Source organism: Xenorhabdus sp. PB61.4 (assembly GCF_963894935.1).
Taxonomy (GTDB): Bacteria; Pseudomonadota; Gammaproteobacteria; order Enterobacterales; family Enterobacteriaceae; genus Xenorhabdus; species Xenorhabdus stockiae.
Genome location: NZ_CAWQJR010000090.1, coordinates 1 through 53,122, shown reverse-complemented (window position 1 = coordinate 53,122; position 53,122 = coordinate 1). Strand labels below are relative to the sequence as shown.

General features: G+C 42.4%; 50 protein-coding genes and 1 pseudogene. 33 read left to right on the top strand and 18 right to left on the bottom strand.

Going from position 1 to position 53,122, the window contains the following annotated elements:
- Nucleotides 1–105: pseudogene (locus AACX68_RS20125) on the top strand (IS982 family transposase); the annotation flags it as partial.
- Between the two features lie 730 nt (nt 106–835).
- Complete coding sequence (gene cutC / locus AACX68_RS05920; RefSeq protein ID WP_099110175.1) at nt 836–1,582, top strand: copper homeostasis protein CutC; 747 nt, start codon at nt 836–838, stop codon at nt 1,580–1,582.
- 85 nt (nt 1,583–1,667) lie between these two features.
- Here the strand turns inward: cutC and cmoB are convergent, their stop codons facing one another.
- The 3 genes from cmoB to AACX68_RS05905 all read right to left on the bottom strand — a co-directional run bounded on the left by cmoB (nt 1,668) and on the right by AACX68_RS05905 (nt 3,963).
- On the bottom strand, nt 1,668–2,639 hold the full coding sequence (gene cmoB / locus AACX68_RS05915; RefSeq protein ID WP_228858566.1) for a tRNA 5-methoxyuridine(34)/uridine 5-oxyacetic acid(34) synthase CmoB: 972 nt from the start codon (nt 2,637–2,639) through the stop codon (nt 1,668–1,670).
- Nucleotides 2,639–3,394: a carboxy-S-adenosyl-L-methionine synthase CmoA gene (cmoA, locus tag AACX68_RS05910; protein ID WP_228858565.1), complete on the bottom strand. Its 756-nt coding sequence runs from the start codon at nt 3,392–3,394 to the stop codon at nt 2,639–2,641. The genes cmoB and cmoA overlap by 1 nt, the downstream gene beginning before the upstream one ends.
- Nucleotides 3,395–3,564: 170 nt before the next feature.
- Nucleotides 3,565–3,963 (bottom strand): MAPEG family protein, encoded by a 399-nt coding sequence (locus AACX68_RS05905; RefSeq protein ID WP_099110172.1) that lies wholly within the window; start codon nt 3,961–3,963, stop codon nt 3,565–3,567.
- 265 nt (nt 3,964–4,228) lie between these two features.
- Between AACX68_RS05905 and aspS the strand changes: the two genes are divergently transcribed.
- From aspS to AACX68_RS05870, 7 genes are all read left to right on the top strand, one after another.
- Entirely contained in the window at nt 4,229–5,998 is a 1,770-nt protein-coding gene (gene aspS, locus AACX68_RS05900; protein ID WP_228858564.1) for an aspartate--tRNA ligase, read from the top strand.
- Entirely contained in the window at nt 5,998–6,432 is a 435-nt protein-coding gene (gene nudB, locus AACX68_RS05895) for a dihydroneopterin triphosphate diphosphatase (RefSeq protein ID WP_228858563.1), read from the top strand. The genes aspS and nudB overlap by 1 nt, the downstream gene beginning before the upstream one ends.
- 90 nt (nt 6,433–6,522) lie before the next feature.
- On the top strand, nt 6,523–7,266 hold the full coding sequence (locus AACX68_RS05890) for a YebC/PmpR family DNA-binding transcriptional regulator (protein WP_099110169.1): 744 nt from the start codon (nt 6,523–6,525) through the stop codon (nt 7,264–7,266).
- Between the two features lie 151 nt (nt 7,267–7,417).
- On the top strand, nt 7,418–7,939 hold the full coding sequence (ruvC, locus tag AACX68_RS05885; RefSeq protein WP_228858562.1) for a crossover junction endodeoxyribonuclease RuvC: 522 nt from the start codon (nt 7,418–7,420) through the stop codon (nt 7,937–7,939).
- A 91-nt stretch (nt 7,940–8,030) separates the two neighbouring features.
- Nucleotides 8,031–8,648, top strand: a complete 618-nt coding sequence (gene ruvA, locus AACX68_RS05880; RefSeq protein WP_099110167.1) for a Holliday junction branch migration protein RuvA — start codon at nt 8,031–8,033, stop codon at nt 8,646–8,648.
- 16 nt (nt 8,649–8,664) lie between these two features.
- Nucleotides 8,665–9,672 carry a Holliday junction branch migration DNA helicase RuvB gene (gene ruvB, locus AACX68_RS05875; RefSeq protein WP_228858561.1) on the top strand — a complete coding sequence of 336 codons (1,008 nt, stop codon included), beginning with the start codon at nt 8,665–8,667 and terminating at the stop codon, nt 9,670–9,672.
- A gap of 11 nt (nt 9,673–9,683) precedes the next feature.
- On the top strand, nt 9,684–10,445 hold the full coding sequence (locus AACX68_RS05870; RefSeq protein WP_228858560.1) for an aminoglycoside adenylyltransferase family protein: 762 nt from the start codon (nt 9,684–9,686) through the stop codon (nt 10,443–10,445).
- A gap of 254 nt (nt 10,446–10,699) precedes the next feature.
- Here the strand turns inward: AACX68_RS05870 and znuB are convergent, their stop codons facing one another.
- Together znuB and znuC are read right to left on the bottom strand one after the other, a co-directional pair.
- Entirely contained in the window at nt 10,700–11,485 is a 786-nt protein-coding gene (gene znuB / locus AACX68_RS05865) for a zinc ABC transporter permease subunit ZnuB (RefSeq protein WP_099110164.1), read from the bottom strand.
- Complete coding sequence (gene znuC / locus AACX68_RS05860) at nt 11,485–12,240, bottom strand: zinc ABC transporter ATP-binding protein ZnuC (protein WP_228858559.1); 756 nt, start codon at nt 12,238–12,240, stop codon at nt 11,485–11,487. The genes znuB and znuC overlap by 1 nt, the downstream gene beginning before the upstream one ends.
- Before the next feature lie 92 nt (nt 12,241–12,332).
- On the opposite strand from znuC, the gene znuA reads away from it, so the two are divergent.
- The 3 genes from znuA to lpxM all read left to right on the top strand — a co-directional run bounded on the left by znuA (nt 12,333) and on the right by lpxM (nt 15,733).
- Nucleotides 12,333–13,289 (top strand): zinc ABC transporter substrate-binding protein ZnuA, encoded by a 957-nt coding sequence (znuA, locus tag AACX68_RS05855; protein ID WP_228858558.1) that lies wholly within the window; start codon nt 12,333–12,335, stop codon nt 13,287–13,289.
- A 21-nt stretch (nt 13,290–13,310) separates the two neighbouring features.
- Complete coding sequence (gene mepM / locus AACX68_RS05850) at nt 13,311–14,633, top strand: murein DD-endopeptidase MepM (RefSeq protein WP_228858557.1); 1,323 nt, start codon at nt 13,311–13,313, stop codon at nt 14,631–14,633.
- Between the two features lie 131 nt (nt 14,634–14,764).
- Entirely contained in the window at nt 14,765–15,733 is a 969-nt protein-coding gene (gene lpxM, locus AACX68_RS05845; RefSeq protein ID WP_228858556.1) for a lauroyl-Kdo(2)-lipid IV(A) myristoyltransferase, read from the top strand.
- A gap of 75 nt (nt 15,734–15,808) precedes the next feature.
- On the opposite strand, the gene AACX68_RS05840 is transcribed toward lpxM, so the two are convergent.
- Nucleotides 15,809–16,132, bottom strand: coding sequence for an AzlD domain-containing protein (locus AACX68_RS05840; RefSeq protein ID WP_228858555.1), 324 nt, complete (start codon nt 16,130–16,132; stop codon nt 15,809–15,811).
- Nucleotides 16,132–16,794, bottom strand: coding sequence for an AzlC family ABC transporter permease (locus AACX68_RS05835; RefSeq protein WP_228858554.1), 663 nt, complete (start codon nt 16,792–16,794; stop codon nt 16,132–16,134). The genes AACX68_RS05840 and AACX68_RS05835 overlap by 1 nt, the downstream gene beginning before the upstream one ends.
- A 104-nt stretch (nt 16,795–16,898) precedes the next feature.
- Here AACX68_RS05835 and AACX68_RS05830 point away from each other — a divergent pair, with 104 nt between their 5' ends.
- A complete protein-coding gene (locus AACX68_RS05830) occupies nt 16,899–17,447 on the top strand; it encodes a helix-turn-helix domain-containing protein (RefSeq protein ID WP_099121782.1) in 549 nt (182 codons plus the stop codon).
- A 53-nt stretch (nt 17,448–17,500) separates the two neighbouring features.
- Here AACX68_RS05830 and pyk read toward each other — a convergent pair whose 3' ends face one another.
- Complete coding sequence (gene pyk, locus AACX68_RS05825) at nt 17,501–18,943, bottom strand: pyruvate kinase (protein ID WP_099121781.1); 1,443 nt, start codon at nt 18,941–18,943, stop codon at nt 17,501–17,503.
- Nucleotides 18,944–19,128: 185 nt separating this feature from the next.
- The gene (locus tag AACX68_RS05820; protein WP_228858553.1) at nt 19,129–19,977 is read right to left on the bottom strand and encodes a MurR/RpiR family transcriptional regulator; all 849 of its coding nucleotides are present in this window, start codon (nt 19,975–19,977) and stop codon (nt 19,129–19,131) included.
- A gap of 393 nt (nt 19,978–20,370) precedes the next feature.
- Here AACX68_RS05820 and zwf point away from each other — a divergent pair, with 393 nt between their 5' ends.
- The 3 genes from zwf to mdtI all read left to right on the top strand — a co-directional run bounded on the left by zwf (nt 20,371) and on the right by mdtI (nt 23,174).
- Nucleotides 20,371–21,846, top strand: coding sequence for a glucose-6-phosphate dehydrogenase (gene zwf / locus AACX68_RS05815; RefSeq protein WP_099110154.1), 1,476 nt, complete (start codon nt 20,371–20,373; stop codon nt 21,844–21,846).
- Nucleotides 21,847–22,483: 637 nt separating this feature from the next.
- Nucleotides 22,484–22,840, top strand: a complete 357-nt coding sequence (mdtJ, locus tag AACX68_RS05810; RefSeq protein ID WP_099121778.1) for a multidrug/spermidine efflux SMR transporter subunit MdtJ — start codon at nt 22,484–22,486, stop codon at nt 22,838–22,840.
- A 1-nt stretch (nt 22,841) separates the two neighbouring features.
- Nucleotides 22,842–23,174, top strand: a complete 333-nt coding sequence (gene mdtI, locus AACX68_RS05805) for a multidrug/spermidine efflux SMR transporter subunit MdtI (protein WP_099121777.1) — start codon at nt 22,842–22,844, stop codon at nt 23,172–23,174.
- A 94-nt stretch (nt 23,175–23,268) separates the two neighbouring features.
- Here mdtI and AACX68_RS05800 read toward each other — a convergent pair whose 3' ends face one another.
- Nucleotides 23,269–23,613, bottom strand: a complete 345-nt coding sequence (locus AACX68_RS05800; protein WP_228858552.1) for a RidA family protein — start codon at nt 23,611–23,613, stop codon at nt 23,269–23,271.
- A gap of 391 nt (nt 23,614–24,004) precedes the next feature.
- On the opposite strand from AACX68_RS05800, the gene AACX68_RS05795 reads away from it, so the two are divergent.
- The 3 genes from AACX68_RS05795 (at nt 24,005) to AACX68_RS05785 (ending at nt 27,484) form a co-directional block, all read left to right on the top strand.
- The gene (locus AACX68_RS05795) at nt 24,005–25,921 is read left to right on the top strand and encodes an ATP-dependent DNA helicase (protein ID WP_228858551.1); all 1,917 of its coding nucleotides are present in this window, start codon (nt 24,005–24,007) and stop codon (nt 25,919–25,921) included.
- Nucleotides 25,922–25,985: 64 nt separating this feature from the next.
- On the top strand, nt 25,986–26,681 hold the full coding sequence (gene tsaB / locus AACX68_RS05790; RefSeq protein ID WP_228858550.1) for a tRNA (adenosine(37)-N6)-threonylcarbamoyltransferase complex dimerization subunit type 1 TsaB: 696 nt from the start codon (nt 25,986–25,988) through the stop codon (nt 26,679–26,681).
- A gap of 206 nt (nt 26,682–26,887) precedes the next feature.
- Nucleotides 26,888–27,484, top strand: coding sequence for a Slp family lipoprotein (locus AACX68_RS05785; protein WP_228858549.1), 597 nt, complete (start codon nt 26,888–26,890; stop codon nt 27,482–27,484).
- 50 nt (nt 27,485–27,534) lie between these two features.
- On the opposite strand, the gene AACX68_RS05780 is transcribed toward AACX68_RS05785, so the two are convergent.
- Nucleotides 27,535–28,701: an MFS transporter gene (locus AACX68_RS05780; protein ID WP_228858548.1), complete on the bottom strand. Its 1,167-nt coding sequence runs from the start codon at nt 28,699–28,701 to the stop codon at nt 27,535–27,537.
- A 624-nt stretch (nt 28,702–29,325) separates the two neighbouring features.
- Here AACX68_RS05780 and fadD point away from each other — a divergent pair.
- Together fadD and rnd are read left to right on the top strand one after the other, a co-directional pair.
- Nucleotides 29,326–31,005 (top strand): long-chain-fatty-acid--CoA ligase FadD, encoded by a 1,680-nt coding sequence (fadD, locus tag AACX68_RS05775; protein ID WP_228858547.1) that lies wholly within the window; start codon nt 29,326–29,328, stop codon nt 31,003–31,005.
- Between the two features lie 824 nt (nt 31,006–31,829).
- On the top strand, nt 31,830–32,966 hold the full coding sequence (gene rnd / locus AACX68_RS05770) for a ribonuclease D (protein ID WP_228858546.1): 1,137 nt from the start codon (nt 31,830–31,832) through the stop codon (nt 32,964–32,966).
- Between the two features lie 95 nt (nt 32,967–33,061).
- On the opposite strand, the gene minE is transcribed toward rnd, so the two are convergent.
- The 3 genes from minE to minC are packed head-to-tail and all read right to left on the bottom strand — an operon-like array spanning nt 33,062 to nt 34,854.
- Entirely contained in the window at nt 33,062–33,331 is a 270-nt protein-coding gene (minE, locus tag AACX68_RS05765; RefSeq protein ID WP_099124788.1) for a cell division topological specificity factor MinE, read from the bottom strand.
- Between the two features lie 3 nt (nt 33,332–33,334).
- On the bottom strand, nt 33,335–34,147 hold the full coding sequence (gene minD, locus AACX68_RS05760; RefSeq protein ID WP_099110143.1) for a septum site-determining protein MinD: 813 nt from the start codon (nt 34,145–34,147) through the stop codon (nt 33,335–33,337).
- 23 nt (nt 34,148–34,170) lie between these two features.
- Nucleotides 34,171–34,854 carry a septum site-determining protein MinC gene (gene minC / locus AACX68_RS05755; protein ID WP_228858545.1) on the bottom strand — a complete coding sequence of 228 codons (684 nt, stop codon included), beginning with the start codon at nt 34,852–34,854 and terminating at the stop codon, nt 34,171–34,173.
- Nucleotides 34,855–34,988: 134 nt separating this feature from the next.
- Between minC and AACX68_RS05750 the strand changes: the two genes are divergently transcribed.
- From AACX68_RS05750 to AACX68_RS05715, 8 genes are all read left to right on the top strand, one after another.
- A complete protein-coding gene (locus tag AACX68_RS05750; protein WP_228858544.1) occupies nt 34,989–35,261 on the top strand; it encodes a YcgL domain-containing protein in 273 nt (90 codons plus the stop codon).
- A 61-nt stretch (nt 35,262–35,322) separates the two neighbouring features.
- Nucleotides 35,323–36,408: a lytic murein transglycosylase gene (locus AACX68_RS05745; protein ID WP_228858543.1), complete on the top strand. Its 1,086-nt coding sequence runs from the start codon at nt 35,323–35,325 to the stop codon at nt 36,406–36,408.
- Between the two features lie 49 nt (nt 36,409–36,457).
- A complete protein-coding gene (locus AACX68_RS05740; protein WP_228858542.1) occupies nt 36,458–37,114 on the top strand; it encodes a fumarylacetoacetate hydrolase family protein in 657 nt (218 codons plus the stop codon).
- Between the two features lie 18 nt (nt 37,115–37,132).
- Nucleotides 37,133–37,570 carry a YcgN family cysteine cluster protein gene (locus AACX68_RS05735; protein ID WP_228858567.1) on the top strand — a complete coding sequence of 146 codons (438 nt, stop codon included), beginning with the start codon at nt 37,133–37,135 and terminating at the stop codon, nt 37,568–37,570.
- A gap of 644 nt (nt 37,571–38,214) precedes the next feature.
- Entirely contained in the window at nt 38,215–38,484 is a 270-nt protein-coding gene (locus AACX68_RS05730; protein WP_099121762.1) for a hypothetical protein, read from the top strand.
- Nucleotides 38,485–39,073: 589 nt separating this feature from the next.
- On the top strand, nt 39,074–40,105 hold the full coding sequence (locus AACX68_RS05725) for an oxidoreductase (protein WP_228858541.1): 1,032 nt from the start codon (nt 39,074–39,076) through the stop codon (nt 40,103–40,105).
- Nucleotides 40,106–40,230: 125 nt separating this feature from the next.
- On the top strand, nt 40,231–40,530 hold the full coding sequence (gene ghoS, locus AACX68_RS05720; protein WP_228858540.1) for a type V toxin-antitoxin system endoribonuclease antitoxin GhoS: 300 nt from the start codon (nt 40,231–40,233) through the stop codon (nt 40,528–40,530).
- Between the two features lie 388 nt (nt 40,531–40,918).
- Entirely contained in the window at nt 40,919–41,209 is a 291-nt protein-coding gene (locus AACX68_RS05715; protein WP_228858539.1) for a hypothetical protein, read from the top strand.
- 273 nt (nt 41,210–41,482) lie between these two features.
- On the opposite strand, the gene AACX68_RS05710 is transcribed toward AACX68_RS05715, so the two are convergent.
- Entirely contained in the window at nt 41,483–41,917 is a 435-nt protein-coding gene (locus tag AACX68_RS05710; RefSeq protein ID WP_228858538.1) for an META domain-containing protein, read from the bottom strand.
- 23 nt (nt 41,918–41,940) lie between these two features.
- Nucleotides 41,941–42,936, bottom strand: a complete 996-nt coding sequence (locus AACX68_RS05705) for a 2-hydroxyacid dehydrogenase (protein ID WP_099110133.1) — start codon at nt 42,934–42,936, stop codon at nt 41,941–41,943.
- A gap of 312 nt (nt 42,937–43,248) precedes the next feature.
- On the opposite strand from AACX68_RS05705, the gene AACX68_RS05700 reads away from it, so the two are divergent.
- Entirely contained in the window at nt 43,249–45,888 is a 2,640-nt protein-coding gene (locus tag AACX68_RS05700; RefSeq protein WP_228858537.1) for a YdbH family protein, read from the top strand.
- A gap of 60 nt (nt 45,889–45,948) precedes the next feature.
- Here AACX68_RS05700 and thrS read toward each other — a convergent pair whose 3' ends face one another.
- Entirely contained in the window at nt 45,949–47,133 is a 1,185-nt protein-coding gene (thrS, locus tag AACX68_RS05695; RefSeq protein WP_228858536.1) for a threonine--tRNA ligase, read from the bottom strand.
- Between the two features lie 364 nt (nt 47,134–47,497).
- Between thrS and AACX68_RS05690 the strand changes: the two genes are divergently transcribed.
- Both AACX68_RS05690 and AACX68_RS05685 read left to right on the top strand, forming a co-directional pair.
- Nucleotides 47,498–47,707, top strand: a complete 210-nt coding sequence (locus tag AACX68_RS05690; protein WP_228858535.1) for a YnbE family lipoprotein — start codon at nt 47,498–47,500, stop codon at nt 47,705–47,707.
- A gap of 11 nt (nt 47,708–47,718) precedes the next feature.
- Entirely contained in the window at nt 47,719–48,039 is a 321-nt protein-coding gene (locus AACX68_RS05685) for a YdbL family protein (protein ID WP_099110124.1), read from the top strand.
- Nucleotides 48,040–48,084: 45 nt separating this feature from the next.
- Here AACX68_RS05685 and AACX68_RS05680 read toward each other — a convergent pair whose 3' ends face one another.
- Nucleotides 48,085–48,723 carry an FMN-dependent NADH-azoreductase gene (locus tag AACX68_RS05680; protein WP_228858534.1) on the bottom strand — a complete coding sequence of 213 codons (639 nt, stop codon included), beginning with the start codon at nt 48,721–48,723 and terminating at the stop codon, nt 48,085–48,087.
- A 358-nt stretch (nt 48,724–49,081) separates the two neighbouring features.
- Here AACX68_RS05680 and hrpA point away from each other — a divergent pair, with 358 nt between their 5' ends.
- On the top strand, nt 49,082–52,987 hold the full coding sequence (hrpA, locus tag AACX68_RS05675; protein WP_228858533.1) for an ATP-dependent RNA helicase HrpA: 3,906 nt from the start codon (nt 49,082–49,084) through the stop codon (nt 52,985–52,987).
- The last annotated feature ends 135 nt before the right edge of the window (nt 52,988–53,122 follow it).

The window sequence follows — 53,122 nt, the reverse complement described above, 5'->3', positions numbered from 1 at the left end:
ATAGCCAGAAAACTGCTTTCTCATACGTTGGGCATTTTTGCTAATTTTAAACAAGGTAAAAGACAACGCGACTGGCTTCAACAAGCTAACGTTATAAAGTGTTAAAGTCGAACATCGCGTTATTTTGTCTATTTTAATCGGTTAAATAATGTGTTTGTTATTACGCCAAAATAATAGAGATATTAATAATTACTATCTAATACAAAGAATTAATGAGTAATTATCATAATATACTTGTTTAATTTAAGAATTAGTGGTTGAACAAAATATGAGCCTCTGTGCAGGCAATTATCGCGCTGATAAAGAGTCATATAAATGTGATTAATACTCTGATATTTAGAAAATATTTAGCTAATGGATTTGTCTTGGTGGATGTTCAGATTGTTATAATTGTGCAGCTAATAGCTGATAATGCCACTGTGATCAAGCATTATTCTTTTTCTATCTATTAATCTTGATAAAAATGCGGACATATCAGCAAAATTGACTTTTTCATAACGATTTATCAGCAAAAAATTCTGTTCTTGTGATTTGCAATATGTCATTTTGAAAAATAGTTGTCATAGTTAATAAGTTCGACAATAAAATATTTCGAATCTATCTATACACAATGGATTTCAAGATGCGTCACGGCGGCAAGGGAGAGACAAATTTGTCGGGAACGAATTTGCCCAGCCAAAGGCTGGCCTCCGGTGAGAGGTAGGAGCCTCTCAGTAATCCCCGGGAGCATAGATAACTATGTGACTGGGGTGAGCGAGTGCAGCCAACAAAGAGGCGACTTGAAAGACGAAGTGTATATGACGCATTGACAGATTTGAATTCAGGGGAGAGGTTAATGCTAAAACTGGAAATTTGCTGTTATAGCGTAAATTGTGCACTTATTGCACAAGAGGCAGGAGCTGATCGAATCGAATTGTGTGCAGGGCCATTGGAAGGGGGGCTGACCCCCAGTATGGGAATATTAAAACAAGCATTGCAATGCTTATCTATTCCTGTACACCCGATTGTTCGGCCCAGAGGCGGGGATTTTTGCTACAGTAAATTCGATTTTGAAGCGATGAAAAATGATGTTTCCTTTATCCGCGATATGGGGTTTCCCGGTGTTTCTTTCGGTATTTTGAACGAAGAAGGGAAAGTTGATATGTTGCGCATGAGGCAACTGATGTCTTTGGCTGGAGATATGGCTGTTACGTTCCATCGCGCTTTTGATATGTGTTGTGATCCGCTGTATACGCTGGAGCAGCTGACCGAACTGGGTGTAAAGCGGATATTAACTTCTGGTCAGCAAAGTAGTGCAGAGTTAGGCTTACATTTATTAAAAGAATTGGCGCAGGCCAGTCGTGGCCCGAGTATTATGCCGGGAGCGGGTGTCCGGGCCAGTAATATTAGTAAGTTTTTAGAAATTGGAGTGAAGGAAGTGCACAGCTCAGCAGGTAAGATAGTATCTTCTAAAATGGTCTACCGTAAGGCTGGTGTAAGAATGAATTCCGAAGACCGTGAAATAGAGGAATACACGAATTATAGTGTCGATCCTGAGTTAGTAGAATCCATGAAAGGAGTGATGATCCTGATTGATCACTAAATCCCGGCTAAAATCACCTCTGAACATTGAAGGTGTGAACTGCCATAACGAGCAATTCACACATCAATATTTAAATTTTCAGGTTTTAAGGTTTGCGTGCAATAAGAACGGCGCGCAATGGTGCCGGATAGCCTTCGATTGTTTTGCGCTGATCTGACGAGTCAAGGAAATCAGCCAAAGATTCAGTTTTCATCCACTCTGTCTGACGTTGCTCATCTGTCGTTGTCACGGCCTGATCAACGATCCTGACATCGACAAAACCACATTTTTCCAGCCAAGTTTTCAACATTTCAGCTGAAGGAATAAAGTAAACATTGCGCATTTGCGCGTAACGTTCACCTGGTATTAGGCATTGATATTCATCTCCTTCAATGACTAAACTTTCCAGAATCAGCTCGCCGCCTGAAACTAACTGATTTTTCAACTGCCACAAATGGTCAAGAGGTGAACGACGATGATAAAGCACTCCCATGGAAAAGACAGTATCAAACGCTTTTAATTCAGGTAACTGTTCAATACCCAGTGGGAGCAGGTGAGCTCGCTGGTCATTACCCAAGAGTTTTCTGACGGCTTCAAACTGGCAAAGGAAAAGTTGAGTAGGATCGATACCGACAACTAACTCCGCACCTTCACCCACCATACGCCACATGTGATAACCACTGCCACAACCGACATCAAGTATGGTTTTTCCTTCGAGAGGGGAGATATGTGGTAAAACACGATCCCATTTCCAGTCAGAGCGCCATTCAGTATCAATTTCAACACCGTATAACGAAAAAGGTCCTTTGCGCCAGGGCATCAGGATTTTCAGGATATTGCGGATACGTGCCTTTTCACCATCAGGTAATTCGGGAATGTGTGTGGCGATGACACCATGCTTCAGATCAAGGTGAGAAGGTTGAATTTCAGGCAAGTTATCCAGATTCTTTAACCATGAGCTGAATTGGCCGTGTAATGAGGCTTTCTGCCAATGGTTTAATTGTGCCGGTAAGCATTCCAACCAATGATTCAGGTGGTTTTTGGCAATTAATTGATAAAAATTCCCGAAATCGATCATTATTCGGCTCCTTTAACAGCTAATAATGAACCGAAATTGAAACACTGGAACCAGACTTCGCTATGCTGAAAACCGGCTTGTGTCAGGCGTGATTTATGGGTCTCAACAGAGTCTGTCCGCATGACATTTTCCAGCATGCTGCGTTTTTGACTTATTTCCAGCTCACTGTAACCATTAGCCCGTTTGAAGTCATGATGCATGCTGAACAGTAACTCGCCAATGTTCTGATCTTCAAAATTGAACTTCTCAGACAAAACCAGAACGCCCCCGGGTTTTAGTCCGGCATAAATTTTATTTAATATTTTCTGGCGGTCATCCGGTTGAAGAAACTGCAATGTGAAATTCAGTACCACCATTGAAGCATTTTGAATGTCGGTATCAAGAATATCCTGTTCGATGATTTCAACGGGAGTTTTTGCCTTGAAAGCATCAATATGACGGCGGCAGCGTTCGACCATAGCCGGTGAGTTATCAACAGCAATAATACGGCAGCCGTCAACATCAATATTGCGGCGAATAGATAAAGTGGCTGCACCGAGGGAACAACCAAGATCATAAATCTGGCTGTCCGGCGTGACAAAGCGGCTTGCCAACATGCCTATCATGGAGATGATATTTGAGTAACCAGGAATGGAGCGTTTCACCATATCTGGAAAGACTTCGGCAACACGTTCATCAAAACTCCAGTCACCTAAGTTAGCGATTGGAGCAGAAAACAGACTGTCCCGTTGATTGTGCGGATCTTGATTTGACATAACAACATTGATTTTGGAAACAATTAAGAATTGGCTATTCTAGCAGAATGCAGGAAAAGGCAGGAAGTGCTAATCTAACAGAACTGTTTTGAGCAGTAAGATCAGGTAGTAAAGATGCCAATTGAAATGAATAATTGGCCTCTTTAATAATCAGTCAATCCGGGGGCAGGTTACGAATAAGGAGAAAATATTGGCTCCCAGGGCAAATAATATATGTTGGCAACAACCATTATGATCATTGACATAAAGGTCGCCCCCATACCCATTCGCCGCCATCGGAGTTCACGCTGCTTTAGGCCATAGAAATGCAATAACCTGCCAGCAAGTAGTAATATTCCGCAAATATGCAGCATCCAGACTGTTGCTCCATTCATTTCCATGACTAATAACAGAAGTAAGGAAATAGGAATATATTCAACAGCATTACCATGAACGCGAATCGCTGTTTGTAATTCGTAAAAACCGCCATCACCATATGCAACCTGATACTGTGTTCTTAATTTAATCACATCAAGAGACAGTTTAATTAACAATAGTGCGCCCAATACAATATAAAGTGAGCTAACCATTTCTAACTCCATTGCCTAACCCAAAAACGGCTTACTGATGATAAACCTCAAAAGTAAAACTGTCGCTATAAATCATCATATTTAATGATAAATTGGATTTGGTTTATCTGATTGTGAAAATTGTCTTGTCATGAAGCGTGTTATAGCCTTATCTCCAGATAGAATTTCCAGTATAATGGCTTCCTTTTTTGACAATTCTTCCTAAAAGAACAATGCCAAAATTTCCGCAGCAGAATGCATAACGAGCTGAGTAAAAGGATATTGTATGCGTACTAATTATTGTGGGCAGTTGAGCCGGGCCCATGAAGGCCAAAAAGTGACTTTATCAGGTTGGGTAAACCGCCGTCGTGATTTGGGTGGTCTTATTTTTATTGATATGCGAGATCGTGAAGGTATCGTTCAGGTATTTTTTGATCCGGATAGAAAAGACGCATTTGCTCAGGCTTCTGAACTGCGTAATGAGTTTTGTATTCAAATTACCGGTATTGTGCGCGCCCGTCCTGACAGCCAGATCAATAAAGATATGGCGACAGGGGAAATTGAAGTTTTTGCTGAAAGTCTTGAAATCTTCAACCGTTCAGAGCCATTACCACTGGATAGCAACCAAAACAACAGTGAAGAACAGCGTCTGAAATATCGCTATCTTGATCTGCGTCGTACGGAAATGTCTCAGCGTTTCAAAACCCGGGCAAAAATCACGAGTTTTGTCCGTCACTTTATGGATGATGCCGGTTTTCTGGATGTGGAAACTCCGATGCTGACTAAAGCAACACCGGAAGGTGCGCGGGATTATCTGGTACCAAGCCGTGTACATAAAGGCAAGTTTTATGCACTGCCTCAGTCTCCACAGTTGTTCAAGCAATTGCTGATGATGTCCGGTTTTGACCGTTATTATCAAATCGTCAAATGTTTCCGTGATGAAGACCTGCGTGCTGATCGTCAGCCAGAATTCACTCAGATTGATGTTGAAACTTCATTTATGACCGCTGAGCAGGTTCGCGAAATCATGGAAAAAATGATCCGTGAACTGTGGCTGGAAATTCGTGGTGTCGATTTGGGGACTTTCCCTATCATGACGTTCGCTGAAGCTATGCGCCGCTTTGGTTCGGACAAACCAGATCTGCGTAACCCGCTGGAATTGGTTGATGTTGCTGATTTGGTTAAAGACGTTGAATTTGCTGTTTTTGCTGAACCCGCAAATAACCCTAAAGGACGTGTAGCAACCATTCGTGTACCGGGTGGCGCTGAGCTGAGCCGCAAACAGATTGATGAATACGGCAAGTTTGTCGGGATTTATGGTGCGAAAGGATTGGCATGGATGAAGGTTAATAACCGTGCCGCTGGTCTGGAAGGTGTTCAAAGCCCGATTGCCAAGTTCCTGTCCGCAGAAGTGGTTGAGGGCTTGTTATCCCGTACTCATGCACAAGACGGTGATATTCTGTTCTTCGGTGCTGACCAGAAAAATATCGTTACCGATGCCATGGGCGCACTGCGTCTGAAAGTGGGTCGTGACCTGAACCTGACTGACCTGACCAGCTGGAAACCGCTTTGGGTTGTTGATTTCCCAATGTTTGAAGGCGATGGAGAAGGTGGTCTGGCTGCAATGCACCATCCATTTACTTCCCCATGCGATATGTCTGCCAAAGAGCTGGAAAGTAACCCTGAATCTGCTATTGCTAATGCATATGATATGGTGATCAATGGCTACGAAGTGGGTGGTGGTTCAGTACGTATCCATCGTAATGAAATGCAGCAGGCGGTATTCCGTATTCTGGGTATCACCGAAGAAGAGCAACAGGAAAAATTCGGTTTCCTTCTGAATGCCCTGAAATATGGCACGCCTCCTCATGCAGGGCTGGCTTTTGGTCTGGATCGCCTCGTTATGTTGCTGACGGATACTGATAATATTCGTGATGTGATTGCATTCCCGAAAACAACCGCAGCAGCATGTCTGATGACTGAAGCACCGGGTTACGCAAGTTCGGCAGCACTGGAAGAGTTAGCTATTTCGGTTACTAAAAAAGAGAGCGAATAATGGATTACAAGCGCCCTGAATCTGTACTGGTTGTTATTTATGCTGCCGACAGCAAAAGGGTGCTGATGTTACAACGGCGCGATGATCCTGATTTCTGGCAATCCGTTACGGGGAGCCTCGAAGAGAACGAAAAGCCGTATGAAGCAGCGTTGCGTGAAGTACAGGAAGAGATCGGGATTGATATTGTCAGTGCCAATCTTGAACTGATGGATTGTCAGCGCAGCCTCTATTATGAGATCTTCTCACATTTACGTTATCGATATGCTCCCGGGGTAACACGGAACAAAGAACACTGGTTTTTGTTGCCGTTGCCCGGGGAGTGCGAGATCCTGTTGACAGAGCATCTGGCTTATCAGTGGCTGGCAGTGGAAAAAGCGGCCAGCCTGACTAAGTCATGGAGCAATCAGCAGGCAATTGAAGAGTTTGTTATTTAGTCTGCTAAACCTGACAGATTTCAGTCTACCGGAGATAAAACAGGTAAACTGAATGATGAAGGGCACAGACGTTTTATCGGAGATATTTTCATGGCAGGTCATAGTAAGTGGGCCAATACGAAGCACCGTAAAGCGGCGCAGGATGCAAAACGCGGTAAAATTTTCACTAAAATTATCCGTGAGTTAGTCACTGCGGCACGTTTGGGTGGCGGTGATCCTGATTCTAACCCACGTCTTCGCGCGGCGATTGACAAGGCACTGTCCAATAACATGACTCGTGATACCTTAAACCGTGCTATTGCCCGTGGTGTGGGTAATGACGAGTCAGATAACATGGAAACCATCATTTATGAAGGTTATGGCCCGGGTGGTACAGCTGTAATGGTTGAGTGCCTGAGTGATAACCGTAACCGTACAGTTTCCGATGTTCGTCACGCATTCACCAAAACAGGCGGTAATTTGGGTACGGATGGTTCTGTTGCTTATCTGTTCACCAAAAAGGGTGTTATTTCCTATGCGCCGGGTCTGGATGAAGATGCTGTGATGGAAGCGGCTTTGGAAGCAGGCGCTGATGATGTTGAAACTTATGATGATGGTGCGATTGATGTCTATACTACACCAGAGAGTTTTGGTGAAGTTAAAGATGCGCTGGATGCAGCGGGTTTCAAGGCTGATTCTGCCGAAGTTTCCATGATCCCATCGACGAAAGCAGAACTGGATGCAGAAACTGCACCTAAATTACTGCGTCTGATTGATATGCTTGAAGATTCTGACGATGTTCAGGAAGTTTATCACAATGGTGAAATTTCTGATGAAGTTGCAGCCTTGCTGTAATTAACATTAGGGTTCACAGCGTAGAGAAAGTGCACCTCATGTCAGGGCACTTTCTCTAACGTTTTTATTTCATGCATTCTTATTCCGGATTTCTTTATTCCATAGTTTTTATTCCATAGTTTTTATTCCATACAACAGGTGAATAAACAGCATGGCGGTTATTCTTGGTATAGACCCTGGTTCCAGAGTGACAGGGTATGGTGTTATCCGCCAGCAGGGACGACAGCTTATTTATCTTGGCAGCGGTTGTATCCGGACAAAAGTTGATGATCTTCCCGGTCGTTTACAGCGAATATATGCAGGTGTTGCTGAAATAATCACTCAATTCCAACCTGATGCTTTCGCAATAGAGCAAGTTTTTATGGCGAAAAATGCAGATTCAGCCTTAAAACTTGGGCAGGCGCGTGGTGTCGCTATTGTTGCGGCAGTTAATGAATCCATTCCTGTATTTGAGTATGCAGCACGTCAGGTGAAACAAACGGTTGTGGGCACCGGCGCAGCAGATAAAAGTCAGGTTCAGCATATGGTTCGTTCAATGCTGAAATTATCAGCCAATCCGCAGGCCGATGCGGCAGATGCTTTAGCGATTGCGATTACCCATTGTCATATGAGCCAGAATTTACTCCGTATGGGCAATGCGAGGTTAAATTTAGCGCGAGGGCGTCTGAAATAACCTTTCAATTGTTTTGGCTGGATATGCATCCAGCTTTTTTTATGCTATAAGCTTTATCGAATCATTTATTTTTATTTTCAGGGGGTAAGTAGTGATAGGGCGTTTGAGAGGAACTGTATTGGAAAAACAGCCACCACTGGTTTTGTTAGAAACGAATGGTGTAGGTTATGAAGTTCATATGCCAATGACCTGCTTCTATGAACTACCTGAAATTGGTCAGGAAGCCATATTATTCACTCAGTTCATTGTGCGGGAAGATGCTCAACTACTATATGGGTTTAATGATAAGCAAGAGCGTGCCCTTTTCCGTGAACTGATTAAAGTTAATGGCGTCGGGCCAAAACTGGCACTGGCGATCCTTTCTGGTATGTCTGCTCAGCAATTTGTTACTGCTATTGAGCAGGAGGCTATTTCTTCTCTGGTTAAGTTACCGGGAGTTGGTAAAAAAACAGCGGAAAGATTAGTCGTAGAAATGAAAGATCGTTTTAAAGGGCTTAATGGCGATCTGTTCAATCAAAATAGCGATATTAATTTGCCAGCAGCAACACAACCGGCTAATTCCGATGCTGATATTGAAGCAGAAGCTGCGGCAGCTCTGGTTTCACTGGGATATAAACCACAAGAAGCAAGCCGGATGGTCAGCAAAGTGGCTAAACCGGGCGCAGATTGTGAAACCCTTATCCGAGAAGCGCTTCGTGCGGCTCTGTAATTGCAGGAGTTAAGTGATGATTGAAGCTGATCGTCTGGTTTCAGCAGAAGTTCTGCAAGATGATGAGGCGGTTGATCGCGCTATCAGGCCAAAATTCTTATCTGAGTATGTTGGTCAGCCCCATGTCTGTGAGCAAATGGAGATTTTTATTCAGGCTGCACGGCAGAGGGGGGATGCGTTAGATCACCTGCTGATTTTTGGCCCTCCAGGATTGGGTAAAACTACGCTGGCGAATATTGTTGCTAACGAAATGGGTGTGAATCTGCGTACAACTTCAGGGCCAGTATTGGAAAAAGCGGGTGATCTCGCTGCGATGCTGACGAATCTTGAACCCCATGACGTTCTGTTTATTGACGAAATCCATCGTTTATCTCCAGTTGTAGAAGAAATTCTTTATCCGGCGATGGAAGACTATCAGTTGGATATCATGATTGGAGAAGGGCCGGCTGCCCGTTCAATCAAGATTGATTTGCCTCCGTTTACATTAGTCGGCGCTACAACCCGCGCAGGCTCTTTAACTTCTCCTTTGCGTGATCGATTCGGTATCGTCCAGCGCCTTGAGTTTTATAACGTCGATGATCTGCAAAGTATCGTTTCCCGTAGTGCCCGTTATATGGGATTGGATATTTCAGATGATGGGGCAAGGCAAATTGCCATGCGTTCCCGTGGAACTCCGCGTATTACAAACCGTTTGTTGCGGCGGGTACGTGACTTTGCTCAGGTAAAAGGCGATGGTTCAGTTGACAATGATATCGCCGCTAAAGCCCTTGATATGCTGAATGTGGATTCAGCGGGTTTTGATTATCTTGACCGCAAATTACTGGTTGCCATTATTGATAAATTTATGGGCGGCCCGGTTGGTTTGGATAATATCGCCGCAGCTATTGGTGAAGAGCGGGAAACCATAGAAGATGTTCTGGAACCTTTTCTTATTCAGCAGGGTTTTATCCAGCGTACACCCCGGGGCCGAATAGCAACCAACCATGCTTATCGGCATTTTGGCTTGAGCAAAGAAAACGAGTAAAAATTACGTTAATGATTATTCCTCCTGAAGCAGATAATGCATTGTTAATCCTCCAGAGGAGATTAGCAGGGTCGCTGGTGGCTGTTTACCTTCATGGATCGGCTGTTGCAGGAGGTCTTCGCCCAAACAGTGACGTAGATTTACTGGTAGTCATTAATAAACCGCTGACGTCTGAAATCCGGGAATGTCTTGCTACTGATTTAATGCTGATATCGGGCCGATATCCTTCTGATCCTGATGGACGTCGTCCGGTTGAACTGATTGTTTTCCTGTGCACTGATCTGAGAGCATCGCATTATCCAGCCCGAAGTGAGTTCATGTATGGCGAATGGCTACGTCATCAATATGAAGAAGGAAAAATGCTTAAACCTGTTTGTGATCCGGAACTGACTTTAGTGTTGGCTCAGTCACGACAGGAAGCGATCCCTCTGATTGGCCCGCCTGCAAGCGATCTACTTCCAGTTATTCCAAAGTCAGAGATTCGTCGGGCTATTAAAGATGTTCTGCCGGGGTTAATTGAGACCTTAGAGGGAGACGAACGTAATGTTTTGTTAACGCTGGCGCGTATGTGGAGAACGTTAGTTACCGGAGAGTTTGTTCCTAAGGATATTGCTGCTGACTGGGCGGTGGCACGCCTTCCCGCTATTCAATCCACAGTCTTGGCTGATGCGAGGAAGGCTTATTTGAGTGGAAATGAGGAAGATTGGCAGAGTCGCCAGCAGGAACTTCATATTACGATAAGTTCGCTGCGTGACTGTGTGATGAAGAGTTAATAACATCTGATCATGCTACTAGCATCAATATTAAGACTATTTGTTAAATCTTTTATATAGCGACATTATTACTGCTTTATAATTCAATGTCGCTGTCTCTGGTTAATCAATAAATTGATATCATGAGCAATTTTGGCTTAGATAAAAAGTCCCATAATTATTAAAGCCATAATAAAAGGGCCATAATTATTAAAGCCTAATAAAAGGGCCATAATTATTAAAATTATGACCCAACTATTTATTTGATTAAAAAATTAACTTTTTGCCTTACAAGTTAAACTTAAAGCAAATAATACCGCAGCACAAAGCACAACAGAAGGCCCTGCTGGTGTGTTATAAAACGCGGATAAAGTCAATCCGCCGGTAACGGAAAACATACCTATACCAATCGCACAAATTGCCATTTGTTCAGGTGTGCGAGCAAAACGACGAGCAGTAGCTGCCGGGATAATAAGTAAAGAAGTGATTATCAGCGCTCCGACGAATTTCATTGCCAGCCCGATAGTCAGTGCAGTGACCAGCATCAACAATACACGTAACCGCTGAATATTAACTCCATCAACGAAAGCCAGATCCTGGCTGACGGTCATCGACAGTAAAGCACGCCATTGCCATGCCAGTAATCCAGCCACAATAACAACACCTGCCGTAATCAGCCATAGGTCTTCATACGTTACAGAAAGTAGGTCACCGAACAAATAAGCCATCAGATCAACTCGGATGCCGCTCATAAAGCTGACAACGACTAAACCCAGTGATAATGCGCTATGGGCCATAATACCCAGTAATGTATCAACGGCTAATTGTGGGCGTTTTTCCAGCCAGACCAGAATAACAGCCAGTATCAGTGTCACTGCAATCACCGCATAAAACGGATTCACATCTAACAGAAAGCCGAATGCCACCCCAAGCAGCGAAGCATGGGCCAGTGTATCGCCAAAATAGGACATTCTGCGCCAGACAACAAAAGAGCCAAGAGGCCCTGCGGCAATCGCCAATAAAACTCCGGCCAGCCAGCCCGGAAATAGTAGTTCGATCATTAGCGAGGCTCTCCACCCTTTTTCAAAATAATTTTCCCTCTTAAATCGTGATGATGATTATGATGATGGCGATAAACTGCCAGTTGTTCGGCACCGCGGTGACCAAACATGGCAATAAATTCCGGATGCATGGATACCACTTCTGGGGTACCTGAACAGCAAATGTGTTGATTAAGGCATAAAACCTCGTCTGTTTTCGCCATCACCAAGTGCAGGTCATGCGATACCATAAGGACAGCGCAATTTAGTTCTGTTCTGATTTGATTAATTAAATCATAAAGTGCTAATTGACCATTCACATCCACACCTTGTGTCGGTTCATCGAGAACCAGCAGTTGAGGATGATTGAGTAATGCTCTGGCGAGCAAAACTCGTTGAGTTTCTCCTCCTGATAGTTTTTGCATGGGTTGCTGCAATAAATGAGCAGCTTTGACTCGCTCTAAAACAGGGGTAATATCGGCTGATTTAACCCCTGGTTTAAGCATCATGAAACGTTTAACAGTCAAAGGAAGAGTAGGGTCAAGATTTAATTTTTGTGGAACGTATCCTATCCTTAGTGTTTGGTTGTGCTCAATGACACCGGAAGTAGGACGAATTAATCCTAGAACAATGCGTACTAACGTTGATTTACCGGCTCCATTTGGACCGATTAACGTCAGGATCTTACCTTGTGTAAGGCTGAAAGAAATATTGTTTAATACCGTGCGGCTACCAAACTTAACCGTAATGTTTTTCAGGGTGATCATAATTGGCATGTTACATAACAGGCATGTTAAAAGTGTCTTGCAGAATCATTGGAATGTTATAATATAACATTTTTCGATTCTATGCATGGGATATTCATAATATGTTACACAAACCACAAAGATACGCGCATACATTTTTTCGTCAGACAGCTCTGATTTCTGTGCTGGCAGCGGGTATTAATTATTCTGCACAGGCGGATGTTGTTACATCTATTCGTCCTCTGGGCTTTATTGCCGCAGCTATTGCTGATGGTGTAACAGAGACGCAGGTACTTTTGCCTGATGGCGCCTCTCCACATGATTACGCTTTAAGGCCTTCGGATATCCGCAAACTTGATCAGGCGGATTTGGTTGTCTGGATTGGCCCGGATATGGAAACATTTTTAGCGAAGCCAATAGAGAAAATTGCACAAAATAAACAACTGGAATTGGCTGATTTACCTACCATCAAACCTTTATTACTGAAAAATAGCGAAGATAAACATGATTCAGTTGAATCGAATCAGCATAAACATGAAACAGATCACGAACATCATCATCATGGCCAATATAATATGCATATTTGGTTATCATCAAACATTGCACAGAAGGCGGCTCAGGCGATATATACCCGTCTTGTCGAGCGATATCCTCAACATAAGCAACAATTAGAAGTAAACCTACGTAAATTCAATGGACAGCTTGTACAAACTGACAAGAATATTACAGATATGCTAAAACCCGCGTTAGGAAAGGGGTATTTCGTTTTTCATGACGCTTATGGCTACTTTGAAAAACATTATAAGTTGACACCATTGGGTGTTTTTACTGTGAACCCTGAAATACAACCCGGTGCGCAGAGATTACATAACATACGAACACAATTGGTTGAGCAAAAAGCGAAGTGTATTTTTGCTGAGCCTCAATTCAGGCCAGCCGTCATTCATGCCGTTGCAAAAGGTACTGATGTACGTATTGGAACACTTGACCCATTGGGAAGCGGCATTGTATTGAATAAAGACAGTTATATGAAATTTATAACTCAGTTGTCAGAACAATACTCGAGCTGCCTGAATTAATATAATAAGGAATTATAAATAGTGCAGCAGATGGTTAAAACTATCGTTCTGGTATATAACAACCTGCCTAGACCACACAAAATCATGCTTGGTTCTTTGACATTGGTCACTTTAGCTGTGGCTGTGTGGCGTCCGGTTGTTTATCACGAACAAGAAGAAAGAATGGAAAGATCGGGGAGTATCACCATCACAGCTCCCAGCACTATCCCTGATGCAACAGATGACACGATTGGTGATAGTAATGAGCAGTTCTCTGATGAAGGGATCAGAGATGAGGAAAATGAATCGGAAGCAGCGGTAAATGTTCCTCATAAATATGTTGTTTCCAGTGGTGATACCTTAAGTTCTATTTTAAATCAGTTTGGTATTGATTCGTCCGATATTGCTTTATTGGCGAATCAGAATAAGGCACTGCGTGGCCTGAATATTGGTCAGTCATTATCATGGACTGTCGATGAAAACGGTAGTCTGAAAACGTTAACATGGGGAATGTCGCGTCGTGAGACACGGGTTTATACTCGTGAAGGTGATATCTTCAAAGAAACAAAAGAGTTTCAGAAAGGTGAGTGGGTAAACAGTGTCATAAAAGGCTCTGTGAATGGTAACTTTACCGGAAGTGCTTTGGCCGCAGGGTTAACCAGCAGCGAAGCAAGGGATGTGACTAAAGCGCTTCAATGGCAAATTGATTTCCGCAAGCTGCGAAAAGGTGATCAGTTTTCTGTATTATTGTCCCGCGAAATGCTTGGCGGGAAAAGTGAACAGAGCCAGCTATTGGGTGTTCGCTTACGAAGTGGTGGTAACGACTATTATGCATTCCGGGCTGATGATGGTCGTTTTTACGATAGTAATGCATCTGGTTTGGAGCGTGGTTTTTTACGTTTCCCAACAACAAAACAGTTCCGGGTCTCTTCTCCTTTTAATCCGCGTCGTTTAAATCCTGTCACGGGAAGAGTGACAGCTCATAGAGGCGTTGATTTTGCCATGCCTGTAGGAACACCTGTTCTGGCTGTTGGTGATGGCGAAGTTATTGTTGCCAAATTTGATGGTGCAGCAGGTAATTTCATTGCTATCCGGCATGGTCGTCAGTACACAACCCGATATATGCACTTAAGAAAATTACTGGTAAAACCGGGCCAAAAAGTGAAACGTGGCGAACGTATTGGTTTGTCGGGTAACACCGGCCGCACAACTGGCCCTCATTTGCATTTTGAATTCTGGGATAATCAGCAGCCGGTGAATCCATTGACTGCAAAATTACCTCGTTCCGGTGGATTAAGTGGTAAAGATCGTTCGGAATATATTGCGATGGTTAAGGAGCTTAAACCGCAACTATCACTAAATTAAAAATCCAGATTGTTAACACATAAAAGCGGATGATTGGTATCATCCGCTTTTATCTTTTATGTTATGTTTGTTGACAACAGATTGAAAACAAATGATTTGGAAGTTTATGTTGGAGCCAGCAGAGTTAGCTCATGAATAAAGAAAAAGATACAGATAGCAAACTGGGTTATATCCCAACGTTTCATTTATCCTATTTGCACCCTCGTTATTGGGGAATTTGGGCTGGTGTTGGAATATTGGCAGGTTTGGCTTATATCCCCGCTAAATGGCGTGACCCTTTGCTGGCTAAAATAGGCGTTTTTGCTGGCCGGAAGGCAAAAAGTGCCCGGCGAAGAGCGAAAATTAATCTGCTGTATTGTTTTCCTGAGTTATCAGAACAACAGCACGAAATATTAATCGACAAAATGTTCGCAACAGCGCCACAATCTTTTGTTATGCTTGCCGAGCTTTGCCTGAGAGGTGTGCAGCCTACACTACAACGCACTCAGTGGCATGGAGAGGAAATCACTCAGGCTTTAAAAGAGCAGGGCAAAAATGTCATTTTTATGATCCCACATGGCTGGGCTATCGATATTCCGGCCATGTTATTGGCTGCTCGGGGTCAACCAATATCAGGCATGTTTCATCACCAGAGTAATCCGGTGGCTGATTATTTATGGAACAAGGCGCGCTGCTATTTTGGCGGACGCTTACATTCCCGTGATGCGGGGATAAAGCCCTTTATTGCATCGGTGCGTCAGGGATACTGGGGATATTATCTGCCGGATCAGGATCATGGCGAAGAACACAGTGAGTTTGTCGATTTTTTTGCAACTTATAAAGCTACGCTGCCTGCTGTCGGGCGCCTGATGAAAGTGTGTAAAGCAGCAATTGTCCCTTTGTTCCCAGTTTATAACTGCGAAACGCATCAACTGGATATTTATATTCGCCCACCGATGGACGATATAGCAGGGCAGGATGATGCTTATATCGCCCGCCGCATGAATCAGGAGTTGGAAGAATTGGTGAAGCCTAATCCTGAGCAATATACTTGGATATTGAAACTGCTTAAAACCCGTAAAGAGGGTGATATCGAGCCTTATAAAAGGAAAGATATTTGATTTAACAATAATCAGGGGCGGCTTCTGCCCCTGATTATTATAGAGTAAAGATTATTCTGTAAATTTAAGCGCTTTTTAGTTTATCCCTGCATAGCGCAGTAACGCTGTTATAAGCGCTGCCGACAGAATTACCACAATTAAAGGTACTTTTCTCCAGGCCAGAAATACCGCAAGAACAACACCCAATACACGCGCCATACCTGCAAAATGTTCACCTTCGTAGAAAGTTGCAGCCAGTGCTACAGCGAACAACAATGTAGTTGCAGCATCAGAAAGTAGTGCCTGAGAACGCTCAGATAAAGCTAACTTATTACCCAGTTTTGCTCCACCGAAACGCATTAAATAAGTGCCAAGCGATAGTATTGCAATACCAATAATAATCAGAGAGTAATCAGCCATTATTTTTTCCTCGCGAATAAGCCCAATAACGACAGCAGAACTGGTAAGCCCACGGGAACAAAAGGTACAACGGAAAGTGAAAGTACTGCTCCGCTGGAAGCACGAATAAGAGATGTTTTATTCTTGAATGCAGGGATCACCATCGCCAGTAATATGGTTGGAAAGACCGCATCTAGACCAATCGTTTCTGGTGCAGGGATAAATTTGCCAGCTGTACCGCCAATAAGAACACCTAATGGCCAGAATAGAGCGACTCCGATACCACAAAACCAGTATGCGGCCTTACGTTGTTCGGGAGTCGACTGTGACATGCCGAATACCACACTCTCATCGTTCATAATATGGCAGCCGAAAAACTTTGCTGTACCTTTTCCGACTAATTCACGCACCGCTACACCGAAAGGTAAATGACGCGCATTTACCAATAAACCCGCAGCTGCCGCAGCAAGTGGATTACCACCACTGGCAATAATGCCGATAAACATAAACTCAGATGCGCCTGCCAGCACGAATGTGGATAACACAAGAGGAAGCCATAATGGAAAGCCATAAGCAACGGCGAGCGATCCGTAAGAAACACCAACAACGCCGACAGCCAGATAAACCAGAAATATTGCTTTTTTTATCTCCCCTGACAAACAGGAAAAATGGTGTGTGAACATATACATTTACCCATATCGAACAAAATTACATTATAATGAACAGTATTAAAATGCAGGTCAAGATGAACATTTTGTTCATTAAAATGAACAATGGAGCAGCAATAATGACACAGCCAATCAGCATAATTGCGAAGAGTTTAGTTCGTGAACGTGCACGAAGCGGCCTTTCACTGACGGAAGTAGCGCGGCGCGCAGGTATTGCCAAATCTACACTTTCACAGCTGGAAGCAGGGAATGGGAATCCCAGTCTTGAAACGCTTTGGGCATTGTGTGTGGCATTAAATATTCCTTTTGCCCGTTTGCTGGAACCTCAAAGTAATAAAACGCAAGTGATCCGACGTGGTGAAGGAACTAAAGTCACGGCTGAACAGGCAAACTATCAGGCAACTTTATTGGCAACCTGTCCACCGGGCGCTCGCCGCGATATCTATTTACTGATGACTCAGCCGGGAGCCGATCGCCTTTCAGATCCGCATCCAGCCGGTTCGGTAGAGCATATTATTGTCACGAAAGGGCGGGCTTTGGTGGGGCTAACAGAAGCCCCGGAAGAATTAAGTGAAGGCGATTACATCTGTTATCCGGCAGATCAGGAGCATATATTTAAGGCACTGGAACCGGATACACAGGCGATATTAGTTGCTGAACAGAATTAATATTATTTTGTTATTCTGCGCGTTTTTGAGATCGCGCAGAATAAGTATTTGCGTTATTCGACTTCAAGCACTCGGCAAGTATTGGTACTGCCGATAGTTCCCATCTGATCCCCCTGAGTGACCAGCACCAAATCGCCAGAGGCTAAGTAACCTCTGTCACGCAGACGGCTGACTGCTTCACTCGCCGCGGCAATACCATCAATATGGCTGCTACAATAAACCGGTGTGACACCACGGTATAATGCGGTACGGTTCAGCGTTGATTCATGGCGTGACATAGAGAAAATAGGCAGACCGGAGCTGATACGTGACATCATACGTGCTGTACGACCTGATTCGGTCATGGCGATAATGGCCTTGACCCCTTTCAGATGATTGGCTGCATACATGGCAGACATTGAGATAGCTTCTTCAATACTGTCAAATGTGATATCCATCCGATGCTTGGATGCATTGATCCCCGGCATTTTTTCAGCACCCAGGCAGACTTGAGCCATTGCCGCAACAGTTTCCGCTGGATATTGACCCGCTGCTGTTTCCGCTGATAGCATAACCGCATCAGTACCATCAAGGACAGCATTGGCAACATCCATCACTTCAGCTCGTGTTGGCATTGGGTTGGTAATCATCGATTCCATCATCTGAGTTGCTGTGATTACGACACGATTCAGTTGACGGGCACGACGAATGAGCTTTTTCTGGACTCCAACTAATTCAGGATCGCCGATTTCAACACCCAAATCGCCACGGGCTACCATGACTACATCAGATGCCAGAATAATTTCATCGATAATCTCATCACTGCTGACCGCTTCTGCACGTTCTACTTTGGCTACAATTTGCGTTTCGCAGCCAGCGTCCCGTGCCAACCGGCGGGCATAATTCAGATCTTCACCAGAGCGGGGGAAAGAGACCGCGAGATAATCAACGCCGATTTTTGCGGCAGTGATGATATCTTCTTTGTCTTTCTCTGTCAGTGCTTCGGCAGATAAGCCGCCACCCTGTTTATTAATACCTTTGTTATTGGAAAGCGGGCCGCCTACAGTCACTTCTGTAAATACTTTCATGCCCTGCACATCAAGTACTTTTAATTGAACTCGTCCATCATCCAGCAACAGAATATTGCCGGTTGTAACATCTGATGGCAGTCCTTTGTAATCAATCCCGACTTTTTCTTTATCGCCTTCTCCTTTGCCTAAATTGGCATCAAGCAGGAATTTATCCCCGATATTGAGGAATATTTTCCCTTCTTTAAACGTCGATATACGTATTTTAGGGCCTTGTAGATCACCAAGGATAGCGACATGGCAACCCAGCCGAGCTGCGATTTCCCGTACTTTGTTTGCGCGCAGGATATGATCTTCTGCGGTACCATGAGAAAAATTAAGGCGGACAACATTGGCTCCCGCATTGATCACTTTCTCTAAATTGTTGTCACGATCTGTAGCAGGACCAAGTGTAGTGACGATTTTAGTTCTTCTGAGCCGTCTGGACATGTATTACTCCGTTGACCTGTAAAGTATGGATGCTTGGTTACCGTGAGATAACCATACAACTTTTTTGATTATCAACCCCGAAATATGTGTAGTATGCATGATATTGACGGGGATAAACTTTCCATTATGCTATCAGGCTGGAGAGTTGATAAATAGTGAACAAAAACACAGTCTATTTTTATGCTTTAGTCGTGCTTATCAAACCGCGAATTGCGTAATGCTTCCTTGACTTTCTTCAAGTTATCTCTGAATTTTGAACCCCTGCGCAATGTAAAACCCGTTGCCAGCACGTCAATGATGGTAAGCTGAGCGATCCGGGAAACCATTGGCATATAAATATCGGTATCTTCGGGAACATCCAGCAGAATAGAGAGAGTGGCTTCCTGTGCCAGCAGTGAATCTGTTGAAGTGATGGCAATTACTGTTGCGTCATTTTCACGGGCAAGTCTGGCCAGTTCTACCAGATTTTTAGTCCTTCCTGTATGAGAAATCAGCACGACAACATCACCTTCAGTACTGTTAATGCAGCTCATTCGCTGCATAACGACATCATCAAAATAGCTGACGGGAATGTTAAAGCGGAAAAATTTGTTCATGGCATCGTGTGCGACAGCAGCAGAAGCGCCCAGACCAAAAAAAGAGAGTTTCCTTGCCTGTGTCAGAAGGTCAACAGCACGGTTAATGGTTGTGATATCCAGATTACTCTTGACTGTTTCCAGATTAGCCATCACCGATTCAAAAATTTTATTGGTATAAGAGGTGACGCTGTCACTTTCTTCCACATTGCGATTTACATAAGGAGTGCCATTCGCCAGACTTTGTGCCAAATGCAGTTTAAAATCAGGAAAGCCTTTGGTATTCAGGCGACGGCAAAAACGATTAACCGTAGGTTCACTGACATTCGCCATTTTTGCCAGAGTAGCGATACTTGAATGAATGGCAGTATTGGGTGAATCGAGAATGACCTGCGCAACCTTTTTCTCAGACTTACTCAAAACATCAAGGCTATTTTGGAGCCGTTCCAGTGTGTTCATAAGACGCAGTTAAACCTCGGTTTTAACGATTTCATTAACAGGGGAAATCTATGTAATTTTCATGAAAATATACTACTTGTTATTGAAAGCTGGCAGAGGTAAAAGTCAATAACTTGATATTTTTCATGAAAATATGACAAACATCTAACTTTCAACTTGGTAAGATTACTTCTTACTCGTAGTAAATTTTCACCTGATTACCACTTTTCGCTGCAAATATCATTCATAATACAAGATGAAATGTAAAAATTTATGCACAGTGAGTCAGGTAGTAAGATTCATGCAGGCCATCATGATCGAGGAATGAAGTATTTACTGCATATAACCAAAAGAGTACATTACCTGCAATTTCTGTAAAAAAATTACAATATCCCGTAATTGAGGAGATGCAACATGGCGGTGACGTCTACAGCTCAGGCTTGTGATTTGGTGATTTTTGGGGCAAAAGGAGACTTAGCACGCCGGAAATTAATGCCTTCCCTTTATCAGTTGGAGAAAGCGGGGTATATCCATCCGGATACCCGTATTATCGGGGTTGGTCGCGCTGACTGGGATAAAAAAGCCTATACAAAGTTGGTTGAAGAAGCATTAACGACATTTATGTCTGAAAAATTGGACCCGGAATTATGGAAGAAACTCAGTTCGCGTCTGGAATTCTGTAATCTGGATGTCAACGAGACGGAACATTTCTCCCGACTGGCTAAAATTCTCAATCAGGATAAATTACCTGCCATTCATTACTTTGCTATGCCTCCAAGCACCTTTGGCTCTGTCTGCCATGGGTTGGGTGTTGCGGGATTGAATAAAGAACCCAATCGTGTCGTGATGGAAAAACCATTGGGTACAGATCTTGCCTCTTCTCGTGCTATCAATGATGAAGTAGCAAAATATTTCAGTGAAAACCAGATTTATCGTATCGACCATTATCTGGGTAAAGAAACCGTACTGAATCTGCTGGCGTTGCGATTTGCTAACTCTTTGTTTGTTAATAACTGGGATCATCGCACGATAGACCATGTGCAAATTACAGTGGCTGAAGAGGTTGGTATCGAAGGGCGCTGGGGGTATTTCGATCAGGCCGGTCAGATGCGGGATATGATCCAGAATCATTTGCTGCAAATCCTGACCATGATTGCTATGTCACCTCCGTCTGATTTGTCCGCAGATCGTATTCGTGATGAAAAAGTTAAAGTGCTTCGTTCATTGCGCCGCATTGACCATACTAATGTACGGGAAAAAACAGTTCGCGGGCAATATACTGCCGGGTTTGTACATGGTAAAAAGGTTCCGGGGTATCTGGAAGAAGAAGGGGCAAACAAGGCCAGCAAAACGGAATCTTTTGTTTCGGTTCGTGTCGATATTGATGACTGGCGTTGGTCGGGTGTGCCTTTCTATCTGAGAACGGGTAAACGTTTGCCGGCGAAATGCTCTGAGGTTGTGGTTTATTTTAAAGAGCCTGCATTAAATCTGTTTGCTGGCTCTTATCAGCAGTTACCTCAGAATAAGCTGACTATCCGTTTACAGCCAGATGAAGGTATTGATATTGAAGTGCTGAATAAAGCACCGGGGCTGGAGCATAAGCACCGTTTACAGACAACAAAACTTGATTTGAGTTTCTCTGAAACATTCAATCAAACCCACCTTGCTGATGCTTATGAACGCCTGCTGCTGGAAGCTATGCGCGGTATTCAGGCACTGTTCGTTCGTCGGGATGAAGTGGAAGAAGCCTGGAAATGGGTTGATTCCATTATGGAAGCATGGGCGGCGGATAACGAGCCACCAAAACCTTATCAGGCAGGAACTTGGGGGCCAGTTGCCTCTATCGCGATGATCACCCGTGATGGGCGCTCATGGAATGAGTTTGAATAACTATACACTTCGTCTTTCAAGTTGCCTCTTTGTTGGCTTTGCTCGTTCACCCCAGTCACATAGTTATCTATGCCCCTGGGGGTTCTCTCCCTAGCCGCCGCGACGCACCTTGAAATTCATTGTGTATAAATGTCATTAAATCTGGCCGCGTTAGCGGTCAGATCCTGCCCGCACTATCCATATATTGTTTAAGCTAACTCAAATGAGTTAGCTGATTTCATTGATTGTGTTTATTGTTTGAATATGCTAAAAATATAGCGCAATCAGTTACACCACTAATATGAGGGTTCGTAGTATATTACACAGTGATTACCGTGTGATGAAAGAATAAAACATCATGAATAGCGCCAAAAGCGTAAAAATCCAACGTAGTACCAAAATTCAAAGCAATACCCACGTCTTATTCCTCTCAGCTATTTTATCCAGTGAACATTACTGGTGCGGCGCACTTTAGCCTCTTTTTCTCCTATTAACCGGCTTGTTCCGGAAAATTCTAGCGATTTTTCAGTCAATTATTAGTCATCTAATTATTTGCCAAAATATCAGGCTTCTTTTGATATCGCATTTTTAGGTGATGTTATTGGCATGGATAGTTTGATGTTTTGGCATGCCTATTCGGTATGTTTGGGAGAGAAAAATGATTTATTGGATATTTCTTGCACTGGCGATTGTGACAGAGGTTATTGGTACGCTGTCCATGAAGCAAGCCAGTATTTCAGGTGATTTCACCGGTATGTTTGTGATGTATTTCATGATCACCACGTCTTATATTTTATTAGCAATAGCGGTTAAAAAAGTTGCTTTGGGTGTTGCTTATGCTTTGTGGGAAGGGATCGGCATCCTGTTTATTACAGCGTTTAGTGTGTTGTGGTTTGATGAATCATTGTCACCCATGAAAGTAGGTGGGTTGTCACTGCTAATAATGGGTATTGCACTTATTAAAGCAGGTGCAAAAAAAGCACCAAAACTCCAGATGAAAGAGAAGGAGGCATAATATGCTGGCGCATTTTGAATGGTGGCATATCGCTTTTCTGATTCTGGCTGTTTGTTTAGAAATTGTGGCAAATATTTTGTTGAAACTTTCCAATGGATTCGAGCGCTTCTGGATTGGTATTTTATCGCTGGTGGCTGTTTTAGGTGCGTTCAGCGCACTGGCACAAGCGGTAAAAGGTATTGAACTTTCCATTGCATATGCGCTTTGGGGAGCATTCGGAATTATTGCTACAGTTGCGGCGGGTTGGATTATGTTTAATCAGCGTCTGAATTTTAAGGGATGGGGAGGAATTGTGTTATTGTTGATCGGTATGGTTATGATCAAAATGGCATAAATTCAGCTTAAACCTGACTGCTAAAATGGCATTGAATAAGTTAACAATTTTCAATGCCATAAATTTTATTTCAGTATTAGAACAATACTAGAGCTTAACCAGCTGCAATAATTTTGATTTCCACTTTGTATTTTGGATGCATCAGCTCAGCCTGAACTGTACAACGTACAGGAGCATTGCCTGCAACAACCCAGTCATCCCAAGCGGCATTCATGCCTGCAAAATCGGCCTTATCAGCCAGAAAAATTGTTGCATCAATGATTTTACTTTTGTGTGAACCCAGACGTCGCAACATAGCATCAATATCAGACAGTGTACTGGTGGTCTGCGCTGTGATATCACCATCCAGATTTTCTGGCACACTGGTATAATAAATGGTGTTGTTGTGGATAACAGCTTCTGACCAACGGGTATCTGGGTCAATGCGTTTAATAGTCATTTAATTTCCTGTCGATTGGTACAATTTTGATCCTGAATTGGCGGGTTATTGCCCCCTGTAAAAGGTCTATGGAAATAAACCCGTAGCACATTTTATCCTGATAAGGGGTGTTCATTATTGTGATGTCATAACCTGTTGTCCAGTTCCGTCTGCAAGCTCTTTATTATTGGGATATATCAGGACGTAATGTTTGCAAGAAATGTCTGGGATTAAAGTTAATATTTATCCATTCCCTGAGTGATAAAAGAGAGCTGCTAATACATACTGTCATTTTGCGCTGTGCATCTGCAGACTAGCGGCATTTTTAGGTGAAATGAATTATCCTGATCTTAATTTCTATGTTTATATTGTGATTTTTAAATCAATCTTATTCTATTAAAAGAGACGATCTGTGTCAGACGATTTTGCAGAAAATGGCATACTTGCCAAAACCATACAGGGCTTTAAACCCCGCGATGCGCAACGGGAAATGTCTTCTGCGATTACTGCGGCAATTCAAAATAAGCAACAGTTAGTGGTAGAAGCAGGGACAGGAACGGGGAAAACTTTTGCCTATCTGGTACCTGCATTGCGCTCGGGCAAGAAAGTGATTATTTCCACGGGTTCAAAGGCGTTACAGGATCAACTTTATAGCCGGGATTTGCCTGCTATTACTGATTCGTTGGCATTTTCCGGTCGTCTGGCACTGCTAAAAGGCCGTTCAAATTATTTATGCCTTGAGCGCCTTGAGCAGCAATCAATCGGTGGCTCTCAACTTGAGCCAGAAACACTTTCAGAAATAATTACGCTGAAAAATTGGTCGTTACAAACCGAAGATGGTGATATCAGTACCTGCCATAAAATTGCGGAAGACAGCACTGTCTGGCCGCTGGTAACAAGCACTAATGATAACTGCCTTGGTCGCGACTGTCCGAATTATCAGGAGTGTTTTGTACTGAAAGCCCGCCGTAGGGCGATAGAAGCAGATATTGTCATCGTCAATCATCATCTGTTTATGGCGGATGCGGTTGTCAAAGATACCGGATTTGGCGAATTAATTCCGCAGGCGGAAGTGATGATTTTTGATGAGGCGCACCAAATCCCTGATATCGCCAGCCAGTATTTTGGGCAGCAGTTAAGCAGCCGACAATTACTGGATTTATCCCGGGATATCATCATGGCTTACCGCACGGAAGTCAGGGATCAGGCTCAGTTACAGAAAAGTGCGGATCGTCTGAGCCAGAGTACGCAAGATTTTCGTTTATCACTAGGTGAAAACAGTTATCGTGGTAATCTCCGTGAAGTTTTGCAGCAGCAACATATTAAGCGGGCATTGGTGCGGCTGGATGATGCACTGGAACTTTGTTATGACGTTATGAAACTGTCACTGGGGCGTTCAGCAATGCTGGATGCGGCTTTTGAACGGGCTACAATCTATCGTAACCGTCTTAAAAGACTGATTGATGTGACTGTGCCTGATTATAGTTACTGGTTTGAAAGTTATGGGCGGCACTTTTTGTTGGCATTAACGCCTCTGTCAGTCTCTGATAAATTCAGTGAAATGATCCGTGAACAACCCGGTTGTTGGGTTTTCACATCAGCAACGTTGTCAGTTAACGAACAACTTGAACATTTCACCGCGCGTTTGGGGCTAAAACAAGCTCAAACTTTGCTCCTTCCTAGCCCGTTTGATTATCAGCGGCAAATGTTGTTGTGTGTTCCGCGTCATTTACCATTACCTAATCAGAATGGTGGGGCGAAATGGTTAGCGGGTATGTTAAAACCACTGATCGAAAGTAATAAAGGGCGCTGTTTTTTCCTGTGTACTTCCCATCAAATGATGCGCAGTTTGGCTGAAGAATTCCGTGCAAGTATGACATTACCTGTATTGGTACAGGGCGAAACCAGTAAGGGAAAATTATTGTCACAATTTCTCGCAGCGGGTAATGCTTTGCTGGTGGCTACCGGAAGTTTTTGGGAAGGCGTGGATGTGCGAGGTGATGCACTATCCTGTGTCATTATTGATAAGTTACCCTTTACGGCGCCGGATGATCCGCTACTTAAAGCGAGAATCGAAGACTGTCAGCATAAAGGGGGAGATGCTTTCAGTGAAGTTCAGCTTCCTGATGCCGTACTTAGCCTGAAACAGGGAGTCGGGCGTTTGATTCGTGATGTTGATGATTATGGCGTGGTAGTCATTTGTGATAATCGACTAGTCATGCGCCCTTATGGTGAAGTCTTTCTCAACAGTCTGCCCCCGTCTCCCCGTACCCGGGATCTGTCGAAAGCGGTGGAATTTCTTAAATCCCGTCAATCACAGTCGCAGTAAAATCTGTGGGGGTATGATAGCATAGCCCCCTTATTTCGAATTCTATTCTTGCCGGAGTTAAGGCATGTCCACACGGATTTTAGCTATTGATACTGCAACTGAAGCATGTTCTGTTGCACTTTGGAATGATGGTCTCATCGAGGCGCAGTTTGAAATTTCCCCACGGGAACATACTCAACGCATTCTACCTATGGTGGAGGCGGTATTGTCCAAAGGTGGTATAAAGTTACAACAATTGGATGCACTGGCGTTTGGCAGAGGTCCGGGTAGTTTTACTGGTGTGCGTATTGGAGTGGGGATTGCTCAGGGGCTGGCCTTAGGAGCTGAACTGCCAATGATAGGTGTTTCTTCTCTGAAGACAATGGCTCAGGGGGTATTCCGTCTTAAAAATATATCGAATGTCTTGGTTGCCATTGATGCCCGTATGGGAGAGGTTTATTGGGCACAGTATACCCGTGATGAGCAGGGTAAATGGTCGGGGGATGAAACCGAATCTGTGTTAAAACCTGAGCAGGCACAGGCCATCATGTCTAATTTGACGGGGGAATGGGCAATAGCTGGAACGGGATGGGAAGCTTATCCTCAATTACTGGAAAGCCACTTAAATTTAATTCCGGGAGATATGGAGTTACCTCATGCAGAAGACATGCTGCCGTTAGCCGTTCAGATGTGGAAAGAGGGGGCGGCAACCGCAGTTGAGCTGGCAGAACCTGTTTATCTACGTAATGAAGTCACATGGAAAAAATTACCGGGCCGCTAAAATTGTTCAGGTAATTTTAGGGGAGAAAGTTGCATAAATTTAATGCAACTTGTAGCGGAAACTGGTGTCCATGAAATATTGATACCCACAAAAACAGAATTGGATATATCTACTGTCTTTCAGGTTGTATCTTAGCCAAAGAAGAGGCAATCTGAAAGACGAAGAAGTCGCATTCTCTGATTTTTTCTGTATGGGAGGTATTTATTATGCTCAATGGAACATACTGTCGGGTCATATTGCAATCTATTGTATTTATGGGGGCAATGGCACTCATCGGTTGTGCATCAGTTCCGGACTCAATAAAAGGAGCGACTAAACACCCGGAGGAAAACCTGATTAGTGTCAAAAGCAAACCCGATTTATATATTGGGCATGAAGGGCGCTTTGGTGGAAAAGTCCTGAGCGTCTTAAATGAAAAAGGACGGACACGGTTAGAAATTTCAACAATGTCACTGGCAAGTAATGCTGCTCCTCTTATTGGTTCCCCTTCACTCGGTCGGCTTTATGCTTACGTGAATTCTTTTCTGGAACCCACTGATTTCAAAAACCATTATGTGACTGTTGTCGGCTTGATTACGGGAATAGAAAAAGGAAAAGTCGGGGATAGCCCATATAACTATGTTGTGATGAATGTTAATGGTTTTAAACGCTGGCATGAAATAAGACGTATTTCATTACCACCTTCAGTAGGAAATATGTGGGGTTATTATGGTGATCCCTATTTTAATGAATGGATAGAACGTCCAGAAATTCAGTCTGCGCCTGTTGAAACTATCTTGACTGAAAAACATCCAGCCGAGTGATAAAGGTGGTCTCATATTTGTAACAAATATGGGGCCATTTAAAATAAGCACTAAATTTTATTATTACAAGACTGGAGTCGTAAAGAAAAATATATTACAAATAAAAGGATAGTGAAAATCATGAAAATATTAATTAACTGATGAAACTCAGTTATATGAAATAAATCAAAGCACATCATAAATACGCCGGTGAAACTCATTTTTAATGCACCCTGTAAAGCACTGGCAGCACCTTTGTTCTTAGTTACCTTCTCCATGCACAAAATCAATGATAAAGGTGCAGAAACACCTGATACTGTAGCTAATAAAAAAGAGAACATCATAATATTAATGGGTGTTTCTAGGTTTTGTAATGAGAAAAAAATAAGGATAAAGCTATAAAATATGAGTGATAGTAAATAGAGTTTTTTAGACGTTATTCTTATAAATTGCCTTCCTAACAACCATGATCCTAAAATAATTCCAGCAGAATAAATAATGAAGAATAGGCTGTTTTCTATCGGGCTGTAACCAAGTTTATGGAAAATATAAGGAGAAGTGGAGTAATAGCCTATTGTATAAGAGAAGATGAGTGATGATGCAATGCTGAATGCAATAAATTGTATATTTTTTGCCAATTTAATATATGGTGTCAGAAACGCTGATGGTTTTGGTTCCTTTTTCCTCGTTTCATCCATTATGAGTAAGGTAATAATTAGACCAACAAAATAAATAACAGCCAGTGTAAAAAAGGATATATGCCAGTTATATTTCATTTGTAGCCAGCCTCCAAAGACAGGGGCAAGAGCCGGAGATAATTGGCTGGACATTGAAAAATAAGAAAATGCTTTTTTTAATTTTAAATTTTCCTGAAAGACATCAACGATAATAGCCCTTGAGATAACAGTAAAACTAGCTGCACCAAATGCTGTGATTATTCTGGACAAATAGAGGTAATTGATTTGTTCGCTATAGCCTGATAAAAACAGCCCAATAATAGAAATGGTAAACCCGATAACAACAGCAGGCTTTCTGCCATAGTGATCACTGATACTGCCATAAAAAAACTGAGAAATACCCAGTATTGCCATATAAACTACAATTAAATTTTTGATGCTTTCTTGTGAAGTATTGAGTTCTTTTAAAATAAAAGGTAGTGAAGGATTAAAAAAATCAACAGCCATTAAACCAACAACGAGTAAAAAGCATGAAAAAAGAATTGTTTTTTGTTCGTTCATTAAAGTACCTTCATTTCTACCGACTCGTACATGTAAGTTTTATTGCTAATGACAAAATACCCACCTGATTGCAGATGGACTATCAATGAATAAAATGACCTTGTCCTAATATAGTGACAAAATTATCAATACAAGAGAAACAATACCGAAGCGTTTATTAGGTCAAGATGTGTACACAATGGATTTCAAAATACGTGGCGGTGGCAAGGGAGTCCACCCTCGGGAGCGTAGTTAATGCATTATTTTGTTTGAATATTGACCAGGAACATGCGAATAACCCTTAATAATTATCGGGCATTGGTTTACATTGTTTATAACTATTTGGAATAATGATATGGGTTTTCGGCAAAAATAGCTAAATCAGTGTATAATTAGTGAATTATACATCTAAATACTAGTTTTGGTATTAACTATTTGATAAATAATAAAAACATACAGGCGGCATAAGCTGCCTTATTTTTTAGCAGCGATAATGAAGTATTAAATTAGTGATGTGTATCGCCAACCTGAACAATGTTCCTTTTCAAACTGGTACGCTGAGTTAATAATTTGTTAAATACACAGGTCTGGTTTTTGTTTCATGGTCAATGGTTACACAGCAATTAGATTTCAGGAGTACTCAACTTGGAAAAAGTCTGGCTAAAACATTATCCGGCGGATGTTCCGGCAGAAATCGATCCCGATCGTTATTCATCATTGATTGAAATGTTTGAAAATGCCGTGGCGAATTATGCTGATCAGGTCGCATTTATTAATATGGGTGAGGTTCTCACTTTCCGCAAACTGGAAGAGCGTAGTCGCGCTTTTGCTGCTTATTTACAAAATGGATTGGGGCTTAAAAAAGGCGATCGTGTGGCATTAATGATGCCGAATCTGCTGCAATATCCCATTGCCCTTTTTGGTATTTTGCGTGCGGGAATGATTGTCGTTAATGTAAACCCACTGTATACCCCACGAGAATTGGAGCATCAACTGACTGACAGTGGTACTTCGGCTATAGTCATTGTCTCTAATTTTGCTCATACTTTAGAAAAAATAGTTTTCAATACTCCGGTCAAACATGTCATTTTGACTCGCATGGGTGACCAGTTATCCCGTCCAAAAGGGACTCTTGTAGATTTCGTCGTAAAATATATTAAACGGCTTGTTCCGAAATATCACTTGCCGGATGCAATTTCATTTCGCAGCGTTATCCACAAGGGTTATCGCATGCAGTATGTCAAACCAGAGGTAAATAACGAAGATTTGGCATTTCTGCAATATACCGGAGGTACAACAGGTGTGGCAAAAGGCGCCGTGCTGACCCACCGGAATATGTTAGCGAACCTTGAACAGGTTAAAGCCAGTTATTCATCGTTGTTACGTCCCAAACAAGAACTGGTTGTCACGGCATTGCCGCTATACCATATTTTTGCTCTTACTATAAATTGCCTGCTGTTCACTGAATTGGGTGGCCGGAACTTATTGATTACCAATCCGCGGGATGTGAACTCAACGGTTAAAGAGCTTTCCCGTTATAAATTTACCGCACTGTCTGGTGTTAATACGTTATTTAATGCTTGGATGAACAATGCGGAATTCCAGAAACTGGATTTTTCTGCATTACGTCTGGCTGTCGGTGGTGGTATGGCAGTGCAGAGCGCGGTTGCGGATAAGTGGCAAAAACTGACAGGTTGCCATTTACTCGAAGGATATGGCCTGACTGAGTGTGCACCTTTAGTGTCTGCCAACCCACATAATCTGGATCATCATAGTGGCAGCATTGGTTTCCCGATTCCTTCAACAGATATTAAGCTGATGGATGACAGTGGGAATGAGGTTCCTATGGGAGAGGCTGGTGAAATGTGGGTTCGTGGGCCTCAGGTAATGAAAGGTTACTGGAATCGCCCTGATGCAACAGCTGAGGTATTAAAAGATGGCTGGCTGGCAACAGGGGATATTGCCAATCTGGATGAAAAAGGCTTCCTGCATATTGTTGATCGGAAAAAAGATATGATTCTGGTTTCTGGTTTCAATGTCTATCCGAATGAAGTGGAAGATGTTGTTTCATCACACCCCAAAGTGTTGGAGTCAGCGGCAATCGGTGTTCCGAACGAAAACTCAGGTGAAACAGTTAAAATCTTTGTTGTGCGTAAAGATCCTAGTTTAACTGAGGATGAACTTAAAACACATTGCCGCCGTTATTTAACTGCCTATAAAGTGCCTAAAATTATCGAATTCCGTGATGAATTACCGAAATCGAATGTAGGTAAAATTCTTCGTAAAGAACTGCGTAAAGAAGAAATAGAAAAAGCAGAAAAATAGCTTAGAGAGTGTTCAGAAAGGCAATTGACATTGCCTATTACGTCAACAACGCCGGTTTTATCGGCGTTGTTGTATCTTGCTGATCGGTGTTGGTTATCGATTCTAAAATTTCTAAATTATAGAATAAACTGCCCCGTTCTTGAGATACTTTTTTAAGCTCAGGGGTAGGACTTATAAACAGATATGGCATTAACTTTCTTGGATTGACTGAATAATTATTACTTGCCTAATCAGTAGATTACTCATGTCATGCCTGTTTCCTTTCTGCATTAGCCGGAATAGTTTCAGACCAATCATACGTAGTATTACCTCAAAATGATATTCTGAAAGTCATAGAAGAATTAAGATTGTGATCTTGCCATGTTTGGCATTTGTGCTCGGACAGAAACAAATCTATCTTTGAGTAAAACTTCGTGGTTACCCCAAATCAAGATAACCTGTTATTACACAATGGGATTTCTATTCCACTATCTATGTTGCCCCGTGTACCGTCTCTAACCCTTTATACATCATAAAGGTCATTGTGCTTGAGATAATCTTTTCAAAGTTGTGGTAAGTGGAAACTATGTCTAATACTATAGAATGCAGAAATGGCTATCTAATTAAAAGGTGTGTACTTTATCTTTCAAGTTGCCTCTTTGTTAGCTGCGTTCATTCACTCCAGTCGCATAGTTATCTATGTTCTCGTGATGAGCCCTCTTACCGCGCGATGCATCTTGAAATCTATTGTATATAGAGGTTTTTGTTGTTTGTACAAATCTATGTGCACTTTTATTTTTTAGCATTCAATTATTCACAACAAATTGTATTTAAAGGATATTTTATTGTTTAGTTGTAATTATCAGTTGATTACCTCCGATGCTCAGTTACAGTCCATCTGTGATCGGGCCAAACAACATGCAAAAATTGCGCTGGATACAGAATTTGTACGCACAAGGACATATTATCCCCAATTAGGCTTGATTCAACTGTTTGATGGAGAAGAACTTTCTCTGATTGATCCCCTTGAAATTTCTCAATGGCAGCCTTTGCGTGAATTACTGATTGACCCGAATGTCGTAAAATTCATTCATGCTGGCAGTGAAGATTTGGAAGTTTTTTGGAACAGCTTTCAGTGCATGCCGGCTCCGATCATAGATACTCAGGTATTGGCGGCATTTATTGGGCATCCTTTGTCGTGCGGGTTTGCAACACTGGTTTCAGAATATCTGCATGTAGAACTGGATAAAAGTGAATCGCGTACCGATTGGCTGGCTCGTCCTCTCAGTGAAAAGCAGTGTGAATATGCGGCGGCAGATGTTTATTATCTCTTTCCTCTGGCTGATATTCTGATGACAGCCACAGAGCAGGCGGGTTATATAGACGCAGCAAAAGATGAAAGCGAACTGATTGTACAGCGTCGCAAAGAGATCTTAATGCCGGAGTCTGCATACAAAGATATCAGCAATGCCAACCAACTACGCCCGAGGCAATTAGCCTGTTTAAAAAAACTGGCTGCATGGCGTTTAAATCAGGCTCGTGAGCGGGATTTGGCTGTTAATTTTGTTATTCGTGAAGAAAACCTGTGGCAGGTGGCGCGTTATATGCCAGCTTCACTGGGCGAGCTGGATACTTTGGGTTTAAGCGGGCAGGAAATTCGTTGTCATGGGCGTCGGTTACTGGCAATGGTAGCAGAATGCCGGGATCTTTCAGATGACGAATGCCCCGAATTAATTAAAAACTTAGTTGATTACCCTGAGTATCGTAAAGCGTTTAAAGAAATAAAATCACTGATAAATAAGGTCAGTGAACCACACCAGTTTTGCGCCGAATTATTGGCATCCCGCCGTCAGATTAATCAATTACTCAGTGCTCACTGGAAACTGAAATCATCAGAAAATCTACCTGAGTTATTACGGGGCTGGCGGAATAAACTATTGGCTGAACAGATTGCTGAAATATTAGCTGATTACCCAGTTTAGTGATTTATTTGTCTGAACTGAAATCGGGATGTTTATACATCCCGATTACTTTCGGGAAATCACGCGCTTAAATTAAATAGCACTATTTGATAGCGTTATTTTGGCGATTCCTCAATCTCCGGTAATGTTACATTGAGTTCCAGTACGGAGATATCATCATTCTTTTGCTCAAACTGTACAGAAAGCATATCCGGGTCAATTTGTACATATTTACAAATGACAGCCAGAATATCGCGTTTCATTTCGGGCAAATAGGCAGGCTCAGCATCACCACGGCGCCGTTCTGCCACGATGATTTGTAGCCGTTCCTTGGCAATATTGGCTGTCGACTTTTTTCTCGACAGGAAGAAATCTAACAAAGCCATGCGTTACCCTCCAAACAGGCGTTTCAAAAAGCCCTTTTTTTCTTCCTCAATGTAGCGGAAAGGCCGCTCTTCACCGAGTAAACGTAAAACTGTGTCTTCGTATGCCTTACCCGCATCAGACTCTTTATCCAGAATAACAGGCTCTCCCTGATTCGAAGAGCGTAAAACCGATTGATCTTCAGGAATGACACCGATTAAAGGAATACACAAAATTTCCAGAACATCTTCCATGCTTAGCATATCGCCACGGTTCACACGACCGGGGTTATAACGGGTTAACAAAAGATGCTCTTTGATAGGGTCTTCACCCCGTTCAGCCCGACGTGATTTAGACGCGAGAATACCTAAAATTCGATCCGAATCGCGCACAGATGAAACTTCCGGATTTGTTGTAATAATAGCTTCATCGGCAAAGTAGAGAGCCATCAGGGCACCACTTTCAATACCTGCTGGTGAATCACAGATAATAAATTCAAACCCTTGCTGAGTTAATTCATTCAGGATTTTTTCGACACCATCACGAGTGAGGGCATCTTTATCCCGAGTCTGAGAAGCAGGCAGAATATATAAATTCTCTGTGCGCTTATCTTTTATTAGCGCTTGATTTAATGTGGCGTCACCTTGGATCACGTTAACGAAGTCAAAAACCACACGGCGCTCACATCCCATGATGAGATCGAGATTACGCAGCCCGATATCAAAATCAATGACTACGGTTTTTTTCCCTTTTTGTGCGAGGCCGGTAGCAATGGCCGCGCTTGAAGTGGTTTTGCCAACGCCACCTTTACCAGATGTAACAACAATAATGCGTGCCATGAAGCGATTCCTTGTTATAAGGGCTAGATTAAGGTTTCAATAGTTAATTCATTATTTACCAGACGTAATTTCACCGCTTTACCAGCAAAATTATCTGGAATTTCATCACTGAGCCAATATTGGCCGGCAATAGAGGTTAGCTCAGCATTTAAATGGGTGCAGAAAATCTGGCTTTCTTGATCGCCAGATGCGCCTGCTAATACACGCCCACGTAGCACGCCATATATATGAATATTTCCGTCAGCGATTAATTCTGCACCAGCACTGACATTACTGGTAACAATAAGATCACTATTCGGAGCATAAATTCTTTGTCCTGAACGAACAGGCGTATTAATTATACGAGTTTTTTTGAAAATAGGTTCAGTTGGCTTATTTTCTTCAGTACGAATTTTCTGGCTTTTCCCTTCTTTTAATAAAGGGAGTTCCGATTCCAGCACAATTTTCCGCTGTTCTTCATCCTGGCAGCCGCTGATGCCAACAATACGTAGCCCGCTAGATTCAACCACACGATGTAGAGCAAGAAGGTCTGCACCAGCAGGGAGATGGGATATATTGATAACAACTGGAGCATTTTTCAGGAATTCGGGCGCTTGCTCCAATTTTTCCTGTATGGCCTTTTGAATGATATCCGGCTGGTCATCATGCAAATGAACGACCGAAAGCGTAAAATTACTGCCTTTTAGCTCAATTGGCGATTGTGACATCGATATTCAGACTCAGCAAGGTTAAGTTCCATGGAACAACTCCAAGGATACGATATTCTTAAATATAATAAGCATGTTATAGTTACTGAATTATTCAAGCAAGTCGCAGTGTTAATTAAAAAGAGTTTATGACAATGATTTGTGTAATCTATAGAAGTCCAAAGCGTGAACAAACATATCTCTATCTGACAAAAAAAGAAGATTTTTCCTCTGTTCCTGAAGAGTTATTGAAAGCTTTTGGCGAACCACAGTTTTCTATGATGATTTCATTATCAGAAAGAAAAAAATTAGCTAATGCGGATATTGAAAAAGTAAAAGCGGCATTGAATGAGCAGGGTTTTTACTTGCAGGTTCCCCCTCCCGTTGAAAGTTTAATCAATGAGCATCTGGCAGCAGCCAAATCATGAAAAAAATCGTCATCCGAAGAGCCACGGGTAGTGGCTTGATCCTGAATTAAGAGGATGATTTATGAAATTAATCATCAAAGTACCTTTATTATTGAGTGTAATACTGCTGGCCGGGTGTATTTCACCCGATAAAAAAATACAGCAGGATTCAGGGTTGACGGTTTTATCTCAAGTGGATGTTAAGGTACTGGAACAGCAGTTTCCACGCGCTTCACGTGAACCATCACAGTTTCCGGCTTATGTGGCTTTAATCAGACAGCAGGCGCGGAAACAGGAGTTCAGTGAGGAGACCTTAAAACGGGCATTTGCTGATATCCACTTTATCCCACGGGTCATTAAATCGGATCGTAATCAGCCAGAGAAAAAAGCGACTCTGGATGAATATCTGAAACGTGTTTTGCCGGACTGGAAAATAAAACAGGGTGTTGAACATTATCAGGATAATTCCCTGCAATTAGAAAGGGTCAGTCGCAAATATGGTATCCCTGAATCTTATATTGTCGCCTTATGGGGGCTGGAGAGCGGTTTTGGCCGTATTCAGGGTAAGGAAGATGTTATATCTGCATTGTCTACGCTTGCTTTTGAAGGGCGACGGGAAGATTTTTTTATCAAACAGCTTCTGGCCGCTCTTGAGATTATAGAGAAAAAATACATTGGTGCAGACCAGACTCTGAAAGGCTCTTGGGCTGGCGCAATGGGGCAGAGCCAGTTTATGCCGACTTCATATCTGACTTATGCCGCAGATGGTAATGGTGACGGAAAAATAGATATCTGGAACAACAAGGAAGATGTTTTTGCTTCCACCGCTAATTACCTGCATAAAGAAGGATGGCAAAAAGGGCTACCGTGGGGTTTTGCCGTTTCATTGCCGGCTAATTTTGATAAAGCGCTGGAAGGCGTTAAAGCGGAGCAGGGTAAATCGATTTCACAATGGCAGTCATTGGGTGTTTTTTCTCCTGAATTTGCACAATTACCCGCTAAAACCAAGGGTTGGATTATAATCACTGATGGGGATGAACCGCAGGCGTTTTGGGTGACGCAAAATTTCCGTACTATTATGCACTGGAATCGTTCTTACTATTTTGCCCTCAGTGTTGGTATGATGGCTGATGGTATCGAACAGAGAATGCATCATCTCACTCATTAAATATCAGAGCCTGAGTAATCAGGCTGATGACAGTTTAAGGAAGAGTACTATGTACCAGCATAGAGACTGGCAGGGGGCACTGCTGGATTTTCCTGCTAATAAAGTTGTTTGCGTTGGCAGTAACTACGCTAAGCATATTAAAGAGATGGGTTCCAGTATCACTGATGAGCCGGTGATATTTATTAAACCCGAAACTGCGCTTTGTGATTTGCGCCAACCCATATCTATTCCGGAAAAACTGGGGGCAGTGCACCATGAAGTAGAACTGGCGGTTTTAATCGGTTCGACACTCAAAAATGCCAATGAGGAACGGGCCAGTAACGCTATTGCTGGTTTTGCTGTTGCTTTAGATCTGACACTGCGTGATTTACAGCGTGAATTTAAACAATCAGGCCAGCCGTGGGAGAAGAGTAAAGCATTTGATGGTTCATGCCCGATCTCAGGTTTTATTCCGGTTAATGTCTTTGAAGATCCACAGAACGTCCGTCTTTCTCTGACAGTAAATGGCGAATTACGTCAAAACGGCAATACGAGTGACATGCGAACGCCAATCATCCCTTTGATTAGCTACATGTCACAATTTTTTACCCTGCGCCCCGGTGACATTATTCTGACCGGAACACCTGAGGGAGTAGGGGCTTTAAAATCTGGTGATGTTCTGAACGTCTCTCTTAATGAACACGTTTTAACGACCAGAGTGATTTAATGATGAGGAATGGCAGCAATTATGTCTCAACCTTTCTGGCAGATGAAAACCTTGGAGCAAATGACCGATCAGGAGTGGGAAGCTCTGTGTGATGGTTGTGGTCAGTGCTGTCTGCACAAGTTGATGGATGAAGACACTGATGAAATTTATTTCACCAATGTCGCCTGTAATCAACTGAATATCAAAACCTGCCAATGCAGAAATTATGAAGATCGTTTCAGTTATGAACCTGACTGTATAAAACTGACTCGTGAAAACATGGTGACTTTTGAGTGGCTACCCACAACCTGTGCTTATCGTCTGATTGACGAAGGAAAAGGCCTTTTGCCGTGGCATCCGCTAGTCAGTGGTTCAAAATCAGCCATGCACGCAGAACACATTTCTGTCAGGCATATTGCTGTACGTGAGGTTGATGTAGTGGACTGGGAAGACCATATCTTGAATAAGCCTGAGTAGGCATTTACTTATTGATATAAAAGGGAATTTATATCATAGGGTAGATGCTTGGGGTATTCCACGTAGCTCCAGATGATCCCAGAGAATAGCAATCACCGCCTTTTCCGTTTATGGCTGTTTGTCGAGGAACAAAAACGAATGTGCATTCATCAGTACGGACTCGTCCAAGTGTTTTAAATAATGGGAGGAGCGTTTGCCATAATTCTTTAAATTCGGTAGGGGTATTACTACATCCAAAATCTGCCATATTAATTCCGGTTATTTATTTGGTTGACGTATTTTATAAATAGAGTTTTGGGTTTTGATATATCCATCAGTTTTATAAGTTTTGGCGTTCATCACTAATGAAGTGATTATTTCAGTACTGTCAGAAAATTATTGATTGCTGTTATTGAATATCTTTCCGAATGCTACAGCTTTTTCTTCGTTATTTTTACAGAAGTCAGTTAATTCTATTTCGTCAGTATATTCTTGTGATAATTTACTTGAAAAATCAGCGGGTGAGGATTCTTCTTTAAATTCATTTTTTATTTCTGATCTCCTGATTTATTACTTTACTGTATTAGGCGTACAAAATTTGATGATTTAAAAAAATACATTAGGAGTAGTATTTAAAAACCATTTCTAAAAAATAGAGGTGATATATGGTATGGGTAGTTGATGACGAACGTGCCGAATGGGCACAAATACCACGTGCTGCCGAAAATAAATATGATGAATGGGTGAGAATTATAGTAGAAAATAATAGATCTCCAAGTGATGCTGCACGTGATATAGGCGATTCCAATTTTAAAATGTTGAGCGGTGCAACCGAACTATATACCATCAGACTTAGTCAGAGACACAGAGTTTTATTTACAATAGATAGTGTCAATGAAGTAGTTAGGGTTCTCCAGGTGGGTGGGCATACTTAGCAATGTTGGCTACCTAATAAAAATCGACTGTCGGGTCATTTAAATAGGTGACCCGCTATCAGGAATTATTGGTTACTCAGTAAATGCATTGCAACCTCTGAGCAAATGATTCCGGGGTGCAGGAGTATTTTAGGGCGCAGTGTGGGTGAATTGGAAAGAGTAAAAGGGAGGTTGGAACACTTCCACCTCCCTCAGTTTTATGATGAACAAGCTCCTCCCGGATACAGTGTGCATGCAAGTTGACAGTCTCTATATTCTGGGCTATTAGGTGCGTACAAATCTGAACAAATATTGGCATAAGTTTGCATTGAAGCTAAAAGAGTCGTGCCAGCCACTAGGCAAAGAAGAACATATTTTCTCAAAGGTATCCTCCACATCGGTTACATCATTACTATCGAAAAAACTGGTAAATTTAATAAACCCATCACACTGCAACAACAAGCGAATAATTCTTAACAATTAGTTACTCATTGAAACTAAAGTCAATATTTCTTTTCCTATGCTCTGTTTTCTGGCCATATACTACTTTGGTAAGTAATACAGCACAGTTTAATAGCCAATCTTCCGCTAATAAGGAGTGAATGCGAGTATGAAAGATTCCATAACCTCATTGTTCAAACCATTTGACCTCGGTACCGTGAAATTACGAAACCGTTTTGTTATGGCTTCAATAGAGCAGGAACGCTCATCCGGAGAAGTGTCAGGGAAAGGGATGGCAGAGCACTCTTGCCAGTGTGTAGCTAACGAAGGCGCTGGTCTGGTTATCACGAAGGCAGCCTATATCAATCATCCCTCCGCAGGAGAAAAAACGGATTTATCCCGCTTGGGATCCGGCTCAGAAGCATACTTTTCTGAAATGGTTAAGGCTGTACATGCTAATGGCGGAGTGATTTTTGCGCAATTATTTCATCAGGGTGCTGATGATTCAGGGCGGCTTGACCCGTCACTGGCCTGGAGCCCGTCGGGATTTTCTGCCGCACATGGCTCATATGGCAAAGCCATGACGCTGGACGACATTGATGAGATTATTGCTTCTTTTGCGGAAACGGCCAGTTTTGCCCAGTCAGTAGGATTTGACGGTGTAGAAATTCATGGCGCACACGGCTATTTAATCGATCAGTTCCTTTGGGCAAATACGAACCGCCGCGAAGATGTATGGGGCGGGTCTATCCGCAATCGTGCGCAATTTGCGGCGCAGATAATCGCCGCGGTGCGCAGAGTTACCGGCCGCTCGTTCCCGATCTCTTTCTTGTTTTCGCAATGGAAAATGGGTGCCAATAATGCGGCTATTGCAACCAGTCCGCAGGACTTAGAAATCTTGCTTGATCCGATTGTTCAGGCTGGTGTAACCATATTGCATGCTTCGGATGGCTATTTCGACCAACCTGCTTTTCGGAATTCAGATCGTAGTTTAGCTGTATGGGCCAAAGAATTGACAGAACTTCCTACCATTGCAGGTGGTCCGATCGATTTGTCATTATCAGGGGGGCCATCTTACAGTACTGACTTAGAGGTGCTGATACGGCAGTTAGATAACCAGCAAATTGACTTAGTGGCTGTCGGGCGGCAACTGTTCTCTGAACCAAACTGGGTTTCAGAACTACAGAGGATGTCGCAATAACCGCCATAAATATCTCCGGTGCTTAAATTGCCATTAATGCCAAATTTCTTCTCGTTTTTCTCACTTTTATCAGAGAAGAAAAACTGATAGTTTGATTATTTGGCAGTCAAGACAAGGAAAGAGAAATGGCAAGTTATTTAATTCGAGTGGAACTGTATGGTACGGGGTCTGCGGGATATGAAAAGCTACATAAAAGAATGGTAGGCAATCAGTTCAGTCGCTCTATACGTTTCCCCGATGGAAAGTGGCATCGCCTTCCAAGTGGAACGTATATTGGTAATTCTTCATTAGGCTCTCTTCAGCTGACAGAAAAAATCAAATCTATTGCTAAGTCTTATTCAAGCAAAGACCCTTCCATATTTGTCTGTACTTACAGTAACTGGAGCGCTGCGCTGTATATTGATAAGGAACATCCAGAAAACTGATTAATCCAGTAAATAAAAAATGACAGTCTGAAAAATAAACTGATGTGGGTGAATTTTCTTATATTTCAAATTAATAAACCAGTAACAAAGAATAAAATAGCTTCCGATTCATTGAACAAATATATAAGGATACATTGGTAAAGTCATACCATGAGACCTGACAGCCTTGACTGTGTTGCTGCAAATGTTTGTTTGATAGTGAGGGAGTCGAAAAATGGACAGTAACTGGATGTGTTATATGAAATTTTTAGGTTTCTGGGTTACAGTAACGTTAATGATTGGGATTATGTTGTCATAATAAATGATTATGATATAAGTTTTATAACCTCGCTTTGGCGAGGTTTTTTTACATTCGTACGATAACCTTATTTATTGCAGGAGCTTTATTTTGGGAAAGAATTTGGCTGACTCTGACCTCAATAATATGTCGAAAGAGCAATTAATTGAAGAAATCAAGAAGCTCAGGAAAGGGATAAGAGAGCACAGAGATTCATCCGGCCATGATCTTTGCTGGTATCATCCCGATTTATGGGGATTGTTGCCAGAATATAAACACACAGAAATTGAAGTACCGGACTGGCCGCAGTTTATGCGTGGTTGTACTCGATATCGCCAGTCGTTAGATGAAAAGTGCCCATCTGCCGTCAGAATTAAAGCAGAATTTGACGATGACAAATAAGACAGACACTCTTATGAGGTAATCAGTTAATAGAAAATAGATTACCCGACGTATGCGGGTAATCCTGACTTTTTTAACTGTAACTCTTCGTCTTTCAAGTTGCCTCTTTGTTGGCTGCACGAATTACCGTTTTATAAACATGCGGTTATCTATGCTTCCGGGAATGAATAAGAGGCCAGTCTTTGGCTGGAAAAACACGTTCCTTTTTTCTTCGACGTATCTTGAAATCTATAATATCTATGACAAAGAATAAAATAACTTTAGCTTATTACATTATTGAGCAGGTTTTCTCAAAGTATAAACCAGCTTGTTTCTGTTATTTTTCAGTGTTAATTGCCTGTCTTGTAAACTCACTGCTGCGCCGTGGGTCAGGATATCAATAATAACCCGATCCCATTTGTTGAGCTTTTCATTAACACAGAATATGTCGGATTTAGTCAATTTACTGACGATTAAAACATTATCCTTTAATTCACCTACCCCCATAAAGTTGTTACACATTGTTCCGGAAACAAACATGTTCTTACCAAATGTGATGGACAGCTTTGTATCTTCTTTATTGGATACATTCTCACCATTAACGCTGACTAACGCAAATTTATGGTGCTGCAAATCTTTGGCAGTTACATTTCCTGTGGCACTTACCCCTGTGGATTGACATGCTGTAAGTAACAAGGTGGCGACCGCTAACGGAATCGCTCTGTTCATTTTATCTCCTGATGTTTATTACTTCATCCAACGAGATTCGGGCAGGGTTCACCAGAAGTTAATTGTTGGATACTTTGTAACGTTGTTTCACTGATACTGGTTAATGCTTCTTCTGTCAAAAATGCCTGATGGCCTGTGAATAAGACATTATGGCAGGAGGATAAACGGCGAAAGATATCATCTTGAATAACGTCATTTGATTTATCTTCAAAAAATAAATCGCGTTCGTTCTCATATACATCCATACCTAATGCGCCAATTTTCTGTTGTTTCAATGCGTTGATTGCAGCAACAGAATCAATTAATGCACCCCGGCTGGTATTGATGATCATTACACCATCTTTCATTTTACTGAACGCAATTTCATCCAGTAAGTGATGGTTTTCCGGAGTCATTGGGCAATGTAGTGAGATCACATCAGATTCAGCATACAGAGTATCCAAATCCACATATTTCACACCAAGTTCTAATGCTTCTTTATTTGGGTAAGGATCATGTGCTAATAAGTGCATACCGAAACCCTTCAGTATTTTTAAGGTAGCAAGGCCAATTTTCCCGGTACCGATAATACCTGCGGTACGGTTATACATGTTGAACCCAGTCAGGCCTTCAAGGGAGAAGTTGGCATCGCGGGTACGCTGATAAGCACGATGGATACGTCTGTTCAGGCATAGCATTAACCCGACTGTATGTTCAGCAACGGATTCCGGTGAATAGGCCGGTACGCGAACAACCTGAATGCCGAGTTCTTTAGCTGCATCTAAATCAACATTATTAAAACCGGCACAACGTAATGCCAGAATTTTGATGTTCATTTCTGCCAGTTCTTGCAGGACTTCACGTCCGCCATCATCATTGACGAAAATACAGACAGCATCAGCCCCAACAGCATTTTTAGCGGTTTGTGGGCTAAGGGGAAAATCAAAGAACTCGATATGATAATCAAGGCCAAGTTTTTGGTTGAGTAATTCAAAATGTTTACGATCGTATTGCTTTGTACTGTAAACAGCAACTTTCATAACTTTATCTCCGGTACTTTATTAACTGTGTGGTGCTTAATTTCATTCGAGCTACTTATTGAACTTTCCGGTTCATAGAGTATACCTGTTGTATTTCAAGCCTCTTTTTTGATGACTAAGCAAATTTGTTCTCTTGCCACTACTATCTGGCTTGAAATACATTAGGGCATATAGTTTTTGGGTTATGTTTTCTGCCTTGCCCCGATGATGCAACCCGAAATTCATCGGTATAATAAACCGACTCATAGTTTTCCATGAGATTATCATAACAGGAAGTTATATTCAGACTGAAAAAGAAGAGTTCGACAATAAATGATCAGGATATTAAAAGCGTTTGCAGTCATGGTAATACTACTGGTGTTATTAGTGTTGACAGGATGGTTCACTCTTTCTCACTGGTTACCATGGGTTGCCAGCCATTGGTTACCACAGGGAATGTCTCTTTCTTTGACTCAGCCCAAATGGACAAACAACAGATTACAGCTTGATAGCCTAACCGTGCAGGTACAAAAATGTGAACTCATAAAGTTATCTGGTTTATCTGCCGGATATTTGTCAAAGCAACGGGCAGAAGGCAAGTATTGGGATATTCATATTGCTAATGTTTATAGTCAGAGTGAGTGCTTGCCACAATTACCGATAACGCAAAAGCAGTCAGCTCCCGTATCCGTTGATGAGATCTTATCTTCTATTCCTGCAATTAAATTAGTTATTGACCACGTTGCTCTTTCTCCGTGGCAGGAATTTGCCGGAAAGCTTCAGTTTGATTCATCTTCTCATCAGCAAACATTCTCTTATCAGGGGAGTCAGTTAAAATTATCGGCTGATATTACAGATAAAAAATACCTGAACGTTCACCAATTTTTTGCAAAATTACCCCACCAGATTATTAGCCTGAATGGTGGTTTTTCATTGCCATTGGATATCAACAAGTTGCCGGAACAGGGCAGAATAACGGGGCAGTTGTCTGTCAGGCAGTTTCCTGAGCCTTTGGTGATGTTACTGGAATGGCAAGGGCAGAATGGAAAATTCATTATCACTCAGGAACCTAGCCGATTAGACAAAAACGACAAGAGTAAGCCGCAGGTATGGGCTGAATTACCGTGGTCGTTCAATCAGTCTCAATTTGTTATCCAGCACGGTAAATGGCAATGGTTAGGAGTAGGGCAGCCATTATCCGGGGGAGTGGATTTTACTCTCGAAGACTGGAAGAAAGGCTTTAATGGTAGTCAGATCAGTGGAAAAGTGAATCTGATCACACAGGGTGAATTTGGTAAGGGCAATGTGGTTCTTTCCATGCAACCGACAAGGGTAAGCCTAACAAATACATATATTCCTCTCCAACTGACAGGGCAAATGAATAGTGAGCAAATGATCATGACAATGTCATTGCCGACAGTCATAACAGGCTCATTAGTTGATCCGAAGATAACATTCAAGCCCGGTTCTCTGTTCCGTGTCTGGGGAAAAATCAGCGAAAATTTTACTATCAAAGAAGCCAGATTACCTTTGGCAGGAACCTACCTGACCCGCAATGGTTTTACGGGCCGTTTACAGGCAATAGTAACTGCAAAAGAGAGCTATTGGGGAACTTTCAGACTCCATTTTGATGGAATGGCCGAAAATTTTATTCCCGACCATGGAAACTGGAACTGGCGTTATTGGGGAAACGGTGATTTACCACCGTTGCAGGCTAAATGGGATATATCAGGTAAAGGAGGCTGGAATCAGTCACAGATAGCGATAAATGCACTCAATACAGGGTTTGATACTATCAATTATGGCCTTGTAAAAATGAAGGCCCCTCGTTTGCAGCTGATAAAACCGCTGATATGGGATCGCTCCACAACCCAGCCAGAATTAGCGGGAGAACTGCAACTTTCTGCTTTGAGAACTGATTTTCGTTCCGGTGGCTTTTTACCGCCAGTTGATTTCAGGGCAACAGTAACTGGTCAATCACCTGATAATTTTATGTTAAATGGTAAATTGCAGGCTAAGGGAATAGGGCCGATTCCAATTTATGGTCGTTGGGATGGAGTCAGAGTAAGAGGAGAGGCACGTTGGCCAAGGCAGTCATTGCTGGCATTCCAGACGCTCATTCCCGCGGATCTGGGGATTACCGTGCGTAGCGGGAATATCTATGCGCAGGCAGCATTTTCTGCCGCAAAAGGGCAAGGTTTACGTGCTGGTGGGCACTGGATAGTCAAAAATGCCGGCATCTGGCTGAAAGATGGAAGTATTGACGGACTGGATTTTGTATTACCGTGGCGTTTACAGGAACAAACCTGGCAATTAGGGGTTACATCGCCGGTTCAGTTACGGGTTAAAACAATCAATAGCCTATTCGAGATGAATAATGTTTCTGCCGATTTGCAAGGTTTTTATCCCCCGACTGAGATTCAGCCATTAACTTTATCCAATGTGAATATTGATATGCTGGATGGTGGTCTCAAATTAGATAAATTACAGCTTCCACAAAAACAGCCTGCGGTACTGAGTTTTAATCAGCTGAATGTAAGTAAGTTATTTCATGTATTGAAAGTGAAGCAACTTGCTATGTCAGGAAGAATCAGTGGTGAATTGCCGTTGTTATTAAATGATAAACAGTGGCTTATTAGGCAGGGTTGGATCGCTAACGATGGCGGCCTGACATTAAGGCTTGATAAAGATACGGTTGATTCAATAGGGAAAAATGATTTAACGGCTGGTGTAGCAATGGATTGGCTACGTTATTTGGAAATCAGCCACTCTAAAGCAAATGTAACACTGGATAATCTGGGTATTTTGGTCATGCACTCAGAGATAAACGGTGTTAATCCAGTCGTGGATAAAAAGCGGGAAGTCAGGCTGAGCTACCGGCATGAAGAAAATGTCTTTCAGCTATGGCGCAGCCTGCGATTTGGCAGCAGTTTGGAAGAATGGTTAGAGAAAAATATTGCGTTACCGGAATGAACATTCACAGATTAAAAAACGGTCATTGAGAATTCAATGACCGGACACAATTAAGAACCATCATATCTTTCTATTAGCCATTAACTGCTCAACGAGCTGCTCTTTCCCTACGATAGAGATAACCTTCCCCCGACGCAGAGCAACCTGATCTGTTTTCATTTCCTGTTCTCCGATAATCAGAATATTGGGGATCTTCAACTGATGGAATCGCCTGACTTTATGAGCAACAGAACTATTACTATGATCAGCTAATACAGGTAAATCCGCAGAGTTGAGTGAACAAACCAGTGCGTTGGCATAATCGATAGCTGCTTCACTCACTGTTGCGATTGCAACCGGTAATGGATGTACCCATTCTGGCAGGGCGCCCTGAGTGCTTTCCAGTAACACGCCGATCCAGCGCTCTATTGAGCCATATATGACCTGATGTAAAATTACCGTGTGTTCTTTCTCGCCGGACGAATTTGTATAAGCAATATCAAAGCGTTCCGGGAGGTTAAAATCCAGCTGTATTGTTCCGCACTGCCACTCACGCTCCATATTATCCTTAAGAGCCAGCTCGATTTTGGGGCCATAAAATGCGCCTTCACCGATTTGTATTTCGAAATCAACAGATTGCTCCTGGCATACATCAATTAATATTTGTTCAGCTTTTTGCCATAAAATTTTATCGCCGAGAGCAGATTCTGGCCGAGTAGAAATTCTGACCAAAAGTTGATGATAACCATACTGGCTGTACACAAGCTTAGCTCTATTCAGAAAATTAATTACCTCTACCTGAATTTGTGACCACGCACAAAAGACATGGGCATCGTCCTGAGTAAATTGGCGCAATCTCAGGCAGCCATTCAAAGCGCCAGAGGGTTCATTACGATGGACTAAACCAAATTCGAACAGTTTTATGGGGAGTTCTTTGTAACTATGTACACCACGTTTAAACAGTAAAATATGCGCCGGGCAGGACATTGGTTTTAAAGCATAATCCGACATGCATTCCTGATCACCGCCGAAAAACATATCTTCTTCGTACATAGCAAGATGGCCGGAAGTCTGCCATAACTCTTTTTTCAAAAACTGAGGTGTGCGGACTTCCTGGAAGCCATGCTGTTGGTAAATCTTCCGCATATGCTGTTGAATATTTTGAAATAGCCGCCAGCCGTTCGGGTGCCAGAAAATCATTCCCGGCCCTTGGGGTTCTGAATGAAATAAATCAAGTTGTTGTGCAATCTCACGATGAGTTTTCATAGCTTCTCCTGTTATGAAACTCTGAGCGAAACGCATAAGGCAGGTATGAAAAAACCCTCTGGCGAGTCGCTCAGAGGGTTTTTTAAAATTCTGTCGAGACTACCCCCCGAACAACCTGGTGGTTTCGGTGGTGGTAGTTTGTTGAGCTGGCATGGCCAGAATGAAGATTGATTTAATTTTCATAATGTTTAAGTTTTTAGCAATCTGTATAGAAAAAAGCAAGTGGAAATTATAGGTAAAAAGTTCTATATCCAATGGGTTTCGAATTACCTAAGAGATTACTGTGTTTTAATACTTTGCTCTGTACCGTAGAATTATCGCTGAACTGGAATAGTTTGGTGTTTTTAACCGGGAGTAATAATAAATGATAACAAAGCGTGGGTTCAGATTAACGATGGTCATTAGTGGCATGATGTTAATCGGTATAGGTTTGGCTGGGTGTGTCCGGCTGGAAGTTGCAACACCAGATAAGCCCATCAATATTAATATGAATGTGAAAATTGAACATGAAATTCATATTAAAGTTGATCGACAGATTGAAGATATGCTCAAAAATAACTCTGGCTTATTCTAAGGAGTGAGAATATGAAAAAAACAGGAGTGATACTTTGGCTAAGCTTGCTGTTTAGCTCTTTTGCAATGAGTATGACGCTGGATGAAGCAAAACAACAAGGTCTGGTAGGTGAAACATTCAGCGGATATCTGGCTCCTGTCAGGAATACTAAGGATGCACTTTCCGTGGTTAAGCAAATCAATAGTGAACGGGAAAAAAAGTATGCGGAGATTGCGGCGCAAAATAATATAACTACTGATCAAGTGGCGAGAATAGCGGGGGAAAAGCTGGTTAGTCGTGCAGGAGCAGGGGAATATGTGCGCGGTATTAATGGCAACTGGTTGAAGAAATAAAGCGTGCCATTTTTAGGCTGGCACGCACCGTTAGTAACAACAGAATCAGGCTGCAATTTCTTCAGATTGTTCCTGCTTTATTTTTTCTATAATTTCAACAATTGCATTGTGAGAATTTTGGTGTGCCTGATGTGCCAGTTCTTCGCCTAATGCAATACCTTCTGCAAAGACGAATTTAACATCAGTAATACCAATAAACTCCAAGAAAATCTGTAGGTATGGAGTTATCAAATCTTTTGGTGTTTGCTGATAGATGCCTCCACGGCTGCTCAGCACAATAACACGTTTGCCTTTTAACAAACCTTCTGGGCCTGATTCAGTATAGCGGAAGGTAATGCCAGCACGAGCAATAAAATCAAAGTAGTTTTTTAATTGTGCAGGAATAGAGAAATTGTACATTGGCGCAGTGATTACAATAACATCATGTGCCTTTAATTCGGCGATCAATTCATCGGATAGTGCCATCGCCGTTTTTTGACGCTCTGTCAGTTCTGCACCACTTGGACGCATAGCACCTAATAGTTCCCCATCCAGTACCGGAACTGGTTCCTCAGCTAAATTACGGATGGTGATGTGACTATCTGCATGGCTGGCGGACCATTGCTCAATAAAATTATCTGCCATTTTATTGCTTTGTGAATTTTGCGCCAAAATGCTGGATTTCAGAACCAGTAATTTACTCATTTTTCATTCCTTAATTCGTTACTGTAACTCATACACTGTCAATGGTTTCTATAGGTCAGGCATTTTAATGGGATTGTCATTCAGTAAATAGCGCAATATTTCGAGGTTAGTATTCAAAATTATTGAACATCAGATTGAGTCATCGGTTTTTAACCTGAAAGATGAGGGAAATAAATGCGTTTATATGCAGTACATTGAAATACTCAAGATATGTTACACTTCTGATAGCCTAGTACTAAAACCCTATCTTATAACTCAATTTACTAGAACACCTTGATAGTAAAATAAATTTTGACAATAAAGTGCTTTTCAGAAAAACAGCACTACTCAATTAAGAACGTCACAAGGATTTATCACAGTGGAATTACCTTTAACAGCGACGATTGCTGAATTATACGCTGAACTTGAGCACACGCCGTTGCGTGACCAGTTCCGTTTAAGAAAACGTTTGCAGGGAGCTGCAAAAATAAAAAATCAGGCTTCCTTACAGGCTGTAGCACAATCTATTGCTGCGGATATTACTACAGCAAAACAAAAAGTTATTAATCGTCAAACGACATGTCCTACGATTAAATACCCTGAAAACCTGCCCGTTAGCCAGAAAAAAGATGATATCTATAAAGCTATCAGGGATAACCAGGTTGTTATTATTGCTGGTGAAACAGGCTCTGGTAAAACAACCCAGATCCCTAAAATATGTCTTGAACTTGGCAGGGGTGTTAAAGGGCTTATCGGACATACCCAACCCCGTCGTTTAGCGGCTCGTTCAGTAGCCAGCCGTATTGCCGATGAACTGGAAACATCGCTGGGTTCAGCGGTCGGTTATAAGGTTCGTTTTAATGATCAGGTGAGTGAAAATACACTGGTCAAATTAATGACTGACGGTATTTTGCTGGCGGAATTGCAGCAGGATAGATTGTTATTACAATACGATACACTGATTATCGATGAAGCCCATGAACGTAGCCTGAACATCGATTTTATTATGGGATATCTGCGTCAGTTATTGCCGAAACGTCCCGATCTGAAAGTGATTATTACCTCAGCAACCATTGATCCTGAGCGGTTTTCCCGTCATTTTAGTAATGCGCCTATTATTGAAGTCTCAGGCCGTACTTACCCGGTGGAAGTTCGTTATCGGCCAATAGCAGGGGACGATAATGACAGCGATAGGGATCAGCTAGAAGCCATCATTGATGCGGTAGAAGAATTAGGCCGCGAAAGTGCCGGTGATATTCTGGTATTTATGAGTGGAGAGCGTGAAATCCGTGATACCGCTGATGCACTTAGTAAACAGAATTTTAAGCATACCGAAATTTTGCCTCTGTTTGCGCGTCTCTCCAATAACGAACAAAACAGGATCTTCCAGTCTCATGTCGGGCGTCGAATTATTTTAGCCACTAACGTGGCCGAAACCTCCTTGACTGTACCGGGCATTAAATATGTTATCGATACTGGCTATGCGCGTATCAGCCGGTATAGCTATCGGACCAAAGTTCAGCGTTTGCCGATAGAGCCAATTTCTCAGGCATCAGCTAATCAACGAAAAGGTCGTTGTGGCCGTGTTTCTGACGGGATTTGTATTCGACTCTATTCCGAAGATGATTATTTATCCCGTCCCGAATTTACTGATCCTGAAATTCTGCGTACCAATCTGGCATCCGTTATTTTGCAGATGACTTCGATTGGATTGGGGGATATCAGTGCGTTCCCGTTTGTCGAAGCGCCGGATAAACGTAATATTCAGGATGGTGTCCGACTATTGGAAGAGCTGGGGGCTATCGATACAGAATCTTCAATTGATGGCACTTACCGGCTGACGCAAATGGGGCGGCAGTTGGCACAGTTACCGATCGATCCCCGTTTGGCCCGTATGGTGCTGGAAGCCCGAACACAGGGTTGTGTGCGTGAAGTCATGGTGATTACTGCGGCATTATCCATTCAGGATCCGCGGGAAAGGCCGCTGGAAAAACAGCAAGCTTCGGATGAAAAACATCGCCGTTTTGCTGATAAGGATTCGGATTTTATCGCTTTCCTGAAATTGTGGGATTTTCTGACAGAACAGCAAAAAGAACTATCCAGTTCTCAGTTCCGCAAACTTTGTCGTCAGGATTATCTGAATTACCTGCGGGTCAGAGAATGGCAGGATGTATACACGCAATTGCGGCAGGTAGTCAAAGAAATTGGTATTCCGGTTAACAGCCAGGAAGCGGATTACCGCAGTATTCATATTGCGTTACTGACCGGGCTTTTATCCCATATCGGTCAGAAAGATGTCGAGAAACAGGAATATACAGGTGCCCGTAACGCCCGTTTTTCCATCTTTCCGGGATCGGGATTATTTAAAAAACCACCTAAATGGGGAATGGTGGCAGAGCTGGTGGAAACTAGCCGCCTCTGGGGACGCATTGCCGCCCGCATTGAACCAGAATGGATAGAGCCTCTGGCATCGCATCTGATCAAGCGTCATTACAGTGAACCTCACTGGCAAAAATCTCAGGGTGCGGTAATGGCATCAGAGAAAGTCACCTTATATGGATTGCCGATAGTGATGGGGCGTTTGGTCAATTACAGTCAGATTGATCCGATGTTGTGCCGCGAATTATTTATCCGCCATGCGCTGGTGGAAGGGGACTGGCAAACCCGCCATTCATTCTTCCGTGCTAATCTCAAATTACGTGAAGAAGTCGAAGAGCTGGAACACAAATCCCGTCGTCGGGATATTCTGGTGGATGATGAGACATTATTCAGCTTCTATGATCAGCGGATTGGCAAGGATGTAGTTTCATCCCGCCATTTTGACCGCTGGTGGAAAACAGTAAGCAAAGATCAGCCGGAATTGCTCAATTTTGAAAAGAGCATGTTGATTAAAGGGGATGCTAATAAAGTCAGTGCGCTGGATTACCCCAATTACTGGTATCAGGATAATTTAAAATTTCGTTTAACTTACCAGTTTGAACCGGGAACAGATGCTGATGGTGTCACGGTGCATATCCCATTGCCAGTATTAAATCAGGTTAGAGATGAGGGATTTGACTGGCAAATTCCGGGAATTCGTCATGAATTGGTCGTGGCATTAATTAAATCGTTACCGAAGCCTATCCGCCGTAATTTCGTACCGGCACCTAACTACGCACAGGCATTTCTGGAGCGGGTAGCTCAGCCACAGGCAACATTGCTGGAAAGTCTTGAAAAAGAATTTCGTCGCATGACAGGAGTGACGTTGTCACGTGATGACTGGCAATTGGAGCAGGTTTCGGATCATTTGAAAATGACTTTCCGTGTTATTGGAGAGAAAAACAAAACGCTGGCGGAAGGGAAAGATCTTTCAGCACTGAAGCTGAAACTGAAAGATAAAGTACAGGAAACACTTTCAGCCGTAGCGGATGATGGTATTGAACAAAGCGGGCTGCATATCTGGAGTTTTGGCGAATTACCTGAACGCTATGAGCAGAAACGAGGTGGCTATTCGGTTAAAGCATTCCCGGCGCTGGTGGATGAAAAAGACAGTATCGGTATTAAATTGTTTGAAACTGAATCCGAACAGCTTAATGCAATGTGGGAAGGAACGCGTCGGTTACTGTTGCTGAATATTCCGTCACCGATTAAATACCTGCATGAAAAACTGCCGAATAAATCCAAGTTGGGGCTATATTTCAACCCCTATGGAAAAGTTCTGGATTTGATTGATGATTGTATTTCCTGCGGTGTGGACAAATTAATTGCAGAAAATGGCGGCCCGGCATGGAATGAACAGGCATTTTCAGATTTGCAGGATAAAGTCCGGGCTGATTTGAATGATGCAGTGGTCGAAATTGCCAAACAGGTTGAGCAGATCCTGACAACGGTATTCGCCATTAATAAGCGCCTGAAAGGGCGGGTAGATATCTCTCTGGCATTGGCACTATCTGATATCAAAGCGCAAATTTCCGGTCTGGTCTTTAGAGGTTTCGTCACCGCCCACGGTTGGAAACGTCTGGCAGATGTATTGCGTTACCTAAATGGTATTGAACGCCGGTTGGAAAAACTGGCAATTGATATAAACAGAGATAGGACGCATATGAGCCGGATTGAATATATTCAGCAACAATGGCAGCAATGGTTGACGAAACTTTCTGTTCAGCAAAAACAGTTGCCGGAAGTAAAAGAAATCCGCTGGATGATTGAAGAACTGCGTATTAGCCTGTTTGCCCAACAGCTAGGTACAGCCTATCCGATATCTGATAAGCGTATTTTGCAGGCGATGGAGAATATCGCAGCGTAATAATTCGGGGGTTTTAGTGTATAATTATTAATACACTATAGGCCCCCATATTTTTGTATCCTATACGTGTATTTAAAATACATATCAATTCTATTGTCCAGTATCAATCCTTTTAAATATAATTTATACTAATCT

What these genes read in the sequence shown, in the direction of transcription:
- cutC (WP_099110175.1), top strand. Translation starts at nt 836, where the DNA reads ATGCTAAAACTGGAAATTTGCTGTTATAGCGTAAATTGTGCACTTATT.
- cmoB (WP_228858566.1), bottom strand. Translation starts at nt 2,639, where the DNA reads ATGATCGATTTCGGGAATTTTTATCAATTAATTGCCAAAAACCACCTG.
- cmoA (WP_228858565.1), bottom strand. Translation starts at nt 3,394, where the DNA reads ATGTCAAATCAAGATCCGCACAATCAACGGGACAGTCTGTTTTCTGCT.
- AACX68_RS05905 (WP_099110172.1), bottom strand. Translation starts at nt 3,963, where the DNA reads ATGGTTAGCTCACTTTATATTGTATTGGGCGCACTATTGTTAATTAAA.
- aspS (WP_228858564.1), top strand. Translation starts at nt 4,229, where the DNA reads ATGCGTACTAATTATTGTGGGCAGTTGAGCCGGGCCCATGAAGGCCAA.
- nudB (WP_228858563.1), top strand. Translation starts at nt 5,998, where the DNA reads ATGGATTACAAGCGCCCTGAATCTGTACTGGTTGTTATTTATGCTGCC.
- AACX68_RS05890 (WP_099110169.1), top strand. Translation starts at nt 6,523, where the DNA reads ATGGCAGGTCATAGTAAGTGGGCCAATACGAAGCACCGTAAAGCGGCG.
- ruvC (WP_228858562.1), top strand. Translation starts at nt 7,418, where the DNA reads ATGGCGGTTATTCTTGGTATAGACCCTGGTTCCAGAGTGACAGGGTAT.
- ruvB (WP_228858561.1), top strand. Translation starts at nt 8,665, where the DNA reads ATGATTGAAGCTGATCGTCTGGTTTCAGCAGAAGTTCTGCAAGATGAT.
- AACX68_RS05870 (WP_228858560.1), top strand. Translation starts at nt 9,684, where the DNA reads ATGATTATTCCTCCTGAAGCAGATAATGCATTGTTAATCCTCCAGAGG.
- znuB (WP_099110164.1), bottom strand. Translation starts at nt 11,485, where the DNA reads ATGATCGAACTACTATTTCCGGGCTGGCTGGCCGGAGTTTTATTGGCG.
- znuC (WP_228858559.1), bottom strand. Translation starts at nt 12,240, where the DNA reads ATGCCAATTATGATCACCCTGAAAAACATTACGGTTAAGTTTGGTAGC.
- znuA (WP_228858558.1), top strand. Translation starts at nt 12,333, where the DNA reads ATGTTACACAAACCACAAAGATACGCGCATACATTTTTTCGTCAGACA.
- lpxM (WP_228858556.1), top strand. Translation starts at nt 14,765, where the DNA reads ATGAATAAAGAAAAAGATACAGATAGCAAACTGGGTTATATCCCAACG.
- AACX68_RS05840 (WP_228858555.1), bottom strand. Translation starts at nt 16,132, where the DNA reads ATGGCTGATTACTCTCTGATTATTATTGGTATTGCAATACTATCGCTT.
- AACX68_RS05835 (WP_228858554.1), bottom strand. Translation starts at nt 16,794, where the DNA reads ATGTTCACACACCATTTTTCCTGTTTGTCAGGGGAGATAAAAAAAGCA.
- AACX68_RS05830 (WP_099121782.1), top strand. Translation starts at nt 16,899, where the DNA reads ATGACACAGCCAATCAGCATAATTGCGAAGAGTTTAGTTCGTGAACGT.
- pyk (WP_099121781.1), bottom strand. Translation starts at nt 18,943, where the DNA reads ATGTCCAGACGGCTCAGAAGAACTAAAATCGTCACTACACTTGGTCCT.
- AACX68_RS05820 (WP_228858553.1), bottom strand. Translation starts at nt 19,977, where the DNA reads ATGAACACACTGGAACGGCTCCAAAATAGCCTTGATGTTTTGAGTAAG.
- zwf (WP_099110154.1), top strand. Translation starts at nt 20,371, where the DNA reads ATGGCGGTGACGTCTACAGCTCAGGCTTGTGATTTGGTGATTTTTGGG.
- mdtJ (WP_099121778.1), top strand. Translation starts at nt 22,484, where the DNA reads ATGATTTATTGGATATTTCTTGCACTGGCGATTGTGACAGAGGTTATT.
- mdtI (WP_099121777.1), top strand. Translation starts at nt 22,842, where the DNA reads ATGCTGGCGCATTTTGAATGGTGGCATATCGCTTTTCTGATTCTGGCT.
- AACX68_RS05800 (WP_228858552.1), bottom strand. Translation starts at nt 23,613, where the DNA reads ATGACTATTAAACGCATTGACCCAGATACCCGTTGGTCAGAAGCTGTT.
- tsaB (WP_228858550.1), top strand. Translation starts at nt 25,986, where the DNA reads ATGTCCACACGGATTTTAGCTATTGATACTGCAACTGAAGCATGTTCT.
- AACX68_RS05785 (WP_228858549.1), top strand. Translation starts at nt 26,888, where the DNA reads ATGCTCAATGGAACATACTGTCGGGTCATATTGCAATCTATTGTATTT.
- AACX68_RS05780 (WP_228858548.1), bottom strand. Translation starts at nt 28,701, where the DNA reads ATGAACGAACAAAAAACAATTCTTTTTTCATGCTTTTTACTCGTTGTT.
- minE (WP_099124788.1), bottom strand. Translation starts at nt 33,331, where the DNA reads ATGGCTTTGTTAGATTTCTTCCTGTCGAGAAAAAAGTCGACAGCCAAT.
- minD (WP_099110143.1), bottom strand. Translation starts at nt 34,147, where the DNA reads ATGGCACGCATTATTGTTGTTACATCTGGTAAAGGTGGCGTTGGCAAA.
- minC (WP_228858545.1), bottom strand. Translation starts at nt 34,854, where the DNA reads ATGTCACAATCGCCAATTGAGCTAAAAGGCAGTAATTTTACGCTTTCG.
- AACX68_RS05750 (WP_228858544.1), top strand. Translation starts at nt 34,989, where the DNA reads ATGATTTGTGTAATCTATAGAAGTCCAAAGCGTGAACAAACATATCTC.
- AACX68_RS05745 (WP_228858543.1), top strand. Translation starts at nt 35,323, where the DNA reads ATGAAATTAATCATCAAAGTACCTTTATTATTGAGTGTAATACTGCTG.
- AACX68_RS05740 (WP_228858542.1), top strand. Translation starts at nt 36,458, where the DNA reads ATGTACCAGCATAGAGACTGGCAGGGGGCACTGCTGGATTTTCCTGCT.
- AACX68_RS05730 (WP_099121762.1), top strand. Translation starts at nt 38,215, where the DNA reads ATGGTATGGGTAGTTGATGACGAACGTGCCGAATGGGCACAAATACCA.
- AACX68_RS05725 (WP_228858541.1), top strand. Translation starts at nt 39,074, where the DNA reads ATGAAAGATTCCATAACCTCATTGTTCAAACCATTTGACCTCGGTACC.
- ghoS (WP_228858540.1), top strand. Translation starts at nt 40,231, where the DNA reads ATGGCAAGTTATTTAATTCGAGTGGAACTGTATGGTACGGGGTCTGCG.
- AACX68_RS05710 (WP_228858538.1), bottom strand. Translation starts at nt 41,917, where the DNA reads ATGAACAGAGCGATTCCGTTAGCGGTCGCCACCTTGTTACTTACAGCA.
- AACX68_RS05705 (WP_099110133.1), bottom strand. Translation starts at nt 42,936, where the DNA reads ATGAAAGTTGCTGTTTACAGTACAAAGCAATACGATCGTAAACATTTT.
- AACX68_RS05700 (WP_228858537.1), top strand. Translation starts at nt 43,249, where the DNA reads ATGATCAGGATATTAAAAGCGTTTGCAGTCATGGTAATACTACTGGTG.
- thrS (WP_228858536.1), bottom strand. Translation starts at nt 47,133, where the DNA reads ATGAAAACTCATCGTGAGATTGCACAACAACTTGATTTATTTCATTCA.
- AACX68_RS05690 (WP_228858535.1), top strand. Translation starts at nt 47,498, where the DNA reads ATGATAACAAAGCGTGGGTTCAGATTAACGATGGTCATTAGTGGCATG.
- AACX68_RS05685 (WP_099110124.1), top strand. Translation starts at nt 47,719, where the DNA reads ATGAAAAAAACAGGAGTGATACTTTGGCTAAGCTTGCTGTTTAGCTCT.
- AACX68_RS05680 (WP_228858534.1), bottom strand. Translation starts at nt 48,723, where the DNA reads ATGAGTAAATTACTGGTTCTGAAATCCAGCATTTTGGCGCAAAATTCA.